Raw genomic sequence first — 57,671 nt, 5'->3', positions numbered from 1 at the left:
CGTTTTTTAATTGGCCATGTGGAGCGTGATTTAGTGGAAAAAGACCGCATTGATGTATTGAAAAACACCAACATCCCTGTCTTTTATATGATTGGTTCGGAGGATGTGATTGTCGATCCTATAGCGAATATCAATCGCTTAAATAGCCTCGCGAATCCTGCGATAGCTGCGATAGTAGTAGAGGGTGAAAACCACTTTTTCTCGGATGGAGAAAGTACGCCGTATGACATTCACCAACAACCAAAACAACAAATCGTAGATTGGATTAAAAGACAATAGGATGCCAATCTTCTATAATTTAATTTAGTACTAATCAAATCATTTATGTTACTAATGGTCAAAACAATTACAGTGCTTTTACTTGCTATCGCTGCCTTGTTGTCCAGCTGTCAAGAGGCAACTGTCGAAAAGCAAATAGCCTCTTATATGATTCCATTTGAGCAAGTGGATCAAGCTTCGTTTGAAGAAATAGCCCAGCGCATTGGGGATAGCGAAATAGTTATCTTAGGAGAAGCGGGGCACGGAGATGGTAAAACCTATGAGGTTAAAGCGGAACTTGTTCAATATTTGATGAAAGAAAAAGGATTTAATACCCTAGCTTTAGAAGGTGCGGGATTTGTTGATTTAGAATTAAAAAATAATGATAGAAAGGATTTTCCTCAGTCTAGAGATTTAAGTAAATGGAAGCCATTTTGGGGAGATGTGAAGCAAACAGAAGGGTTAGTTCGAGACATCTTACATAATGAAAAGCTAAAATGGAAGTTTTTAGGGTTAGAAAGTCATCCAAGTAATGAGTTCTTATTACAAGAAATGAAAAAGCTTCAGCTAGATGATACTCAAATCGACAAATTTGAAAATAGTTTACTCAAAATATATGATTTAGATGTTGAAAATGTAACAATTGAAGAAATTGATTTTGTACTAGAGACTATAAAATTAATTGAAAATTCTATAATTGATACTACCCACGATAATTTCTTTAAGCATACTGTTCAAACTATATATGCTGGTATTGAGGGAATGAAATATTTTTATTTTTTAGGTGGTTTTGACAATGAAAATGTTTTTGTAAATATCAGAGACAAGTATATGGCTAATAATGTTATTTGGCATAAAAAGAATAATCCTAGTGCGAAAATTATTGTTTGGATTGCTAACTTTCATGGAGCGAAGCAAATTCAAAAGGTTGTTTATAAAGAAGATAATCGCGATTTGTATAAAGGATTCAAATTATTTACTGAGTATTTACTCGAGGCCTTTCCGGATAAAATATATAGCATAGCATTTACCTCTTCAATTGGTGAAGTTAAAGGGATAGTACAAGGAAGTGAACCTTTTTCAATTACAACTAAAGTCAACTCATTAGAGTATTACTTAGATAAACAAAACACGCCATTTGGATACTTAGATTTTAATGAAATAAAGGTGAAAAAACCGTTTTTTGAAGAAAAAAGTTTCGATGCTATGATATTAGGTTATGACACTAAGCCAGGGCAATGGTTAAATGTATTTGATGGCGTTTTTTACATTAAAACGAATGAGCCTTTAAAAATGGCTGAGTATCAAGTCTGGTAGGAGATAGGTTGATATCGAACGAATTAATACCGTTGTATCATCTACTTCATCCTGTAATTTTGTGATAAAATAAGTATGAAATATAGAATAACCTTAAATAATAATTACCCAAATAAAATGTTTGGAATGCTTTTATGTGAAGGAAATCCATTACACTATGTGTTTTTCATGAAACCTGATCCGTTAGAGCTAACTATGCGTATAGATTTTTTAGATTTTGATACAATTGAAAAGAAATGGGACTGTATTCCAACAGACAAGGTAAATATATATTTAATTAATCAAAAAGTAATAGATTTACTTCACGTGCATTATCCAAATACCTTTGAATTATTAGATGCTTCAATATATTCAAATCATGTTTTCGTTGAAACGGAATATAAACTATTACATATTTTAAATCATATAGATCAGGATAAAATTAGTTATAAAGATGGTATTTGGGTAGATCAAGATTTTAGTAAAGCTTATAAGAAACACAAACTCAAAGGTTGGGTTTTTGATCGTGAAGATGAATAAAGTTTTATAGATAATAAATCAAATGTACCGACGATTTCTCGCTTGAAATAGCTCGTAGATAGGGAGGAAATCTGAATGAGACTTATTGCTCAATCAAATAAAGCCAAGGGTATTACAAATACGCCTTGGCTTTATTAATTGTATGCGGTCTACTATCACTTAAACGCAGTATAGATGGTAATTTATAGCTCCGTCCAGTTTAATTCTTTTCTATATTTTTCCGTAAGGGAAGGGTTTGCTGATTCAATGCTTTGTACGTTGTATTCTTCTTTTAAGTAAGGTGGAATATCCTCCACAGATAAGAGTCCGAAGACTTGATTCTTATCCGCAAGGAATTTGATTGAATCTATATTTCTAAACTTTATAATAGGAAGATCCTGCTTGAGATAGGAAGCTTTATAGTAAGGGTAAATCATCTCAAAAAAAGTGGTGAAATTTTGTTGAAAATTATGCACTTCGATGAGGTCGTAAGGTCTTTGAATTAGTGCAAAGGAATTTGCAGTAGGCATGGAACCAATTGATTTAGTAATCTGCGCTAAAGTTTCTCCATTCTTTAAAATATAATCGTCATCTAACTCTTTTACGAAGGTACGTTGTGTTTCATTTAATTGACCATTATGGTAAACTTCGAGTAAAGCTTTGTGTACGTTTTGGTCTTTTGCATGTAAACCATTAAGAGTATGAATATCCACTAACTTATCTAAATTATCGGCCAACCATTTGGGATGATTTTCGATATACATCTTTTTGAACCAAGGGGCTAATTCACCAGAGATAATGGCCTGATAATAATTTTCCTGCCCAGAGAGATAGGAAACATTATAGCCATTGTGGAGCACTAGTAATTCCAAAGAGGATTGAAAGAAATCGAGATCTTTATATTGAAACATCGCCTCTAGGTTGTGATGAAGCACTTCAGGATTGTAGCTACCATCCATATCTTTTAACGCTACAATGTCTTTTTTAAGGGCTGTATATTCGGATTCATTTTGAACATATGTATTGTAAATGGTAGAGACTAATGTATCTCGTGGGGTTTGAGCGCTAGCAAAGGCTGCAAAAAATAGGGTAATGAGAGTGAATCTTATTTTCATAGTATAGTAGTAATAGGTGGGTTAGGTTTATAGTCTATCAAATAGTAGGATAATTTTTGATTTAAAAAACAAGATACTAAAAACGAATGGAAGAAGGGGAGGTGTTGTTAAACATGTAGAAGTAAAAAATAAATACAGAGCATGCTATTACACCCTAAAGGATAGCCTATAAACATCCTCTTTCTTTTTATTTACTATCTTTAATTTTTAGATAAAAAAGTAATAGCATGCGTAGAACTTTATTTGTGTTAGTTGTTTGGATAACAGGTGTACTACAGGCACAAACCATTGACAATAAAATCAGACTATCCATTTCGCCTTCCGTCATACATACAGCGGAGAACAAAGCCATCATAGAACAGTTAACACGATTTCTTCAAACAAAAAATCAAGATCCCTATACTAATGCCTATTGGAATAAGGATGACTTCAAACGATTTGTTTCGCCTTATCGATCCATAGTCGGGATTGAGCAAGGGAGATTAGGTTCTCATTTCTATCAACCTGCGTTGATGGAGTTACTCTCGACAGATGATCCTACCAAACAAATAGCCAAAATCGCTTATATTGGACACAATACTGAAACCAAGGAGAATTCTCTGCGCCTTATCTACAATATTGTGGTGAATATAACGCAAGATAAAATCTATTTTAGTTCTTATACTGATTTGGCTACCTCTTCTTGGCAAAAATATACACAAGGAGCTATAACTTATGTCATATCTCCTGGTAAAAAGCTTAATGTGAAAGAGGTAGAGTCCCAAGTGAACGATATAGAGCGATTAACTTCTTTTTTTAATACAGAACAAATCCCAATAACTTATTATTCTTGCGTAGAGGCAAAGGAGCTTTTTAACATAAAAGGATTTGATTACCATGCTGATATGTATCTTTCTAAACACGGAGGACTTGCTGAGGAAGGAGGGATTGTCTATTCGGCTAATAATGCGGAAACTTACACCCATGAAGTCACTCATATCTATATGCAAAAATTGTTTCCCTTTTTGCCAACTATTCTCGATGAGGGCCTGGCTACTTATTTCGGAGGGAGTGGTTTTTATGATTACCAATGGCATAAAACAGCGTTAAAGAACTATATGGCAAACCATACAATCGACTATGCTTATTATCTCGATAGACCATATGAGCGATTTTATATCAACGATGAAACACCGGTGCCTTATCTCACAGGAGCACTTATTTGCGAATATGCAATAAAACAAGTAGGCCAAGAGAAGTTTGTTGAGGATTTGCACCAAATCAATCAAGAAATGGATATTTGGGAAATTATTCATCTTTGGGGATTAACCAAAGCAAACATCAATGATGAACTAAATCAAACATTATTATAACGAATAAAGCCAAGGGGATCACAAAATACGCCTTGGCTTTAATAATTTTATGTGGTCTACTATCACTTAAACGAAGTATAAATGGTAATCTATAGTTCTGTCCAGTTTAATTCTTTTCGGTATTTTTCCGTGAGGGTAGGATCGGCTAATTCAATACTTTGTACATTGTATTCTTCTTTTAAGTAAGGGGGAATATCCTCTACAGATAAGAGTCCGAAGACTTGATTCTTATCCGCAAGGAATTTGATTGAATCTATATTTCTAAACTTGATAATAGGAAGATCCTGCTTGAGATAAGAAGCTTTATAGTAAGGATAAATCATCTCAAAATAAGTAGTGAAATTTTGCTGGAAATTATGCACTTCGATAAAGTCATAAGGTCTTTGAATTAGCGCAAAGGAATTTGCAGTAGGCATAGAACCAATTGACTCCGAAATGTTGAATAAAGTTTTAGCATTCTCCATATAGTTAAACCTAAACAAAGCGCGTATTAATTCACGCTGTTTTTCGTCTATTTCTGAAGAATTGTAAACATCCATTAATGCTTTTGTCATGACTTGATCCTTTTGATGTAGGGAGTTTAACGTGTGAATATCCACTAACTTATCTAGATTATGGGCTAACCATTTCGGATGATTTTCGATATACATCTTTTTGAACCAAGGGGCTAATTCACCAGAGATAATGGCCTGATAATAATTTTCTTGCCCAGAGAGATAGGAAACATTATAGCCATTGTGGAGCACTATTAACTCCAAAGAGGATTGAAAGAAATCAAGATCTTTATATTGAAACATCGCTTCTAGGTTGTGATGAAGCACTTCAGGATTGTAGCTACCATCCATATCTTTTAGCGCTAGAATGTCTTTTTTAAGGGCTGTATATTCGGATACATTTTGAACATATGTATTGTAAATAGTAGATACTAAGGTATCTCGAGGGGTTTGAGCGCTAGCAAAGGCTGCAAAAAATAGGCTAATAAGAGTGAATCTTATTTTCATAGGATATTAGTAATTAGGTGGGTTAGGTTTATAGTATCTCAAATATTAGGATAAATTTTGATTAAAAAAACAATACTAGACTAAAAATGAATGGAAGCAGGGGAGTTGTTGTTAGGTGTTTACTGTATGAAGATAAGCACCAAAGCCAAGGGATACTCCAATATCCCTTGGCTTTGGTGTAATTATTTAATAATCAAACCTTCAGTTTAACGCTCAAATCGAAGTTCTGGAATGCGAATAGAAGTAATATTATCAGATGAATGCAATAAATAGTAATATTTATTGCATTGTATTCAAAATACGATAAACTACTTCCTTGTTAACTCCCAATTTTCCACGCCAAGCTGAAAGAGGAAAATTGACTTCTGTTCGGTGATTTGGTGCTTCTTGATGGAGTTGTTTCTCCCAAGAAAGTAATTGATGGTAGGGCGTAAAACCATTGAGCATACTGTAATCCTCAACGAGCTTATTGCGTAAAATACCCAAAGCAGCTAAAATACGCAACAACCAAGTTCGGGAGGTATTGTTGCTATTTGGGAGTATCTTTGCTTTAGAAATTCGGTTTAATAGATCTGTAGGTGTTTCATTTTCATTGGCTTGCTCGATACAGGCTATAAGATTTTTAAATACCTCTATATCATTTTTATTCGCTTTAATTGGGGCTAAGGTTGAGATTTCTCTTAAATCTAAAAGGATTTCTGTATAACCACCAATACGACAATAGCCGATGTATAAATCATGGCTGTTCTTTCCATCATTCTCCCAGTTTTCTTTGGGCAATCCACATATTTTACAAGGACTTCGAAAAGTGTCTTCTTCAAAAGGTTCGAAAATATGATCGGGTAGATGCTTGGCGTAGGCATAACTAATGATGGGCTGTAAGCCGCGGTGAAGTCCAGTGCCAATAGCCTTGATAAATAAATGATAGATTTTGTGTTCTAATCCTTCTTGATTGACGATTGTTCTTAAATCCTGTACAACTTGATTGTGCTGGTAATGTTCAATTTGATTGATTGAATACCCACTAGTAGTCAATAAAGAAAGATCTTTTTCTTTTATATTATTGGGTTGTAGTTGATAGGTATAGAACTTTTTATCACTATCATAAGCTACTGTATTTTGATGTAAATAAACTTTAGATAGAATCTTGGTTAGTTTTGGATCGATCATGATAGTTGGATTGTACTAGAATAGTGCTAAGGTATTTAAAATTTGTGGAGTAGAGTTAAAAACGGAACGTGTTTCAAAAGATTCTACTTTAGTGTATGTTGATATTTTTCTCTTTGAAAACGGTTATAATCGTCAATGATGATTCCATTAGCTGTTTTAAAATAGATCGAATCCGAATCTGTTTTCTTTAGCACAGAGTCGCCAATTGTTAGTTGATCAAATAAGGTTCTTTGAATTCTTAATTCAGGACCGTTATGTAGGTAGATTGTGTTGGCTTTGGTAGGATTTTTGTCTAATTTATCTTGTACGGTTGCTTTAAAAGCTGTTTGTCTAAAGATTAAATATTCTTTTTTGATATAATAATCTGTAGAGACAAACCAGATCAATATACCAAAAATAACAGCAAAAATGCTAAGTATTATAACTCGCGGTGATTGAAAGTAAACATTTTTCATTTTCTATTAACCCTATCAAAGTTTGTTTAGTTTATTTTGATGACTGGGGATATTTTTAAATTCTCATTGTTTGGTTTGGTATACACATCTTTCTCTTTTTCTAGATAGATAATAGAAGTGGTTTCACTTTGAGATACCACATTTTTTACCTTCATCTTATGGAGAAAAAATTGTTCAAACGAGGTGTTTTTATTTATTGTGATTTGTCTTAAATCATAACATTCAAATAATTGCAGACTTTTTAGATTGACAAGAGGTTCTATGTTGAGTTTTTTCATTGGATTTCCTTGAATATACAAAGAAGTTAAATGAGGGAAAGAGGTTGTAAATCTCAGTCCTTTTAATTGATTCCTGAAAGCATAAAGACCTTTTAAATTAGGCATGTTTTCCAAGATTAATCGTGGACCTAGTTGGTTGTCTCCAATGAAGATTTCCTCTATGACTTCATTGCCATTTAAGACACTCATATCCGAAATTCGATTGCTGTTTACATACAGTATTCGTAGGTTTTTAAAGTGTTTAAGATCATCAAGAAACTCAATGTTTTTATCAGAAAGTTTTAATTCTTCTAGGTGCTCAATCTCCTTCAATTCAATTTGAGCGTTGTTGTTTGTGTCAAAACCTAAATCAAGTAACGCTTTGTGAAAATTAGGATCTTTGAACGTTATGCTTTGAGCGCAAACACTAGACAAGGCTAGTAAGAAGGAGAATGTAATTATTTTCTTGATTATCGTTGGTCAGGTTTAATTGTAATAGAATTCGTCTGTTGCTAATGTAGTAAATAATTAAGATAACTATAAGAGGATACAAAACAAATGTACTGACGATTTCTCACCTAGAATAGCTAGTAGTTAGGGGAGGGAGTCTAAGGAGGACTTATTCCTAAATTAAAAAAACCGAGTGTACTAGAATATACACCTTGGTTTTAGTTTAATATGATTTGGAGTAAGGACATAGGCAATAAATCACATCCTAGTATTCATAGGAGTTCATCGTCTATTTATATGTTTTTACACCACACTTTTTTCAAAGGACTTCAAAGGAAAATCAACTGAAAAAGTTTAACAGTTTTATTGGAGGAAATAGGGGGGTTTGGTAGATATTGATGTTTAAAATAGGTTATTGATTAAATCCTGTGAATATATTCTAGGCAATTCAGTTCTACTTATTTCTTTATAAGTTTGCATGATATGTTTTATACCTTTTATGATAAAAATACCTTTGCTTCTTGAAAGGAAAGCATATTCAAAATGATCTGTTCATTGGGAATAGTTTCAGAAACTCCATTTAATTCAGCTAGTGCTTTGTTAGCTGCTATTCCTTTTTTCAACACTTTATTAGTTTATAAGTCAGTAGCTATAGGTAATGCAGGAAGTATATAATTAGTCATACTATCTGTTGTGCATTTAGATTACTATAAAATTAGGGTAAAGGAATGAGATAGTAGCTTTTAATTGATTAAAAATTAATTCGATCGCATAGTAAACAGCTTCTCTTTCTATAATTCAATAATCAGACCTTTATAATACTCGTGATTACTCAATAAGTACAGCACTTTTTTATTGGGTATGTATTTTTGAATCCACTCGACTCCCTTGCTACTCAAATGCGTATCTCCAGCTAATCTCTATACCTTTTCAGGTATAAAAAATACGTAAAAAAACAAAATGATACTCCTTCGTATATAGTTTCGTTTTGATGTGTTATACCCGATAGGTGGTGTTTTTGTGGGTAGAAAAAGGAAAAGAGAAGTACGGATATTTAGAGCGCAGCTCGACTTATAAAGAAGTTTTCTGTTCTCGAAACTAGTCATTTTGAAAATATTGTTGAGCTGTCGTTCTAATAGTCGTTATATTTAATTTTTGTATTATTGTATGACCTTGTAAAGTGAAATCATTAGACTACTATGGACTACAAGAAACCTCTTAAATATGCATCTTATTCAACCTTTTATACCTGGATAGCGATATTCATCTTCTTGTATTTTTTTTATAGGGTTGAGCTACCCCATACACTAGCCAATCCCATGTATTGTATTCCGTTACTTAGTACGTTTATAAGTGGTTTTTTTCTTTTTAATCGAATAAAAGAACCTTTTTTGCTGGGCATTATTCACTATTTATTTGCTCATCTTTTGGTGCTTTATTTGTTCTCTATTTACGCCTTTATTGAAAATTTTGATCAGTATGGGTTTGCCAAAACAAATTTTACGATGTCTGTTGTAGAAGGATTTAAAGTTGTTTTTTACAGTTTAGCTGGACTTGAAATTGTTTTGCCTTTTTTTATTTTTGGTGGGTATTGGTGTAAAAAAAAGATCAAATAACATCAATAATGAAAGTAGTATCCCTGCGAAAAGGAGTATAGACGAAGATGAAGAAGGATACGAGCCAATTCCAGAACTTGTCACTTATTTTAAAGTGTTACCAGCGCATAAAAAATGGGCGAGTTTAGTTACCGAAATCAATCAAGACGGAGGAAATGAAATTTATAGGACTATTTCTCCTTTTTGGGATGGTGAAGATGATGCTTTTACAATTGAATCATTTTCTGATGTCGATCAGTTTCCTCATTTAAATAAAATGACGTTGTTCTCAACTGATGAAGCTATAGTAAAAGCCTTAGAAGACAAGGGAATAGCTTCCATAGTCAGCTACTTTTAGAAGCAGACTACAGTTAACTAGTCAAGAATGCATATCAAGTGTAATTTAGGGTAGTACTTGGCCTATTTGGAATGCTGTCAGAACTTTTAGATCATACCACGTATTTCGAATAAAACAAACTACTAGATTTTCGAATATAATTAGTAGAGGAAGTTACGTATAAAAAGGTAACTTTGAAACAGAACGAAACGGCAAATGACAAGGAGTCAACATAATAAAAATAAGACAAAACGATGAAAACAACGGAAGACTTAGCCTTACAGCTATTTACCACTAGATTAATGACGAGTGAGGAAGAAGTGGAACAATTTGAAGAAGCCTTAGCCCTCTTGTATCAACAAGAAAAAATAGAGCATCTCCCGTTATTTCTAAGCGTATTAGATGATCGAACAGAACAGGAAGAAGTCATGTATGGCGTACTCCATGCAATCGAATCTTATGCAAGCACTTTAGGGTTTTCCAAGTATATTGAGCTTATTTTAGCCGCTATGGATTCGTTTCAGGAACAGGCTGAAGAATGGAAAGAACTGATTTTTCTTCGAATGATCAATAGCGAGGCGTGTTTTGATGATTTATTGCGCCTTGTTAGCCAACAACATAAGGAGGAACTAAAGGAGGAATTACGACTTATTTTCTTGCGAATTATACAAAGAAATGAAGTTAAATTTGGTTCATCCTGTCGCTTGCTGTTAAGTGCATTAGATCATTCAAACTAAGTTTTTTCTTATAAAAGTATACATGGCTAACCTTGAATTTTTTGATTCCCAAGTAAGGCGTATTTGGAGGATAACTTTAGTGGTGATTATCTACCTCAATACCTCACAACAGGAGAGTTCGTTGTTTTTGGTCACGTGAAGGGTGAGCAGAATAACAGCGTAATTGTAGGAGAAGAAAAGGAGGAAGCTGCGGTTAATGACGAAGGGTTTTACGTACTAAAACTGAAGAAAAAGGAGCGTCAGGAAATTCGCTTATGCTTGAAAAGAGCAGGAGAAACTGTTGATTGTAAAACAATACCCATGGATGACAAGGACTGGGAAGAAGTTGATTTTTAGCTATCATCAAACGATCTTTATCCAAATCGTGTAAAAGGATTATAAAGTCTTTGACCCGAACAAAGTGAACTGGCGTAAGCAATATATCGAAATCTGGTTTACTAAAAAACGCAGACACTTCTACTTAAACTACCAGACAATCAATGAGTGTAATCAAATAATAAATATTGATAAAGCTGCTTAGCTAATCGTCTGTATTTCATTAGGATATCCAAGGCCAAAAGGCATTCCACTTTCGCTTAAAAAAGTTAAAATAGCGTTCTTTTTCTTTAGGTGATAAAATTCAACTGCATTGTTCGTTTATTTAACATTACAGTTAATTACATTTGAAATATAGAAAAAGTAAGGCGATTATAGAAGGTCAAACAAGAAAGAGTGAGGATAGCTTATTTCTTGTAGAAAGTATAAGATCCAGGTGAAATAGAAGAAAATGAAGCGGTTATTTGCATCTTTAAGTTTGCCGATAGGCATTTTTTTTCTCCTTCTTCTCGCTCTGTTTTCAAAAGGCAAAGAAGGGGGAAATAAACGCAGTGTAGAAAGGAAAAACCAACCTAAAAAAGAGGTTGAAAAAGACGCTCGCTCAATTGGAAGAGCGGATAAAGGTCAACCGTTGCTAAAGAACCCCAAACCCTATAACACGGCTGTGTTTATCCAACAATTGTGGAGGTGGGACAGTTTGGTTCATCAAGGGCAACAGGCTAAAAATACACCTAAAGAGGAAGCCTCAGCAAAGCCAAAGGGGCCTTTGAACTTCTAGCCCAAGGCTAGGCCTCGGTCTCATCGAAAAAAAAGATAAAAAGCCTATCCCACGGCTTTAATAAAATGAATTGCGTCTCCCAAAACAATCTTTTATTGAGCTGTGGAATAGGGTAAAGAAACTGTACGCTTGCGCAACATCTAAGGCAAATGACGTATGTAAAGTGAAAGTGTTGTTTCTACTGACTCATAAAGACCTCTATGCTATTTCTAGTTTGTGATTTATAATAAAAAGCAAGCGAGATCGGTAGTGTATACATTTTTTGGCCATGTGGGTTGAGATCAGTGTGTCGATTATATTTTTTTTAAGGTTGAACAATCCATTTTGATGGTTAGATTATGATTGTTTGCCGTTTGCTTTTCCCACTCAAAACATAGGTTTGGAGTGGGAGTAAGCAAAACACAAATGAGCTATACAACCGCTCGATTCTTGAATCGCCTATGCAACGATGAAGTTAAGCCAATAAGTGAAACAGCAGTAGATGTGCATATCTGCTATCTTTCCTATTGTTACCTGGTTAAGGGTAGTGTACTATAAATAGACGACGCAAAAGTTGGCTATATAACTAGACTAATCTTCTTTGATTAGTGCTATTGTAATGACCCAAAGGGAGACATAGGTCAAGATATATGGTAATCACAATAGTGGATACTGTGATTGGATTGCAGTGGATAGTTCAGTTTGTTCGCTGAACTATCACTTACTATGCCTCAACATAGAAAAACAGTTTACTACTACTTTTCTTTGGAATAAAACAAGAAAGGTTTTATTTTTAGCATGCGAATTCTATTAAACAAAACACAATGCTTTACCCCGTGGTTTAGTCACGGTTCATTCCATTTTTTATTGAGACCAATAAGGGAGTGACTCCCTTACTCAACAGTAAAAAAGAAATGTGCATCTCTTTTTTACCCTTACAAAAACAAGTTAACAAAACACAGGAAGTAAAGCCATTGCTTAATTAAAATGCATTTGATCAACAACCACAAATTCATCTCAATCGTTGGTCTATTTTTCGTCTAAGGATTGTAGCGTATAGTTGACTAGAATAGATATGAAAGAGATTCCTTACCACTTATCAAGGTGAGAATCTTGTGTTTGATATATCAAAGATAAAAAAAGAATTTAAAAGTGCGTGCTATCGAACGCATTTTTTTTAAAAATTAACTCATTTGGGATATGGAGAATATTAGTGTTAAAATATGCGTTTTTATCTATAAAGAATGGATGCTAAAGGAAAAATCTCAGCGCACTTTTGCAAAAAAGTATTTAATTGATGAGAGCGTAGCTCGAAAAATGAAAAAAGTAGCCTTGAGCCAAGGAACGCTATCCTACGATATTCCCCTGTCGACCATTCAGCAAATTTGTACGGCTACCTCTATTTCTTTTGTTGATTTTTTTCGCCTTATTGAGGCTTACGACCCGCATGAACTATAAGGATCTGATAGGAGGTAGGGGATAGATATTCCTTCTGCTTCTTATCAAGGTATACCCGCCTAGCAATACAAAAAAAAGCCTTCTACTGAAGGCTTTTTTGTTAGTTCTTTCTAAGGTAAGTAACCGTAACAGGTAGATTATCACCTCTCATGGCAATGTCGTATACAACCGTTAATTTTGCGTCTGTCGTACGAACGATGGTTCTCGGTGTATGTCTAGGATCACCGCTGTTAAACGTAATCACTTGATCTTTGATCACCCCTTGAACAGCTGGTTGATCTACTCCTTTTTTCGTAGTTTCAACTAGTGTTGCCTTGTCTTCTGTTAAAATCATAATGTCTTGGGTAATGGCATCATCCCCCCCTGGCATATCCTTAAACTTATGCTTCATCGTAGGCCCATTTGGAATCGTGTACGATAAACTATCCGTTACCCAAGTGCCTTCATAATCACTCTTTTTGCGGATTACATTATCATCACTTGAACAACTAGCGATAGCAAACGGAAGTGCTAAAAAAGCGCAAATAGCTACTAATTTTTTCATTTTGTCGAGTTATAAATTTATTTTTTGTTGGATTAAAAGCCCTTTACACTTTGGTTGTAAAGGTCGTCTTTTTGTTCTGTTGTCAAATCGCGCTTGTACTCAAACAAAGCCGATTCCCAATCGCCATAACCTGTATTGGGTAAAATAATGAATTTTTTGCCAAACAAAGCTTGGTTATTTTTTACATTTTGCAAGCGCTCTTCTTGTGTTTTCTTGTCAAATGCCGTAGAGAAATCAGATAGATTATCACCTAATAGCAACACAATTTCATGCGTTTCGCTTAATTTTTGACGTCTTGTTTCTTTGCTAGATTCTGTTGTGCGTACAATGAGGTGTTGCTCATCGGCAAAAGGGTAGTTGTATCGCTTTAAGTTTTTCAACGTACCTGCTTTGTCATTTTGGGTGCGATTGGTGATGTAGTAAACCTCAATTCCCTTTGATGCGGCGTAGTTGAAAAACGCCAAACTGCCTAATAGGGGTAAAGCTTCTCCTTTTGAGGTCCATTCATTCCAGGTTTCTTCGCTAAATATTTTGCCCTGACGCGCCATTTCCACAGCATAAGGGGAGTTGTCTAAAAAGGTTTCGTCTATATCGGTAACAATGGCTAGCGGCTTGTCTGTAGGTTGTGCTAAGCGCTCATCAAGGCGCAAGGTAGCAATATTAAAGGCCTGGGCTGCTAATGCTTGATACTCCGCTGCATTTTGTTGGAAAACCGCAGCGTATAATTTTCCGTTTACTTCGATTTGATGTAACGGGCTGTTTGTTGAAGTAACTTGACTTGATGGAATTGTTTTACACGAGGCTATAACAAGTAGTCCTGCAAGAAGAAAAGTTCTTTTTAACATAATCTAGTTTTACTATTTATTAAGATACAAAAATACAACATAAAATTAGATTAGCCGCTCTTCTATAAAAGAAGGTCAAAACCAACAAAAAAAAACCTTTCAAACGAAGTGAAAGGTTTTTTTCTGCTGGGTTTATTCTTTGTATTCCGCTGCCTTTTCGTCAAATAAATCGTCGACAGACCAGTAGCGTTCTCCTGTGTCATAATTAAAGGTAAGGATGGTTGCGCCTTCCTCAATTTGCGGTAGTTGCTTTGCAATGGCAGCTAGAGAGGTTCCCGTTGAGATTCCTGCTAAAATTCCCTCTTCTTTAGCAATGCGATTCGTATAGTCAAACGCCTCCTCTTTGTCAATGGTAATAACTCCATCAAAAATAGCCGTGTTAACTACCTTGGGTACAAAACCTGCACCAATGCCCTGCAAAGGGTGAGGACCTGGTTGTCCGCCACTCAAAACAGGGGAGTTCTTCGGCTCTACGGCATACACTTTTAGGTGGGGAAACTTTTCTTTCAATACTTCGGCAACACCCGTAATATGTCCCCCTGTACCTACACCGGTGATCAAATAATCAATCCCCTCTGGAAAGTCATTGATGATTTCCATGGCCGTTGTTTTGCGGTGGATCTCCGGATTAGAGTGATTGTTGAACTGTTGGGGCACCCATGCATTGTCCATCTGCTCTGCCAATTCCGTCGCCTTAGCAACCGAACCTGCGGTTCCTAATTCCCTTGGCGTAAGAACGAATTTAGCCCCATATGCCGCCATCAATTTTCGCCTTTCAATACTCATAGATTCTGGCATAACCAAAATTAATTGGTAGCCTTTTACAGCACATACCATCGCTAATCCAACACCTGTATTCCCAGACGTAGGCTCTATAATGGTTGTGTTTTTATTGATGATGCCTTGGGCCTCCGCATCTTCAATCATCGCCAAGGCAATGCGATCTTTTAAGCTTCCGCCTGGATTTTGCTTTTCTAATTTGATCCATACCTTATGCGTAGCGGGAAAGAGTTTGTTGATCTTTACATGAGGCGTACGTCCGATTGTTTCTAAAATTGTCGTTGCTTTCATATTCGTTTTTTTTGGCTGTTATATAATAAAATTGATAGGTTCTGGATAGTTTTCCGTGAATTTTGAATAGACTTTACTCTTGCTGTAAATGATAGAGTGGGGGGCTACGCTTTTGGTTAACCACACATTTCCTCCAATCACGGAATCGTGACCGATAATCGTGTCTCCACCCAAAACAGTTGCTCCGGAATAAATCACAACATTGTCCTCAATATAAGGATGACGACGCGTATTCGCCTTGTCTTTTGATACAGAAATAGCGCCTAAAGTTACGCCTTGGTATATCTTTACATTGGTGCCAATGATACAGGTTTCACCAATTACGATACCTGTTCCGTGGTCAATGCAAAAATGCGAACCAATGCTCGCCGCAGGGTGAATGTCTATACCCGTTTTGTTGTGGGCATATTCCGTCCAAATACGCGGTAATAGGCGCACCTGCTGCTGCTGTAATTGATGGGCAAAGCGATAAATAGCAATCGCATAAAATCCCGGATAGGCAATGTGAACCTCTTGTAAACAAGTAGCTGCAGGGTCATTTTCTAATATGGCCGTCGCATCTGTATTTAACAAAGCGTAAATCGAGGGTAGTGCATCAAAAAAATCACCAGCAATCTGAAGCGATCGCTCTTCGTTATTGTTAATGCTAAACAGAATGGAAACCAATTCATTCTTTAGCGTATTGAGCCTGATATTAATCGCCTGCTCGGAGTGATAACGCTTGTCTTCTAATTGAAACAAAAAGTGAAAAAGCGTATCGGTGAAGTTTTCCATCCTCTTTTTATCTAAAAAAGCAGTGGTACTTTCGTTTTTATATACTAATTCTTGAATAAAATTCATGTCGATTTAGATGCTTATAGTTAAGAAATGATTGATCTCGTGTTTGTTTTGTTGGGTTAATTTCGCCGCCTTTCTCGGCCTTTCGCGCTCTCCCCATTGCGCCAGTGCCTCTAGTACGGGGAGCAAAGACCGACCCTTCTCACTCAATTTATACTCAATAAGTACTGGTGTTTCCGTAATGATGCGCTCTATGAGGTGTAGTTGCTCTAACGCCTTTAGTTCACTGGTCAGCATTTTACTGCCAATTTTAGGTAGCTGTTGTTGCAAGGTAGAATAACGAGCGCGATCTTGTTGAAAGAGCACCGTTAAAAGCGGAATACGCCATTTTCCGTTAATGCTGTTTAGCGTATGTTGAATGTTTTCCAAATGTATAAGGGTAGACATCTTTGGTTTCTTTAATGAAAGTTACTTCCTTTTGGGAAAGCTAATGTAATAAAAAGCATAGAACGCACAAATAGCTTAACGTTATTTTAGTATATATTTCTACTAAATGTGACAAAATATAGATTTATTAGTAGTATAAATATACTCATTGAGAATAAAGGGTATCTTTTTGGGATAATAATTGTTAAAAAAGAAGGGGAAGCTAGAGCGATTCACTAAATTAATCAGTATCTTTGGTTTAAGAAAGTGTGAGAGCTAGGTTCTAGTTCTCATAAAGAATGAATAGTTCTTTGTGTGTTTGTTTTGAAATAGATTTATTTTAAGATTTCTTTTGAGCGGCTACTTGTAAGGAATTTGGTTTTGTTGTTTTGTTGTTCTATTTCAAATGGGAAAGTAACAGATACAAAGATACTATGATACCAGAGAGTGCCCTTCTAAAGGCACTCTCTATTATTTTACTACCTCATAAAAAAGGTAAGTATTCGAACTTCTTCGTATGTACTGTAAGTCATACAACCTTATAACCTTTACGAATCGCGCAGAAGCACTTTATTATTTAGTCCCCAACCGTTGCTTTTGCGTTTGATCGTATGGGAATCCCCACTACCTTTTTGTCTTAGTCTTCTGCTAGTGCTTCTGCCTAATTGATCGACAGTGATTTTAGATTGTTTCTATAGGCTTCTAAAATATCCGATTTCAGGATATAGCCCACGTATTGCTGATCTTGTTGTACCAATAAAAAATCCGCTTTTTTCAAGTCAAACAGCTGAACCATATGCTTGGTACTATCGGCATAAGACACCGTGATTGCTTCTTCAATCAGGTCGGAAAGGGGGGTATATTTGGTCTGAAACGAACTAAATACAACGGGACGAACGTGATTGAGGTTAATCACTCCTACTAGGGTTTGATCCTCCTTAATTACCGGAATAAACTCCTGTTGGGTTTGAGTAAAAATGGTCACAGCATCCTGAGTGGTCTGTGTGGATTTTAGTAAGTGGATGTCGTTGCGAATAAAGTCGTGTACATTAATGGTCGATAAAATATTGGAATCCTTGTCTGAGGTGAAAACCATGCCTGTTTCGGCAATGGATTTAATGTCCATGGAATATTTCTCCATGTTTTTGGCAATGGCAAAGCTAATGGATGACACAATGAGCAGGGGAACCATTAGTCCGTATCCTCCTGTTATTTCTGCAATTAAGAAAATTCCCGTCAGCGGTGCGTGAAACAATCCACTGATCACCCCTGCCATACCGACAACGGTAAAATTGTGAATGGGAATATCTTTTACTCCAAGGAGAGAGAAGAATTTGGCCAAGGTAAAGCCGAGGTAGGAACCCACAAAGAGGGAAGGGGCAAAATTACCTCCATTACCACCACTTCCCATGGTTAATCCCACGGCAAAGGTTTTTACTAAAGCTGCACCGGCTACGAAGAGCAATAATACCCATTCATTGGTTGAAAAATTTCGCAACAGTGTATTGTTGAGGATGGTTTCTGGGTGATCTCCAGCGAGTATTTTGATGCTTTCGTATCCTTCTCCAAATAGGGTGGGGAATAGAAAGATTAAAACGGCTAACATCGTTGCCCCAATCAAGGCCCGTTTATAGACGTGATTGGTAAATTTGGAGATATAGGCTTCTGTTCGTCTAAACATACGGGCGTGATAAACACAGAAAAAACCTGCCAATATTCCCAACACCACGTAATAACCCGTATTGAAGGTGTCGAAAACGAGTTGTTTTTTGAAGGAAAGTAAGATATCTTCTTTGATAATGAGGTCCGTAACAATGGTTCCCGTTGCGGAAGCAATCATAATCGGAATAAAAGCAGAAACAGTAATATCTGCTAAGACAATTTCAATGGCGAAGAGCACACCGGCAATGGGTGCATTAAAAGCCGCAGATATACCCGCGGCAACCCCACAGCCTAGGAGTAGAATGCGGTCTTTATAGCTGAGCTTGTAGTTTTGTGCAAAATTAGACCCAAAGGCAGCCCCAGTAATAGCAATGGGAGATTCTAATCCCAATGATCCTCCCATACCTACCGTTAAGGAACTGGTAACGATTTGGGAGTACATCTGCTTTTTGGGCATGATTCCCGAGCGCTTGGCAACGGCAATCATAATTTGGTATGTCCCTTTTTCAATGCTGCCATTTAAAAATTTGCGCACCACAAATACCGTGAGTAAAATCCCAATAATGGGCAATATACTATTGGTATAGGGCAAATGAGAAATGTTGTCAATATAGGTGGCAAATTGGAAAACCGCATGGGCAAAGGACTTCAATACCGTTACGGCAAGGGCACTGGACGCACCTACCAAAACACAAGATAAATACAAAAATTGGCGGTCTGAAAGGACCGACTTTAAAAAAAATAAAATACCTTCTGCATACCGAAAGGTTTGCTTAAAATAGAACGCAATACGTTTTTTACTCCAAATTTTCATCTTGCAAAAATAGCCTAAATAGTCATACAAATAGGGGTGGTTTTAAATATTTTTTATGCTAAAAAGCGGTTAAATAGCAGTAAAACGTGGTGAATCTTGAATGAATGAAACATGGGCTTCTAATTCTTTGAAAAATCGAATAAAGTCTGCCTCCATGATGTCGTAGTACAAAAGGAGTTCTGTCGTAGCCCTGGACATCTTCGAAACCCCCTTAGTCCTGCGGTCCATTTGTTGAAGGATATACCCCAAACCATCGACGGTTTCATAACAAGTAAACCAATTCTCCCGAATCATAATCGGCAAGAAATTTTGAACTTTAGCGGGTAAAAGAGCAACGTTATCTTCTAATAGCGCATAAAACCTAGCCGCGTACTCCTCAAGGGGAACCTCGTGATAATCCAACCAATTCTTGGCGAGAAAATGATCGTAATACATATCAATGATAACAGCAGCATAGTGGTTGTAGGTCGGAACGAGCAGTTTCTTATTCTGACGCCAAATGGCATGCGTATCGGTAAAGGTATCTATTTCGCGATGCAAGAGTATGCCGTGTTGAATGCCCTTTGGATAGTCTACGTACTGTTTGCCCCGAACGCTATCTGCTATGAAATTGCCAATCGCTTTCTCCTGATCCGCCCCCGATAAGTATACATGTGCTAAAAAATTCATTTTTGTGCTTTACCTTCAAATTTACGCTTTTTTAGTTTAGTATTTCAAAGTATAAGCAATTGAATTGTTTTATATTTGTTGTAGAAGAATTAAAAAAACAAACTATGACATTGATCAAATCAATTTCTGGGATAAGAGGTACGATTGGAGGAAAAGTAGGATTTAATCTAACACCAGTAGATGCTGTCAAATTCGCTTCGGCTTATGGGACATTCATTAAAAACCAAGCAGCAAAAGAACAAGTAAAAGTAGTAATTGGACGCGATGCTCGTATATCAGGGCCTATGATCCATAACTTAGTGGTTTACACTTTGGTAGGGTTAGGTATTGATGTCGTTGACTTAGGATTGTCGACCACTCCAACTGTAGAAATTGCCGTTCCTATGGAACAAGCAGACGGGGGAATCATTTTAACAGCTTCTCATAATCCAAAACAGTGGAATGCCTTAAAATTACTCAACGCAAAAGGGGAGTTTTTAAGTGGCGCTGAAGGGGAAGAAATCTTAGAAATAGCAGAAAAAGACGCTTTTATTTTTGCGGAAGTGGACCGTTTAGGAACGATTACCCCTAAATCAGACTATATGGATATTCACATTGAGGAAATTTTAAAACTAAAATTAGTCGATGTAGAAGCAATTAAGAAACGCCAGTTTAAGGTTGTTGTCGATGGTGTAAACTCCTCAGGGGGTGTGATTATACCCGCTTTATTGAGAAAATTAGGTGTAGAAGTAGTGGAACTGTATTGTGATCCAACGGGGCATTTTCCACACAACCCAGAGCCGCTAAAGGAACACCTACACGATATTTGCGCTTTAGTAAAAGAAGAAAAAGCAGATTTAGGTATTGTCGTGGATCCCGATGTAGATCGCTTGGCGTTTATCTCAAATGACGGTGAAATGTTCGGGGAAGAATATACCTTGGTTGCCGTAGCGGATTACGTATTGAGTAAAACTCCAGGTAATACCGTTTCTAATTTGTCGTCTTCTCGTGCCTTGAGAGATGTAACCCTAAATAGAGGAGGAAACTATCAAGCAGCAGCAGTAGGTGAGGTGAATGTCGTAGAACTGATGAAAGCAACAAATGCTGTAATTGGCGGTGAAGGAAATGGAGGAATTATTTATCCTGAAATTCACTATGGACGCGATGCCTTAGTTGGAGTAGCGCTCTTCTTAACTCATTTAGCGAATCAAACGCTTACGGTGGCAGAATTGAGAGCAACCTATCCGCAGTACTATATGAGCAAAAATAAAATCGAATTGACACCTAAACTAAATGTCGATATGATTTTAGAACTAATTGCTGAAAACTATAAAAATCAAGAGGTTACCACTATCGATGGGGTGAAAATAGACTTTCCAACGAGTTGGGTACATCTGAGAAAATCAAATACAGAACCGATTATTCGCATCTATACGGAAGCTCCTACTCAAGAAGAAGCTGACGGCTTAGCCGCTCGTATGATGGAAGAATTGCGCGTGATTGCTGGAATTTAACTGTAGATTGGTGAATGGTGGTAAGTGGTAAGTGGTAAGAGGTAAGAGGTAAGTAGTAAGAGGTAAGTAGTAAGAGGTAAGTAGTAAGAGGTAAGTAGTAAGAGGTAAGTAGTAAGAGGTAAGAGGTAAGTGGTAAGAGGTAAGTGGTACACCACTCACTATTCACTACTCACCATTCACTACTCACTACTCACCACTCACCATTCACTACTCACTACTCACTATTCACTACTCACTACTCACCATTCACTACTCACTACTCACCACTCACCATTCACTACTCACCATTCACTACTCACCACTCACTATTCACTATTCACCATTCACCATTCACCATTCACTATTCACTACTCACCACTCACCATTCACTACTCACCATTCACCACTCACTAATTAACAATTGCTGCCGAAATCGGCGTATTACTGTGCACAACAATATACGTAGAAATGGCATAGTAGGCTTTGTTTTCTGGATTATTGGCCGTCCATGGTTCTAGTACATAGTTGAATTTCACGGTTTTGTTCTTTACATCACCGGATAGCTGATTGATATAAGGAGTAACCACCATGCCTGGACACCAACCTGCGCGATCTGGTTTCCAGTTTCCTGGTGCTTGATTGTTGATTGGGTTATCTGCACATCCAATCGGCCCCATATAATGTTCGAAAGCATTGGTGCCATCCAGTTGTATGTGATGGGTTCTATAACACCACTCTGCACAAGCTCTTCCTCCTGCATCATAGGGTGTCGCATGTCCCCAACCTGAAATGGTCGTTCTAAAATAAGCTAAATCCACGTTTTTAGGAAACGCAATTTCTCTCGATAGGTCTGTCGTTGTCGCCGTTCCATAAGGAACTCCATCTATAGACGATTGGTTGTATTGGTATAAAGGGGTTACTGCACTGTATTTGTAAGCTGTCTTTCCATAGATGAAATCAAAATCAACGCTGTATACACGTCCCTTAGCTAACCATGTTTCTGTATATATCTTTATTTCTGCATCTCCTGTTAATAGGGACTTGAAATCTGTAACATCAAATTCCCATCCTCTTTCCAATTTTTCCGATCCAACCCAATATGGCGTTATAAAACGACCAATTTCGTACCACTCATTCGTGGATTTGTTCTTTACATAGATATTGGCAAAGCGATCCCATTCATCACATTCTTTATTCGGACATGGATTTTGTACGTACATTTTAATCGTTTTTACTTTTTCAATATCCGTAGGAAAACTAAATGTTCCCTCTGCGCTTTGGGATAAACCATCGCCAAAACCTACTTTGACATCTTTAAAGGTTTTGAAATTGAAGGTTCCTTCTTTGATTGTTTCTTCTTCCTCTCCAGGCTCTACAGTTCTGTTGTTGTCCTCTACTATTGGATCCTCGCTATCGTCTGAAGAACAAGCTGTAAATCCTAAAAGTAAGCCGCAGATTAAAAAATAAGGGGCTAAAAATCGTTTGCTCATTGTGTTTTTTTTAAATGTTATAGAAATGTGAATATAGTTAAAAAAAAGTAAAAACAACAAAGTGAGACAGCTATTATTTAAGGAGACAAAATGTTTCTTGCACAGGGAGGACGACCTATGTATTTTTTTTATAAATTTAAGGGTACGTTTAAATTACTTCTTTATGGCAGCTGACCCAAAACGCTTGATTCCCAATTCTATTTTAATACAAATAGGATTTTTACTTTTAATCTGTTTTGTCTTTTATCTCTTAGCGAGTAACTTGGTGTTCTTTCTCCCCGGTTTTTTGGGAGCCTTGTGCTTATTTGTCTTGCTATTGTCACCCTATCGATGGATGACGCAAAAAAAAGGCTGGAACCAAAGCTTGTCTATTGTGGTTTTGATGTTGGGCAGCAGTTTACTCGTGCTAGCTCCTTTGTATCTATTAGTGCAAACCCTAACCAAAAAAGTACTTGTCGTCCTGCAAGACAAAGACAAGATTCAAGAGGGGATTGAATCTACGGTTCGCAGCCTAAGAGAGAATTACAACATTGATATTTTTAACGAAAATACAATTAGCAAAGCAACTGAAATTGGAACAGAGGCTTTTCAGACTATCGTCAATACGTCAGTGAATAGCGTTGTCGAAATTGCAGTCGCCTACTTAATGCTGTACTTTTTGCTGAAAGAATACAAACTGATACAACATTGGGTAACTGAATACCTGCCGATGAAGGCGAGCAATATAGACGAAATGAAGGTGGATATGAAGCGCCTGGTGGTTTCTAATAGTGTGGGAGTGCCGTTAACGGCTATTATTCAGGGAATTGTAGCTTTTGTTGGCTATTTGATATTCGGAGTAGAAGACGCCTTTGTGTTTTTCATCCTTACTGCTTTTGCCTCTTTACTACCCGTTGTCGGGGCAGCGATTATATACATTCCCTTGGTATTGATGATGTTGGCCAACGGACAGCAAGGAAGTGCCATTGGCTTGGGCATCTACTGCCTTGTGGTTGTGGGGACTTCAGATAATTTAATCCGATTTTTACTACAAAAGAAAATGGCTGATGTCCATCCGTTAATTACCATCTTTGGCGTCGTTGTCGGAGTGAATATTTTCGGATTTATCGGTATTATTTTTGGTCCTATCTTGTTTTCTTTGTTCATGTGGCTGATTAAAATTTACTACCGAGAATTTGTAGGAATAGATTCGGTTAAAATAATTGAAAAATAGAATATCATGCAGCTTATTTATATTCATGGTTACGGTTCAAATAAGGAATCAAGAAAGTATATATTGTTAGAAAAGCAATTCATTACCTATCAAGCGAGTTGTTTAGAATGGACACCTGATACTGATTTCAATACCTGGCTGAATCAAGGACAGCAAACAGTTGGACCAGAAGAACCGCTACTTCTTATCGGTGATTCAACAGGGGCTAATTTTGCGTATCAATGGAAGGAAAAACGCAAGGCACTCGGCCTTCAAACTATTCTTGTTTTGTTGAGCCCTTTGTTGAACTATGAACATCGACTGAACAAAGCGTTAGTCTTTACAGCCAATTTGAAAAATAGCTTACTTGATATTTCCGCTCCAGAAGATGCCTTTCTTCTGATTGGAAAGCAAGATGAAACCTTAAACTTACAGGTGTTAAATCCGTATCAATGCATCAATAGTGAGGTAATGTATATAGAGGATTCCCATCGCTTACCTTTATTTGAGCAATATGTACCACTTATTGCAGATTATGTAGAACGACAACGACTGATTTTAACCAAATAAAAAGCAGAAACGATTGGATTGAACTATCTTTGTTTTTGCAATCAAATGAAACAGCGAGACTATGAGTGGAAATACCTTTGGCAAATACTTTAGCTTAACAACCTTTGGGGAATCCCATGGAGAGGCATTAGGAGGCATCATCGATGGATGTCCTTCGGGTGTGGTTTTGGATATGCAAGCTATTCAACAGGAAATGGATAGGCGAAAACCCGGACAATCTACCTTGGTAACCCAACGCAAAGAAGCCGATGAAGTGAAGTTTTTATCGGGTATTTTTGAAGGAAAAACAACGGGTACGCCTATTGGTTTCACTCTAGCCAATACTAATTCAAAATCGCAAGACTACGATCATATCAAAGCGGCCTATCGACCTAGTCATGCCGATTATGTGTACGATAAGAAGTATGAGATTCGCGACTATAGAGGAGGGGGGAGAAGTTCCGCTCGAGAAACTGCATGTCGCGTGGTGGGTGGTGCAATTGCCAAACAGATCTTAGGACGAGTAAAGATTACCGCCTATGTGTCAGCAGTAGGGGATATTCGCGTGGAAAAACCATATACAGCTCTAGATTTTCAAGCGATTGAGTCCAATGCTGTGCGCTGCCCAGACCCACAAGTTGCACAAGCTATGGAGGAGTTAATCCGACAAGTAAAGAAGGAAGGCGATTCTATTGGAGGTGTCATTAGCTGCGTTGTTCAACAGGTACCCGTTGGATTAGGTGCGCCTGTATTTGATAAATTAGACGCTCTTTTAGCTCAAGCTATGTTGAGTATTAATGCTGTAAAAGGAGTGGAGTTCGGCAGTGGATTTGCAGGTACTACAACTAGAGGAAGTCAACACAACGATTTGATTTTGCCAGATGGAACCACACAAACCAATCACGCAGGGGGGATTGTCGGCGGTATTAGCAATGGAATGGATATCTACTTTAACGTCGCCTTTAAACCAACGGCAACTATTATGAAAGACCAACAATCCATCAACGCCAAGCACGAAGTTGTAACCGTTCAAGGAAGAGGACGCCACGACGCCTGTGTGTTGCCAAGAGCCGTGCCTATTGTTGAAGCGATGACGGCCTTAACCCTTTTGGACTTAGTAATCGAACAATACGGCAAAGCCGGATGGAAAAACTTTCAGAAGTTGTAATTTGTGAGGTTTGTGCTTTGCTCTTCGTGAGGTTTGCTTACGCTAAAGCTTGACGAATTGAACAAAAACACAAAAACACAAAGTAAAGAACAAAGAACAAAGAGCAAAGAGCAAAGAGCAAAGAACAGAGAGCAAAGAGCAAAAAAACTATTCCTGAAGCATATAACCTGTCCCTTTGATGGTGTGAATTAACTTGCCTTTGGTCTCGTCAATTTTATTTCGAATATAGGAGATATAAACATCTACTACATTGGTATTGGTGTCGTATTGAATGCCCCAAACTTGTTCTAAAATCTGGGTTCTCGAAATTACGCGTCCTTTGTTTTCCAAGAGATACAGCAAGAGCTTGTACTCTTTAGGGGATAAATCAATAATTTTCCCTGCTTGGGTGACCACGTGTTTCTCCGGATCTAGCTGCAAATCCCCACAGAGGTAATACTTCGTTTTGTTCTCGTAGTTGAACTTGGTTCGCCTCGTCAACGCATTGATTCGGGAGAGCAATTCACTAAAGTGAAAAGGCTTGGTCAAATAGTCATCCGCCCCCCCATCTAATGCGTCTATTTTATCTGTTGTATCACTCAATGCACTAAGCATGAGGATAGGTGTATAATCCTTTTTAAAGCGAATCATCTTCGTCAGTTGAATCCCGTCTATATCGGGTAGCATAATGTCCATGAGAATTAGATCCCAATCTCCGTTAAGCATATACTTGCGGGCTTCCTCTCCCGATGAAGCCAATTGTACATGCATCCCTTTTTCTTCTAATCCTTTGACTATGAATTCGCTAATTCGCTTGTCGTCTTCAACTAATAATATATTCACTACTTATTGTTATTTGAATTTGATTTCATAAAATCAGAAACCAGATACGCTATTAATTTGCCCACGAGGTGATTATTGGTTGGATAATCAAGCGTAGGTGCTCCTTCGCAAATGTGTAAGTAAGCCACATTGGACGATTCGGCAAAGAAATGCAGAAATTGTCGAGTTCGCTCTGCGGAGAACCCCGTAGGGGTAATCGCACTACTGGCAATTTGTGGAATCGCATCCAGGTCGATCTCAATGCCGTAAAAACCACTGTCAATGTGTTTTTTAGCAAGTAGCAATTCATTGCTAAACGACTTGTCTTTTCTGATGTTTATTTGTTCGTATGTATTGTATTTCACGCGATCGGCATGCAACTTAATCGCGCTAAAAATACCTTTAGAGGTATAGTTTTCGTGTAGGCCAAAAATGAAGTAGTTCTTCAGGAATCCCTCTTCAAAAGCATAGGAAAAACCGTTGCCACTGTGTCTGCCTTCTAGCGGTCTAAAATCAGTGTGTGCGTCAAAGTTGATGGCGTTGATGGCTTTTCCTTTGGCTAAGGCAGTTCCCTTGATATTTCCATAGGCATTGTTGTGTCCGCCGCCAATGACAATGGGAATTTTATTTGCTTTTACAATCTTCGCAATCAAATGAGAGACTTCCTTATCCAGAAGCTGAACCAATTCGAATAAGCGCTTGCGATCTGCTTTATTTGCGGGATCCAAGTGTTGGGCTTCTTCCATCTCAGCGCCAAAGTCTAGATGACCCAAAACGGTAACCCAATACCCTTTATTGAAGCGATTGTGCTGAATATTTAAAAAGGTAGCAATGAATTTGTCCCAAGCCGTTGCAGCTCCAGGACGACCAAAATTCGCTTTTACACCGATGTCTTCCGGAATTCCCAACACTACGTATTTACTTTCGTTTTGCGCGAGTTCCTTCTCCCAATCTGATGTATTTTGAATCAGGTGAATGCGTTCTCCTAATTTGATCTCACCATTTCTTAGACTCGTCAAGGCAAGGAGGCGATCTCTTGTGAAAAATGTAAGCTTAGCTTCTGTCATGTCCCAGTGTTTTTTGGTGTACTTGTGTGTTAATTTTTATAAGGTTGAATTTGACCATTTAAGATAACCGTTCCAATGGGGTTACTGCCAAAAGCATACGGTATTTCGTAAAAAGAATGCAGCGGTTTGCTAATGATCACGCTGGCTTTTTTACCCTTGGTAATACTGCCATGTGTTGCTCCCACTCCCATCGCATAGGCTCCGTTAATCGTTGCCGCATTGATCGCCTCTTCTGGGGTAAGCTTCATTTTAATACATGCTGTTGCCACTACAAAGTTCATATTGCCTGAAGGAGTTGTACCCGGGTTGGAGTCTGAGGCCAACGCTAAAGGCAATCCCGCATCTAGCATTTTTCTAGCAGGGGTGTAGGGAATAGAAATGAAAAATGAACAAGTAGGCAAGGCTACAGGCATTGTACCGCTATTTTTTAAAACCTCAATATCAGCATCCGTGACAATCTCCAAGTGATCGACCGAAAGGGCGTCGTGTTTTACACAGGCAGCAATACCGTCAATCGCAGTAAATTGATTCACGTGAATCTTCGCGCGTAAACCATATTGTTTGCCCGCTTCCATAATACGCGTTGTTTCTTCTACAGAAAAATAACCCGTCTCTAAAAAAGCATCGATGTATTCCGCTAGATTTTCTTTTGCTATAGCCGGAATCATTTCGTTGACAATCAAATCAATATAACCTTTGTGGTTGTCTTTGTATTCGCTTGGGAAAGCATGTGCGCCTAGGAATGTAGCCTTGATTGCAATCGGATACTGCTCTTTTAATCGCTTGATCACACGCAACATTTTGAGTTCCGATTCAACCGTTAAGCCATATCCCGATTTTATTTCTACCGCTCCCGTTCCTTGAGCAATTACTTCCTCTACGCGGTATTTTGATTGTTCGTATAGTTCTTCCTCGCTTGTTTCTTGTAGCTTTTTGGCCGAATTGAGAATACCGCCTCCGCGATTGAAGATCTCTTCATAACTCAATCCGTTTATGCGATCGACAAATTCTAAGGTTCTATTGCCCGCATAGACCAAATGGGTATGGCTATCCACCCAAGTAGGCAAAACCACACAACCTTGGGCATCAATTACTTGGGTATTGGATTCATTCACTGCTGGACAAGCTTCCATCTGGCCGTAATCCAAAATGTATTCGCCTTCAATTAATAAAAAAGCATCCTCTATTTTAGGTAACACTTTCATCGCTTCCCCTGCAATCAGTTCTACGTGTTCCGCTCTGGTTTGAAGTAATTCTTTTATGTTTTTTATTAAAATTCTCATGGTGTTTACTTATTTTTTTTGATTGCTATAAAAGTACGGTTTAAAAATGTTATATATTTAAACAAATTTACTAATGTGAGACGAGTTAAATATAGTAAAATAAGAAAACTTCAGCCAAATACTTTGGAATATTCTGGCTCTTTTCCCGATGTGCCAATTTCCATGCAGCTGTTTATTTATACGGAAGATCACTTTGAAGAGTATAATGATCTCAGTTTAAAGGAAATAGAAGAGGTGTTGAAAAATTCAAGCCCGGAAGCTATTAAATGGTTTAATCTACACGGTTTACACGATATTGAGCTTTTGAGAGAAATTGGAGCGTTTTTTCAGATACAATCCTATATCATGGCCGAAATTCTAAACTTTGGTCGCAGAACGCGAGTAGAAGATTTAGATGATACCTTGTTTTTTAGTCTAAAAGCGCTATTGCCCTACCAAGAGCTTCAAAAAAGCGTAGACATTGAACAGATAAGTTTTATTTTGCAACCCAATCTGCTTTTGTCCTTTCAAGAGAAAAGAGGTGAATTTTTCCATATTATACGCGAGCGCATACGCGGAAAAATCGGCCAAGTGCGCAAACGCGATACCGGCTATTTGTTGTATTTGTTGATCGATTCCCTAATGGATAGCTTCTTTATTACCTTGGATGTAGTTGAAGACAACGTAGAACAAATTTTGTTAGACGCCCGAAACAAGTACCACAAAGATATTTTGATTGGAATCGAAGAATATACCCAAGAGCTCAACGACATCAAACGTGCGGTAATGCCCATGCGAGAAATCCTCAATAACGTGAGAACCTTGCACGATAAAAAAACAAACCACCACACCATTATTAGTAAAGAGAGCTTGCTTTTTTACGATCGCCTCCAATATAAAAGTGTTGAGATTTTAGATCAAATTGAGTACAACCTCAACAAGCTCGATAGTGCAACAAATTATTACTTCTCCTCTCAAAGCAATCGGATGAATGAGATTATGAAGGTTTTGACCATCGTATCCGTGATCTTTATTCCACTGACCTTTATTGTTGGTGTCTATGGAATGAACTTCGAAAATATGCCTGAACTCAAAACAGAAGATGGCTATTTTATTACGCTGCTGGGAATGTTGATCCTCGTGGTCGCGATGATAGGATATTTCAAATGGAAACGCTGGTTTTAACTAGGTCAAATAGAACAAAAGCCCAACGACTCTCGTTGGGCTTTTGCATAGGAAACAACATATAACGTAGATAAAGTATATAACTTTATATCGTTCAATTTTAGGACTACTGCAAAAGGCTGTCGCAATTGGATGTATTCTGCTCCAATCCCGCATATTTCCTTATGCTGTAGCATATTCACGAACAAATTTAGATAACCTTCTTTAGTTGAACTAATTTATTTTCTTAAAAAGTAATTAAAGATATGGTAAAAGTTGCTGAGAATAGTTAAAAAAAACGAATAGAATATTGTTTATTTTTGAATTATTATTTTTAAAATTGTTTTTATTTTAAAAATAATGGATTTTTTATCTATAATGATTTTTGGATAACTGAAAAATATGATAAATATATAAAGAAGACTTATTTATGCTAAAAAAGTCAAGCAACGGCCATTACTAGGCGAGTAGCTGTTTTAAAAACAAAATACACCCTAGCGAAATTTTTAAAAAAACACTCTTTGTGTTGGCATAAGGTTACGCTATTCTCCCAGATAAAAAAAGGGGGAAAATGCGATTATTTATTAAATTGATTGACCTTGGAAGGAGTAGGGACGGTCTAATAATCAAAAATAAAAAAGAAATGTATTCTTTTTTTAATTATATTTGAGTTGTTTATGTTAAAAGCTGACATAAGAGGATAAGAGCGTCAAAATTAGTAAAAAATAATGAGTGATATGAAAAATGTGTATTTCTTAGCTTTGGGGTTGTCTCTGTTGGGTACCCAACAATTTTATGCCCAAAGTATTCATGGAAAATTCTATAATAAGGAAACAAATCAAGTACTAGCAGATGCAAGAGTAGCCTTTTACAATGATAAAGAGCAAAAGATTATCGAAATGATGGTCGATCAAGAGGGAGCATTTGATATTAATAGTAAAAGTGTTGAGAACGTACACAAGATTGTGGGTACAGCTGAAGGATATAATTCTGCAGAAGTTGTGGTTAGCAATATACTGGACGATTTAGAAATTAACTTTACACTGACCAAGGCCTTAGGGTATACAAAACAATCCAAAGACGCAGGGGGAAAACAAGCCCAAGCATCGGCTTCTACTGCTAAAGAGCTGTTGCCGTTTTACATTCAATACGATTTTAATAGTTCATATTTTACAGATGAAAATCGCGCAGTTGCGTATCAATTATTGAAGTATATGAATGTAAATACTTCAAAAACAGTGGTAATACGCTCCTATGTTGAGACGAGAACCAACGGAAAATACAATGCATGGATGGGCGATCGAAGAGCACAACGCGTGATAGACTTTTTAATTGAAAACGGCATTAGCCCTAATCGATTAGTCAAAGATGTCGTAGCCCTTTCTCAAAGTGCTACAACCCGAGAGGGTACAGTGGGAACAGGAAAAGATTTTAGAAGATGTGATTTCTTGCTATTGTAATACGAAAAACTGATGCTTGTCGTCAGTTTTTTTTTGGTACATCCTTTAATTTAGGTGGCTAAAAAGGGCGATCATGTCGGAGTTTTTCTTATTTTTGGGGCCTAAATAACAACACACTATGGAATTAAAGTATCAAGGAAAAACAAAAGATGTTTACAGCTTAGCAAATCATCAAGTGCTTTTAAAGTTTAAAGACGATGTAACCGGAACAGACGGTGTTTTTGATCCAGGAGCAAACACAGTAGGTCTTACCATTGAAGGCGCTGGTAGAAGTGGTCTAAAAATGACAAAGTATTTCTTTGAATTGGCAAATGCTAAACAAATTCCTACGCATTATGTTTCTGCTGATTTGGACGATGTTTCGATGATCGTAAAAGAAGCTGTTCCTTTCGGAAAAGGATTAGAAGTAATCTGTAGATACCGTGCAGTAGGTAGTTTTTTCAGAAGATATAACGGTTATTGCACAGAAGGGCAAGCGTTGGATAGCTTTGTGGAAATTACCCTTAAAGACGACGAAAAAGGAGATCCTGTCATTTCTGAAGACGCTTTAGCTATGTTGGGAATCTTATCTCACCAAGAGTATAGCACGTTGAAAGCGCTGACTAAAACAATTTGTTTGATGGTCAAAGAAGAACTGGCGAAAAAGAACTTAGAGCTATATGATATTAAATTGGAGTTCGGTAGAGATAAAGCTACGAATGAAATAATATTAATAGACGAAATATCAGGAGGAAATATGCGTGTATACCAAAACGGTACCTATGTTGCCCCATTAGATTTGGAGAAACTTTTTTTGAGTGACCTATAAAAATAGAAAAGGAGAAGCACAGGCTTCTCCTTTTTTTATTGAATTACTTTTTTCTCTACGTAGTCTGAATTCATCAAGCGCAAAATACCCATATAATCCATGTGAAAGGAGATGGTATCACCCACTTTGAGTTGCTCAGGGTTGGAATCTAAATCTATGACCATCATATCTGAACTAGACCCTACCAGTTGATGGTTGGGATTAACGGGAAAGAAATGTTCCATGTCGATATCCAATAAGCCTAAATCAATAATGGCTCTAAATTTGGTCACGTGTTCCCAAGCGGGGTCAAACTCAATTTTTTCACCTGTCATATTGATTCCTGTTTCTCCACTGGGCATCATTGGTTTTTCGTGTAGTTCGATGATTTCGGCATGCAACTTAAAAATATGTTGTTCATAGGCTTCATATTGACTGCCGTCATACGCATTTGTTCCCATAAACAAGGTTTCGCCAATGCGAAAGTGATTGATGGCTTTCGGCAATTGACCGTTGGTGATTAAGGGAATAGTTACAGAGGCACCTCCCGAAATAAAAGGGAGTTTTTTGTTGAACCTCAGTTCTAGCACTTCTTTGTACAAACTCAGCTGAATTAATTTATCATTGTTGGGGAGAATCCCATACATACAGGTTAGGTTTGTTCCTAAGCCTATAATTTCGATGTTTGGCAAGCTGAAGACCTTTTCGTAAAACGAGATGAGATCCTCGCGTAAAACGCCTTCTCTCAGCTCGCCCAGCTCCACCATAATGATGATCTTGTGCAATTTTTGCTGTTTGACTGCCTCTTGAGACAAGAGCTTAATCGTTTCCAATTCGGTGTTGAAACTGATATCTGCATACTCGACAATCTCGTCAATACTGCCGTTGGGTGCTGGTTTAATATAGATCGTTTCAATGTTGGGATCGATCAACTTGATGCTCTTTAAATTCGAAACGCGTGAATCACAGATTTGCTTGGGCTTTAATTCCAAGACTTCTTTCAAAAACAGCGAGTTACCGCAAAGCAATTTACCCACAACAGCCCAAGTAATTCCCTCTGTGTCAAAAAGGGTTTGCAGCAGGTCAAAATTGTGTTTTAATTTTGTCTTATTTAAGGTAATACAAGCCATTATTTGTTGTTTAATCTCATTTCTATATACTTCTTCTCAAATCCTTTGCGCTCGTATAAATGTTGGGCAGGATTGTTAAAATCAACGTGTAAGGCAATAGAACCGGTGAGTACCGTTTTGAGGTAATCGATTATTTTTCCGCCAATGCCCTTTCCTCTTTGGGCTTGGTCTGTCGCAATATAGACTAAAATATGTTCAGGGATAAATCCTTCCATCAAGGTATTTAATACCACGGTCATACCAACGATTTGCTGCTCTTCTTTTGCAATGACAATCACCCCTCCTGGTTTGTTGTTTCTGCCTAGCGCATAATCAATGGCTTTGACAATGTCTTCCTTTGCATCTCCGTATTGCTCGAGATGCTCAAATAAGAAGTTTGCGTATTGTTCTACTTGTTCTTGACTGACGGGACTGTCTGAATTCTTTTTCTCTATTTGAATCATAATGTGAGTTTTTACAACTAGGTAAGGATACTAAGGTAAAAACCGAATAAATTATAAAGAATCAGCAGAATGAAATGCCGATGTATTGTACTTACTCCAAAAAAAAAAGTAAATATCATTCGAGTGGGTAGATAAACCCTAGCATACCAATTACAATAGTTGAAAATTGTAAAATAAAATGTTTAAACCATAAAAGTACAAAAATATAGGCTTTGTTGCAAATTTTTTAGAATTAATCTGATTTTTATTTCGATTAAATTGAGAATTATGCAAAAAAATAAGCCTATAAAAAACAAGGTCAACACTTGCTTTTTATAGGCTTACCGCCGATTGGCTTCTGGCTAAATATCTTTGCGATACGTTTTTCGCTCTTTGTGAATTTCTGGGTTTAAATGTTTCCACAATTGCTGAATCTTGGTGTTTTCAACTAATAGGGGATTGGTTTCCACATGCTTGATTTTATGTTTGACAAAACAAGCGTATATCTCTTCAAAGATAAGCGCAGTAACGCCTTTGTTTCTATATTCTGGATCTACGCCAATTAAATAGTATTCCGCTCGGTTGTTGTGCTTCATCGCTTGCAATAAATGGATGAACCCAAAGGGAAATAACTTGCCTTTGGTTTTTTGGAATGCCTTTGAAAATGAGGGCATCGTAATGGCAAAGGCAATCATCTTGTCGTTTTCATCCATCACACAGGAAATAAAGTCTGGATGAATGAATTGCAAATACTTCTTTTTGTAGTGCTCAATCTGAAAGGGCTCTATCGGAACAAAACTCTGTAAATCGGCATAGGTCTTGTTCAATAAGGCGAACATCTCATCGACATAAGGCATTAGTTCCTTAGTAGTTTTAAATTGCAGTGGCTTTACGCGGAAGCGCTGTTGTACTATGGCAGACATTTTGGTGATCTTTTCTTCATCAAAGCTCTTGATGTCCAAACTGTACTCCAACCATTCTGCTTCTGGTTTAAAACCTAGGCTGTGGAGGTGTTGTGGATAGTATTCGTAATTGTATAACCCAATCATAGTAGCCAAACGATCGAATCCCTTGGTCAGCATGCCCGCTTTGTCCATATTGGAAAATCCCATCGGTCCTTCCATATACTCCATATTGTTCGCTTTTCCAAATTCCTCTACCTTAGCTAATAAGGCTTTGGTAACCGCTAAATCATCAACAAAGTCAAACCAACCAAACCTCACTTTTGGCTTGTGTAAATCCTTGACCTCCGTCCAGTTGATGCAACAGGCAATTCGCCCAACAACCTTCTGATTCTTATAGGCAAGGAAAAAGCGAACGTCAACCGTTTTGAATATATCGTTGGACGCATCAAAACTCTTTACTTCTTCTTTAATTATGGAGGGAACCCAGTATGGGTTGTCTTTGTATAGGGTAAAGGGAAATTGGACAAACTCCTTCATCTCCTTTCTTGTAATCGCTTGCTTAACTTCGATCATTTCTCTTGAATTAAAATCTAAAATCTCGCTAAAAATACTAAATATTATGGTGGTATTCCGTTTTTATCTGCTTTAAAATTAATCCCCATCGCTTAGAGCTAGCCTAGGTGGATACTCGTAAATGTTAAATAATAAGATTTAACATAACTTCAATTTTTGTAGGTAGATAGGGGAAAGTAGTAATTAATATTTATTTAAACTGAGTAAAAATAATTGTTTTGCTTTTTTTGTTTGCTTCTTGTTTGGATTTAGGCAATGGCAAGTAATTTTGATTTTTTAAAATTAGATTAATTTAGACTCGTTAAAATTAACTTGATATTTTATGATTAATCTAAGGCGGTTAAACAAATGGGCATGGGCTATCCTATTAGCAGTGCCAACCGTGACTTTATCGGCAACCATGTATGGGCTATATCACGAGGCTAAGGCCAGCGAGTGGAGGCTTTATGCAGAGGAAGAAAATGATGGAACCAATGATCATGTGATCTTACATGACGACTTTTCCAATAATGCAGCGGGATGGACGTTTGTCAATGCTACACTAAATAAGTGGCATGCGGGGTTTCCGGCTGCATTTTTAGCGGCTGGAGAAGCATCCCAAGGGTTGTATGTGAGTGATACCGAAGGTAGTTTTACCTATGCTCAAGGCGAAGCGGTTGTCTCTCACGCGTATAAAGCGGTGCAATTACCGTCAAACATCCAAGAAGTAACGGTTAGCTTCGATTGGATTAGCGAAGGGTATGCCAACACCAATTGGGTGACTTTAGAATCGATTCCATTGGACTATATGCGGGTATGGATAGTCCCTTCAACCTATGTTCCTATTGCCAATCAAGCGATTACCGCTTCAACGAGTGGTGGGGTTAACCTCAACAATGCGGCCTATGTAGAAAATCCGCTTTTACGCCATGAAGTAAGAACCGTAGATGTCAGTTCGTTGGCGGGACAAGAAGTGAAATTGGTCTTTGAATGGACTAATGAGGCTACAGGATGGCCTCGAAAACCTGCGGCTGTGCGCAACCTAAAAATAGATGCAGTGGCTTGCCGAACCATTGCCGACCTCCCTTTTGTCGAAAATTTTGCCAGGGTATCCACCACAAGAGATTGTTGGACTATTGTCAACAACAACAACGATTTCCGTCTTTGGAAATTTGGTACGGATTTTATCTATGACGAGATTACTGAAACCAACAATCCCATCGAAGTAGCCCTGATTACAACCAATGGAACCAGAGGAAATAACGACGATTGGCTGATGACACCGACGATTAGGTTGACCGGAAATCAGCGTTTGCGCTATACTTATCGCGTACAATCTGAAAGTATGCCCAATGATTTTAGGGTTTTACTCTCTTTAGATGGTCCAGAAATAAACAATTTTTCTCAAATTTTAGTTCCTACTACTGCCTATTCCAATACGCAATTTGTTGAAAATGTAGTGGATTTAGTTGACGCTAATGGCGTTGGTATTACCGGTGATGCAACGATTGCATGGCATGTACCGCGAACGCAGAATAACGGTTGGGCGTTGGTTTTGAGTCAGGTAACAGTTGAAGATATACCGCTGTGTCCTAAACCGATTGATCTAGCGGTTATGTCAAATGAGGTGAGTTGGACGCCTGAGGGGGAGGAAAGTCAATGGGAGGTTGTTGTGCGTACGCCTCAAGTAGGCACACCTACAACAAATGGCGTTCGCGTACAAGCACCCAATTATACGATGCCCAATCTGGCGGTATCTACAGCCTATGAAGTTTTTGTTCGAGCCATATGTCAAGCCAATGACACTGGAGAAGAGCTGTATTCTGATTGGGTAGGACCGGTCGCTTTTAGGGCGCCTATGGTGGTTACACCTTTGCCTTATGAAGAAGACTTTGAGGGCCAACCCCTTTTTGAATTTGGCAATGATACAACCAATCAATGGATGATTGGATCTGCCCCTCATGAGGGCAGAAACAAGGCGTTGCACATCAGCAATGGAGAGGATAACTATCAATACACGCTGAATGTAAAACAGACCTCTCACGCGTATAAAGATATTTTTATCCCCGAGGGAGGTCAAGAAATTTTGGTCGAGTTTGGTTGGAAAAACAGAGGAGAATCAGACAAAGATTACTTCAAAGTATGGCTGGTTCCAACCAACTATATTCCAACAGAAAGAAGGAGAATTACGGAGGTTGCAAGTAGGGGAATTCAACTTGACTCTAATGCCTTTTACTTGTCTTCTTCTTTTACGCGTACGAGTTTATACGCCGCTGTAAGTAATTTTGCGAATCAACCCATGCGCTTGGTTTTTGAATGGCAAAATGACACGAGTAGGGGAGAACAACCACCGGCAGCAATTGATAATTTGTCGGTAAAAGTACAAAACTGCCTTCGACCAAGTGCTTTGGTCACTACAGCTATTACGCAGACTACAGCGGAACTTTCGTGGACAAATGCACCTGCTGTGTCGAACTACGATATTTTTCTATCTACGACAAATACAAGACCCGCAGATAACGCTGTGCCAACATATGCTGGAGTTTCGAATCCGTTTGTCCTTACCAATTTAAGCCCGAATACCCGCTACTATGTGTGGGTTCGCTCAGCTTGTAGTGCAACTGAACACGGTTTTTGGTCGGATGTAGCTGATTTTGTAACTGCCCAGATTCCTGGAGAATTACCTTTGTTGGATGATTTTCAAGGCGATAATAAATGGACCACTACGATTGCGTCCAAAAATAAATGGGAAATGGGGCGAGCTACTGGTTTTCAAAGTAACCAATCAATGTACATCTCGTATGATAGGGGAGTACAAAATAGCTACGATGTTGGTCAGGCCTCGGTTTCTCATGCTTATCGCGATATATTAATTCCTGATGATGCCGATGAATTGACCATCGAATACGATTGGAAATCCATGGGAGAGATTACAAGAAATAATCCAAAAGATTACTTTAGACTGTTGAAAGTACCTCTTACAACTCACCCAGATGGAAGGACTCCTCTACCGTTATCCGATGAACATATCGTAGTTGGTAAACCGTTTTATGCTGGATCAAATCAATGGAATAGGGCAACAGCAGTTTTAAATGTTAGCGCCCACCAAGGAGAAGTGATTCGCCTTGTTTTTGAGTGGGTCAACAATGGAGCTTTAGGAGAACAACCCCCTGCAGCCATTGACAATTTCAATGTGAGCGTTTCTACATGTTTGAGTCCAATCAAACCCCAAGCGGAATTAATTCGCTATACTTCTAATATACGCCTGTCTTGGGAAGCTCAAAGAGGGGAAAACAAATGGGAAGTGTTTGTTACCACTCAAGGAGCCCCCGAACCCGCAGCTGATGCAACGGGAATTGTAGTGGAGGGTGAGCCTACGCTTTTATTGGAAAATGTGGCTTCAGGTCAGTATTTTGTTTACTATGTGCGCACCATTTGTTCGGATGAAAATGGGGAAACCAAAACCATTTGGATCGGACCGACAAAATACTCCTATTTTGTACCTGATATGTGTGCGGACTTACAAGGGGGAATAGAGGGAATACCTCCTTCTGAAACCAATAACTATAGCATCTGTGAACCAGGTCCTGTACAGCGAAAACTCGAAGCGCGTTATTTTGATATTAAAACAACGGATACGTATAAAGTAGAAGCCATCGACTACAATCCTCCTTTTCCTTTCTACGGAGGGGATATGATTGACCTCACACGAGATGATTATTGGTCTAATACCATTAATTTAGGCTTTGATTTTTGTTTCTTTGGCAAGCGATACGACAAAGTGTTAATCACAACCAATGGGGCGATTACCTTTAGTGTTGCGGGAGAGGTAGAAGGTGGACGTTATTCGCCTGAAACACATAGCCCTTGGAGCTTTTCTCAAGCTATCCCTTATCAAGCGAGAACCAATGAGCCTCCTTTTGTCAATGCCATTTTTGGTGTAATGCAGGATTTAGATCCCAATTATTCCCCCGAAGATTATGCCGTGAATTACCAGGTTTTAGGTACATTTCCCTGTCGTGCTTTGGTGTTTAACATCTATCACTTGGGCTTGTTTGGCGTACACCACAATCCACACGATGTGGAAGGCTCCACCCAAACCTCTCAAATCGTCTTATACGAAGGAACAAATATCATTGAAGTTCACGTGAAAAATCGACCAGTTGCACGAGATTTTGGTTCTAATCACAACCAAAGTAATGGATTAATTGGCATCCAAAACGAAGACGGAACAAAAGCACATTACCCCGGAGAAGATGGAGGTGTAAATAGAAATACAGGAAACTGGAATGCCTCGAATGAAGCTTGGCGCTTTGTTCCTAACGGGCAATCAACGGTTGATTTTAAATGGTATAAAGACGGGGTTTTCTTTTCGTCTGAGGAAGAAATTGACGTAGAGATTTCCGCATCTGTAAATTATACGGCAAAGGCAAGGTACCAAACATGTGACGGAGAAGAATTTACCGTTGAGCGCGTGTTTAATTTCTTAAAAGAAGAATTTGAAATTCCCCCATTAGCCGATCAATATGTTTGCAGTACTAACGAAAATGTCAATCGTCCTATTGCCGTCGATATTGCCGAACCTAGACAAATAATCTTAGCCAATTTAGGTGCCCAAGCAAGCGAACAATATGCCGTGCATTACTACGGAAATGAGGATTTAATGGACCTTCTAGACGATGAAATTGATATTTTATCCACTCGTCGCATTTATGTAGAAGTAGTGAATAAAACAACAGGATGTTCGCGTGTTAGCAGTTTCTTAGTGGTGCGTTTACCTTTAATAGAAGTGACGCAATTAAAAGATGTTGAGGTTTGTACAAGCTATACCCTACCAGCTCTCAAAGAAGGGGAGGGCTACTTTACGCAACCCAATGGACAAGGAGAAACCTACCAGGGGGGAGATCGCTTTGCCATTTATGGGACATCTACCCTGTATATCTACAAAAAAGGAGAACAGCATTGTGACAACCAAAGCAGTTTTACCGTGGAGGTGCACGAGCCTATTCAGGCAGACGTGTTGGATGATGTGGTGATCTCCTGTGAAAACTTTGTACTTCCTCCTTTGTCTGCCGGAAATAAATACTATACCCAACCCCATGGAGGTGGAGTTGAATTGGATGAAGGTCTAGAAATTCTATTGCCGATGACGGTGTATATCTATGCAAAAAGAGGGTCAGAAGCGGTGTATTGTACAGATGAAAGTAGCTTTTCAATTACCTATGAACCCTGTCCGTTGCCCAAGGGATTCTCCCCCAATGGCGATGGTATTAACGACGCTTTAGACCTCTCGAAGTATGGGGTGTCAAAAATTCAGATTTTCAATCGCCATGGCGTGGAAGTCTATTCCCATGGTCAAGGATATAAAGATCAATTTATCGGCAAAGATAAATCAGGTCAAACCCTTCCTTCAGGAACGTATTATTATATTGTGATCTCTCACGGCGTTCAACAAACAGGTTGGTTGCAAATCAATTATTAAAATAAAACACAGTAGAAAATAAAAAACCAACGGACTTCCGTTGGTTTTTTTATGCTGTAGTATTAAGCAATTCGCTTGATGGTGATCATGTTATTGTGTACTATACTCGAAGGCATGGATCGAACTGAAAATTGAAGGGGGTCAAAGAGTTGCTTGTACTTTTCGTTTCGCTCTTCATCTTCGGCAGAAAGTACAATAGTATTAAAAATAATAAAACCATTGACTGTTAACAGCTGTTGCAAGTGATGAACAAAATAGTGTTCAAACAGAAAAGAAGGCATATGACTGTCTTGAAAAATATCAATGACGATCAAATCGAATGCCTCTTTACACGATAACACATATTCAAAAGCATCGCGTTGAATAATGTGGTGCTTCTCCTTGTAACGATCGAGATTAAAATACTTTTTTGCCACGAATAAAATGGCTTCATCGAGTTCAATACTAGTAATTGTTCCCTTAAAATTAATCTCATCTCGCAATAAATGGACGGTACTACCAGCACCTAAACCGAGGTTCAGCACGCGATTCATCCCCTTGATCTTTTGATAACCAATGAATTTGAAGCCTTTCTTAAACACTTGTTCTAATTGCCCATAGGAGTAATTGGTGTTTTTGGTATCCAACACCAGCTGCCCTTTAAGCCAAGTTACTTCTAACTTCGTATTGATTTTCGAACGAACTTTTCGCACGGGAATAGGAGTAAGGTAACTCAACCATCTTTTTAGCATATCTTTTCGCATCAATTTATACAAAGATAAAGGAAAAAAAAGGAAAGGGTTTAGGGATAATCGAGATAAAGTTTAGATGTAAACGACAAAACCCAATCTAGACTAGATTGGGCTTGTTTATTTTAAAACTAAAATGTATTATTTCACTATCTCTACTTTTTTAGTAATATAGCTATAGTCTATTTCATAATCCAATTCTTTTGGCTGGTTATCGCTTATATAATAGACCGTAGCTTTGAGTGGATTATTGTTTTCATCATATTTATATTCTAGTTGATACGTATCAAAATAAGGCGTTTTAAACCCTTTGATATTATTTGGAAATGTATAAGTCAATGGAATATAGTTGATTCCTTCAAAGAGTACACTTGTTAAATCAAAAGGTAAGTCTTTGAATGGATTGTTTTGTGTGTCATATTCAATTTGCTCTGGCAATTCATTTCTATTGCTTTGAATTTTACTTATTTGTTTTTGAGCATTATAGGTGTAATCTAAATTTAGATTAAATGCTTGTATATCGGATTTTATAAATTGATTTTCAGCATTGTATGTAAAATTTTGTGTAAAATTTTGATCGTTATCCTTAAACTCGAGCTTAGTCAATATATCATTTGCATAAGTGAAAAGATAAGTGCCTGCATACATTGGATCACCTGTGATTTCTAGGGTTTGCAGTTGATTTTCTGCGTTTAGTTTAAAACTAAATTCACCATCTGTTACTTTTAGTATCTCATCATCTTTGTAGTAGGTCACTTTATAAGTTAAGGCAGATAGGGCAAGATGGTCATCATAAGAAAAATTAAAATCAATTTGGTAATCCTTTCCACTAATGACTTGGGTAGTGCCATCTTCGTAGTATTCTTCATCTGTCCAATAATAAGTGGATTTCACATGAGAAATTAGCTGTTTATCTTCAAAGCTTGGACCTTCTGGGGTTTTGCTATTATCATCGGAACTACATCCAACAAAGGCGAAAAAAAAACTCGCTACTGCAATAGTTTTGACTGCTTTATTCATAAATAAAAATATTAAAAGTACAAAGATAAATAATTTTAATTATAGTTAAAATTATTTATATATTAATTAAAAATTTATTAATATGTTATATTTTTAATTAATTCTAGATGAATTACAACTGACATTTTTATTTCCCAAATGATACGGGTTTAGGAATAATCGAGATAAAGTTTAGATGTAAACGACAAAACCCAATCTATACTAGATTGGGCTTGTTTATTTTAAAACTAAAATGTATTATTTCGCTATCTACTTTTTTTATTGCTATTACTATAGTCTAGATCGCGCGGCTTTGTATTTTTTAGTTCTTAGGAACAATATGATAGTTGTAATCAATGACCATATAGCGATTTGCCTTTGTTTTGGCCCCTTTGTAAACCGTTGCTTTTTCAGGGTAATTCCCTTTGTTATAGCTGTATTCAATGCTGTAATTAGCGAGAGAAGACCCAGTGAATCTCATCGTTGTTATATTATTTTCAAACGAATAGGTCAAAGGAATATAAGTCAAAGGATCAAATAACAATGTCGTAAAGTCATATGGAAGGTGACCAAATGGATTCTTACTTTCATCATAGGTGAAATTGGCTCTATCTTTTTGATAGAGTAGCTGTGTTAGCTGATTGTTATGGCCATAGGCATACTGAATGGTATGCGGTTCAATACTATTTGGTTGATCTGTTGCTAAGTGAACTTTACCTTGAGTAAACTGTTTTTTACTGTTGTAGGTTAACGCTATCTCACTGCCCCTTAGAATAGAAAAACGCATGAGGAGGTCCTGTTCGTAAGTGAAGGTATAGGTTGTCTTTCCTGCTTGTTGTTTTGATTCAATATCTAAGCGTTCTAGGCGATTTAACGCATCGAGTTTATGCGTGTACACATGATGAAAGTTAGCCACAAAAATACCGTTACTAAAATACTTAGAATCTCTTGTGATAGAATCCAATTGATAAGTTTTGTCATAGAAAAAATGTACTGTTCGATCAAAAACAGGACTACTTTCAGTTGTTGTACTACTTCCATTGGAGATTGTAGTCGTGTCATAGACGACATAATCAATTTTTGAAACAAAATATTGATTGTTGTCTCCTTGGGGCGGAGTAGGGGTACTGTCATCTGAGCTACAACTGCCCAAAAATAAAAATAAGCTTGCTAATCCCGCTAGTTTAAGTGAATGTGTCATCGTTGATTTTTTTATCAGCCGTAAAAGTAAACCAAAACACGAGATGATTGTAAAGATAATTTAACAAAAATAAAAACCTATGTTATTTGAAATTTTAGAATTTGACGTATTTTTTAGTAAATAAATAGGCTGTATGCTTTGAAACTGTGGGTGTATTGGAACTAGGAGGCTGTATTTTAGTATTTGCTCTTGAAGGTGCATAGGTATAATTCAGTTTGTGGGTAAGTACTGTTTTATTCTTATCCTCCCTTTTAGGCTGTACATAAATATCAAAAAGTGCATAACAAGCCTCTTTTGGCAAAAAGTCAATTTTATGTAATTTACGAGATTCGTTGCAAACCAAGGGGGGTGTTTCGGTTTTCGATGTATTTAGTCAGAATAGTTAAGGGTTTCTAATTTATTCGTGAACCTGTTGAATATATGGAAATCTAAACTGCTGTTTTTCATGGTAGAAAAGCGAAATTATTTTTTTCTACTGCCACTAGTTTTATATATTTGTCCTTATTTGATATTGTTCTAAATAAAAATAACGGTTTTTATGATAAGAATTACCTTAGTTCTTATACTGCTAGTGCTCACTTTTTTATCCATTTTCGTTGGAGTAAAAGATATTTCGATTCTCGATTTACATCGATTGTCGCAAGATGAATTACTTGTTATTGTTGTCAGTCGCATACCACGTACTATTGCTGTACTCATCGCAGGAGTGGGCATGAGTATTTCGGGATTGATTGTTCAGCAAATCTCCCTGAATAAATTTGTGTCTCCCACGACTATGGGAACGCTCGATGCTTGTAAAATGGGAATTCTCTTTAGTATGATTCTCTTCCCCAATGGAGGTATTGTAGTTAAAACGCTGCTATCTTTTACCATTGCCTTGTTGGCGAGTATTGTTTTTTTGCGTTTAGCCAGTAAAATCAAGGTGCAAAATGTAATCTTTATTCCACTCATTGGAATTGTCTTTGGAAATATACTCAGCGCTATAGCAACGTTTTTTGCCTTTCGCTACAACCTCGTACAGAACATGGACGGTTGGCTGATGGGAGATTTCTCCTCCATCTTAAAAGGGAATTACGAAATTTTATACCTGGGGGTGTTAGTGGTGATTCTGTGTTACCTCTATGCCAATAAGTTTACGATTGTTGGACTAGGGGAGGATGCTGCGACTAGTTTAGGACTAAACCCCAAGCGAATTATGTACTTAGGTTTGGTTTTTGTTTCGATTACATCAACTGTGGTGGTCTTAACAGCTGGGGTAATTCCCTTTTTAGGTTTAATAGTACCCAATATTGTCAGTTTGATTTTTGGGGATAACCTGCGCAAAACAATTAGCTATACTGCTTTGGTTGGTGCTATCTTTTTGTTGGTCTGCGATTTGATCAGCCGTTCCTTAATTGCTCCTTACGAAGTGCCAATCGGACTAACCGTGAGTATTGTTGGGGGTGTTGTGTTCTTATATCTAATCCTAAAAAAGACAAAACATGCCTAAGAATAAATTAGTTACCCTGCTACTTATCGCTTTGCTGTTCTGCATCGCCATTTATATGTTTACGTTTACAGGAACAAAGTTAGACTACGTGTTGCCAAGACGCGGCTATAAGGTGTTGGCTATGCTCTTGGTCTCCTTTGGTATAGGCTATTCCTCTGTGATTTTCCAAACCATTACAGCAAATAGGATTCTCACTCCTTCCATTATGGGATTTGATTCCTTCTATTTGCTATTGCAATCGCTTATTGTCTTTTGGTATGGCGATCGAACCTTTAAAGTTTTGGGGTCTGAATGGAATTTCGTACTGTCTGTAGGGTTGATGATGTTATTCGCCCTTGTGATGTACTTTGCCGTGTTTAAAAGAGAAAGTAAAGGACTGTATACTTTGTTGCTAGTAGGTCTATTAATTGGTACGTTGTTTAAGAGTGCCTCTTCTTTTATCATGTTACTCATTGATCCCAATGAATTTAGTATCATTCAAAACGCCATGTTTGCCTCTTTTGAACGTATTAATTTAAATATTTTGGGCTTAGCTGCTGTGATCCTCATCGCAACTATGCTCTTTGGTATTCGTTATTTCAAGCAGCTAGATGTTATTAGTCTCGGAAGAGATCACGCCATTAGCTTAGGAGTAAACTACCACAAAGTAGTGCGTGCCAACCTGATTTTTATTTCAATTATGGTCGCTGTTTCCACCGCATTGGTAGGGCCTATTACCTTTTTAGGCTTGTTAGTAGCCAATTTAACCTACGAATTGGTGAAGAAAAACAACCATGCCTTAGTTGTGTTGACCTGTTGTTTGTTGACATCAGTAACAGTGATCGGAGCGCAATATTTGGTAGAACATTTGTTTAATCTGACAACAACAGTAAGTATTATCATCAACTCCGTAGGAGGGGTGTATTTTATTTATTTGCTGTTAAAAAGTAATAAAGTATGATTCAAGTTAATCAAGTATCAAAATCATATGGAGAGAAACTGATTTTAAATCAGGTGTGTGTGAGTTTTCCCAAGGGTAAGATCTCTTGCTTTATTGGGGGAAATGGTACGGGTAAAAGTACATTGCTATCGATTATCAGCCGTTTAGTATCTCGAGATAAGGGAGAAATAAACCTGCTGAACAAAGAAGTATTAAGCTATACCAATGAAGATTTTGCCAAGCGATTGGCGATCTTAAAACAAAGTAATAGTCCTAATATTCGTTTGACTATTAAGGAATTAGTCTCTTTTGGGCGTTTTCCCCACTCTAAGGGTAGACTCAAAAAAGAAGATCATCACAAAATTGAGGAAAGCATTGCCTTCATGGGCTTGAAAGACATTGAAGATCAGTTTATTGATGAGTTGAGTGGCGGCCAACGTCAACGCGCCTTTCTCGCTATGGTTCTAGCGCAGGATACGGAGTACATTTTGTTGGATGAACCCTTGAATAATTTGGACATGAAACACTCTGTCGAAATTATGAAAACCCTACGCGAATTAGCGGATAAATTCCAAAAAACAATTGTCATTGTCGTGCACGATATCAACTATGCGGCAGCCTATGCCGATTATATCGCCGCAGTGAAAAATCATCAAATCCTCTATTTCGGGCCAACAAACGAAGTTATAACAGAGGAGAAAATGAAAGATGTTTTCGATATCGATATGAAAATTATCGATAACGGAGACCACAAGGTTTGTGTCTATTTTAAATAATTATAAAAACCATCGTTATGAGTAAATTTATGGTAAGCTGCCTTGCAGCATCTGTTTTTTTGTTTGTTTCTTGTAAAGAGACAAAAAATGAAGAAAAAAGTTCAGCGTCAGAATCTACAGCAGTAGTGACAGTAGATCACTTATCAGGAACGTCTGAAGTAAAGGTAAATCCGAAGAACCCCGTAGTTTTGAGCTATGGTATGTTGGATACATTTGACGAGTTGGGCATTCCCGTAAAAGGAGTTCCTGGGGCAAACTTACCTGCTTATTTAGCAAAATATAGTGATGCAGCCTATGAAAATGTAGGAGGAATCAAAGAACCTAATGCAGAAAAAGTAAATGCCGCTGATACGGAGTTGATTATCATTGCTGGACGTACAGCAGCTATGTATGACGAATTTACAAAAATCGCACCGACGATTAACCTAGATGTAGACGCTAAAGACTACCTGAATTCATTCAAGAAAAATCAACGTATTATTGGTCAATTATTCGGCAAAGAAGAGCAAGTAGAAGCAGAGTTGAAAGACATTGATGCGCGTATTGCTAAAATTAAGGCTATCACAGAAAAATCTGACAAAAAAGGATTGATTATCTTGACCAATGAAGGACGTATGAGTTCTTACGGAAAAGGATCGCGATTCGGAATTATTCACGACGTATTCGGATTAAAACCAGCAGACGAGAAAATCGAAGCTGCTACACACGGACAAGTGATTTCTAATGAGTTGATCAAAGAATTAAACCCTGATTACATCTTCGTTATCGATAGAGGTGCTGCAATTAAAAGAGCAACTATGAGCAAAGAGGAATTTGCCAATGCTTTAGTTCAACAAACAAATGCCTACAAAAACGATAAAATCATCTTCTTAAATCCAGAAACATGGTACTTATCAGGAGGTGGATTAAAATCAATCAAAATGATGATTGATGAGGTTGAAAACGCAGTAAAAGAATAAGTAAAAGTTATTGTTAATTTCAAATAAAGATAAAAACGAGTGGGTATGCGAAAGTAGTACTTGCTCGTTTTTTTTTATGTGTATTTTACTTCTATTTAAAGCCTAGGTTTTTTTGTGTATTTTAGCGCTGGAACAGAGTGCAACTTTAACCCGTTTATTTCGGAACCCTATCGCATGAATAACCTAACTTCCAATTCAGTTGTCAAGCGTTTATGCAAAAATATGCAAACGCTTTTAACGATCGCTTATTTAGTAGCAGTTGCTATAGGTATGCTGTTTAATTACAAGAAATTTATCCTCTTTGATATCAATATCTTTGATTTTGCAGGTTTGTTCGATTTCTTAATCGCGCCTTTTGGCGATTTTACAATTGCATTATTTACCTTAGGAACCTTGTTCATCACTCTTTTAGTTTATCAAATTGATTTATTTTGGCAAAAAAAATACCCTACTTCTTATTCGAAGTTCGTGTTCAATGTCAATCAGCATAAATGGTATGCTGGACAAAAATACACGTTGGGAGTGCTTCTCTTTGTTTTGTACCTATTTTTAGCGGCGGATATCTATGCTAAATACTACAAAAAAAACATCCTACTTGCACCAAACATTGGAATTACCTATGCGGATAACGCTCAAATTCGCGGAATTTTAATCGGTAAAACAACTGAATATATCTTCTTGTTACAAGATAAAGAAGTGAAGGCGATTCCCATGAATGCCTTAATCAAAGAAATCAAGCTCAAATAAGCGACTACACACCCACAGTGATATTCGTCACTAGCTATTTTTAGTGATTTATATAAAAATTATTTTTTTTGACTCTTCATCGTTTTATTTTTGGATAAAATAAAGTATGGCACATCGCATTTACCTCTACAACCTAGACAGTCAGACTCAACACATGTTTGAGGGCTATCTCGGAGAGTGGAATTATGTTATTCCAGATCTACTCCTTCCTTTGCTATCTGCCAATCCACGGGCAAAGGGCGAAGCCCTCTATTTTGACAAAGAGGAGGGACTCCTTCGACTGAGTAATTTCTACGATCTATTGACGGAAACCTATCAACTGGAAGAGGTCGCCGATTTTACAACAGCGGTCACACAAATGTTTGAATTTCTCTACGAATTGCCCTATGATACGTTTTATTTGGATGCTAGTGATGTGTACACGATGAATGAAGAGTCGCCCAAAGAGCAAGCCAAAGAGTGGATGGCAGAGATCCATGAAAAATGGCTGTTGTACCAGCAAGCGATCGAACAAGGCGATATCCACTTGCTCGACGAGTTCATTCAATCTTCTGGTTACACCTCTTTTTTGGAAGCACTCCAACAGGATTGGGTGAAGTATGGCTTGGGGTATTGGGAAGAAGACATCCGCAGACCAACCCGTACAATTCGCTTTGAAGAAGCTGAAAAGTGGGGACTTAAAGCAACTGATGGTACTGTATTGCTTCCCGCTATATACGATGCTATATACGATTTTAGCGAAGTCAACTTAGCCGTGGTGGAGCAAGGAGGGAAGTTTTCTTATATCAATGAACAAGGTGAATTACTCTTTCCGTTGATTTATGACGATGCCTTTGATGCGTATAGCATCCACCAAACCACAGTGGGAATTGCCTGTATCGCCGATAAAATGGGCTTAATCAATCTCGATACCCTGCAGTGGGGAATACCGCCAGCATACGATGAAATAGAACAAGTGTATAGCGGTTTTTACAATGTCCTCCAACAAGGACAGTACCAATTGATGGACTATACGGGAAAATACATCATTAGCGAACCAAGTGCCTTTCCTTTTGTGTTGGATTATCCGCATAAATTCTATACTGCACAACAACATACCGCAAAGCGAAAATACTATACACTTGATGGACAATGGATAGGCGAATACCCAGAAGAGGCCTTAGAAGAATTGCCAAGGGGATATTTTTGGGTTAAACCCAATAAGTACCAAAAGAAAATAAGTATCCTTGATCCGAAGGGGAAGGTCATCGTAGAAGAGGTGGATCAGCTTTTGAATTTTACCAACTACAACACGTTTGCCTATAAAGTTAATAAGCAATGGATGCTATGGGATTGCCAAGAGCATCAGCAACGCTTGCACGACCTTTCAATCAGTAAGATTCACGCAAAATACCTGTGCAATTATAACCCAGATACCTATGTTGTTCACAGCGAACAAAGCTGTGGTTTATACCATGCCGCACAGGATTTATGGTTGATAGAACGATCCAATGCCTTTGTCAAAATCGAACACCTGAATCATCCTTTTGTTCAAGTAATCGAAAAACAAGGCATGCGCTATTACAACTATGAAACGGGGTTTTTAAGTGAATGCTACACCCATATTTCAGCACCTATTGATCGCTATACCCAACAAATATGTCTATTTGCACAAGACCAGCTGTACTATGTGGATGACAATTGGAATTGCATAGCCGTGTCCGATGAACAAATGGGGCAATTATATGAGCAGCGCTATAACCTAAGGGGAAAAGATTTGAGTTTTTTTATTGCCTTTTATCAAGCTTGGACCCAGCGTATGGGCGATGACTATGAAGCGTATTTCGATGTAGACACCCTATATAAAAGAGGATGCGATGCACGAGATCAGGCAGATTGGTCGGAGGCGATGAAGTATTTTACCCTGGGTGCAAAACGTGGCGATGCGCGTATGCAGTATGAGTTGGGATTACTCTTAACAGAGGATCAGCAGCTGTGGACGGATGTGGATCAAGGGGTATATTACTTGGAACAGGCAGCACAACAAGACTATGCAAATGCGTGGAATACCATCGGTTACTTGTATCAAAATGGCCTGGGGTACACCTATGACCGCGAGGCGATGTTAGCGGCTTATGAAAAAGCCGTGGCCTTAGGTTGTATTTGGGCAAATATGAATCTCGGTGATCTGTACTTCTACGGACAAGATGTAGCGCAAGATTTTGACAAGGCCGTATCCTACTATAGTGCAGCAGAACACTACTATGGTGCTTATGCTCAAAACTTGGTGGAAATTCACTACCAAAGAAGAGAATTTGAACAAGTGTTACGGTATTTGAAGCGCAATAGAACAGAACCTTATATTCACATTTATTACGGTATTTTATACGATTATGGCTATGGCGTAAAATTAAGCGAAGAGAAAGCCATTCAGCACTATGAGCAAGCATTGGAACACTCCAGCTATTTTTATGCCGTAGAGCGCCTCTTATACTATTATAACGAGCATCCTCAGTATAAAGATCCTATAAAGTATACGCGCATACTTGCTTATGCCAAAGAAAATGAAATAATTTAATACCAAATAAAAAGAGGATAAGGGAGAAAAATGTTCTCCCTTATCCTTTTTTACAAGTAAGAGATTGGAGTGTTATTCTTCATGTAACACTTGAGGAACTGGCTCTTTCAGTTGTTGAAGTAGATTGACTACATCCAAAACGCTGTGTACATCTGTGGGCGTTAAAAAAAAGTCATCACCTTGAGAAGAACAATGCTGTACGTAGTAGTAAAAAAGTTCATTTATGCTTTTGGCATAAGAAGCAAAATCGGCGTTTACTTCATAAAGAGCGGCGAGAAGTGCTAAATTGTGTTGGTCTACTTCACTGCAAGGGCTATTAGTTGACTCATAGGGATATGGAAGATTGGAAGTTGTAAGGAATTGGTGTGAGTTTTTGGGGTTCATAATACTTGAATTTAGAATTAAAAAAGCCCGCCAGGTTTAGGTGTCCTACGCTTCAAGTAGCGTTGTGGTTGTTTCCAATACCACCACCTACCACACGGGCCATATTTTTTTGGATAAAACTTGAAGTTAGGAATAGTAAATGTAAAGTGTTTTATATGTGTATCCTATTGTGTAGAAGCTGCTTATTTGTATTGTTGATGCATTTTCAGACTAATGGTTGAATAGTTAATGTCTTTTATAGCAGAGCATGAAGCGTCAACCGATCCCTCGGCAATCCGTGTCTTAGATTGCCTTAGATGTTAAAATCGTGGAGTAAATCTATTTGTTTCAATCTATAGCACAGTGTCAACAACATACAAAGCAATGGTATTACTTGGAACAAGCAGCACAACAAGACTATGCAAATGCTTGGAATACCATCGGTTACTTGTATCAAAATGGCCTGGGGTACACCTATGACCGCGAATTCCATAAAGAATACGCGCATACTTGCCTATGCCAAAGAAAACGAAATAACCTAATACCAAATAAAAAGAGGATGCTTGGGGCATCCTCTTTTCATATGATAAACTTTAGAACTGGCGAACCGTTTGTCTAATAGCTACTAATTTTGTCATTAAATTTTCAAAGTGATCTAAGTGCAACATATTCGCCCCATCACTTTTTGCTTCAGCTGGATTGAAGTGTGTCTCTAAGAAAATTCCATCAACACCAACGGCAATACCTGCTTTGGCTACCGTTTCGATTAAGTCAGGACGCCCTCCTGTAACCCCACTTGATTGGTTGGGTTGTTGTAGGGAATGCGTAATGTCTAAAACCGTTGAGGCAAACTGCTTCATCGTTGGAATACCGCGGTAGTCAACAATCATATCTTGGTAACCAAACATAGTGCCTCGATCGGTAACCATAACATTTTCATTTTGACAGTCCAATACTTTTTGTACCGCGTGTTTCATACTTTCAGGGCTCATGAATTGGCCTTTCTTCAAGTTAACCACCTTACCTGTTTGGGCTGCTGCCACCACTAAATCCGTCTGGCGAACTAAAAATGCGGGGATTTGTAAAATGTCTACATACTCCGCTGCTAGAGCAGCATCTGACGATTCGTGAATGTCTGTTACCGTTGGCACACCAAATTCTTTTCCTACTTTGGCGAGTATTTTTAGCGCTTTTTCATCGCCAATCCCCGTAAAACTGTCAATTCTCGAACGATTTGCTTTTTTGAAAGACCCTTTGAATACATAGGGAATCTGCAATTTATCCGTTACTTTGATGATGTGTTCCGCAATGCGCATCGCCATTTCTTCACTCTCAATGGCACATGGTCCCGCTAATAAAAAGAAATTATCAGCCGCCGTATTTTTTATTTGTGGTATGTTTCGGATATCCATAGTTGTGTTTGTATTAGAATTATTTTCGTTTTGTTTTGCCCTTTTGCTTTTTCACTTTAACCATCTCTGGCTTGTGTGCTGCGGCTTTTACTTGGTCGTAATTCTTTGTTTTTAAAAAGTAAGAAATAATAGTAGTAAAGATAATACCAAATGAGAGATTATTCATCACTCCATTTCTTAAAAATAAGTCAAAAGAAGCATTTTGATAGGCTTCCTCTGGTGCCATATTCGCCTCGTTGATCAGCGCTTGTGCCAGTGTCTCCATAAAATGTGGACTCACTTGATTGAAGGTAATGAACTGAACGATAGGGAAGAAAAGCGTAATCATCACGCACATAACCAATCCCGTAAGAAAGGCTTGTTGCCATTGGATGACATTGTTGTAATACTCTTTCTTTTTTTGGCGAATGCCCAACCAGTAAAAAATGAAGAGTAAAAAACTAAATAGCATTTCAAGAAGCACTTCATAACGCACCTTTTCTGTGTGAAATCCCATTGACTTTCCTATAAACATCCAAATCAATGCTGCTAAGGTTGCCACAGCTGCCCATTTGAATTCAATAGAGAATTTTTTCATTGTATTAGCTTAAAGTGTAAGCTTCAAAAGTAAAGTTTTTATTTTATAGCTTAAAATATATTTTTTTCTAATTTTTTTTCTTAGATTTAATAATAACTATGAAAAAATAAAATAAAATAATCACTATTTTGTTAATTAAAATAGTAAAAAAAATAATTAGTTATGAAAACGCTTATTTTAATTAGACATGCTAAGTCGTGTTGGGATACGATTACAGAAGATAAAAATAGACCCATCTCTAAAGATAGAGGGGTTCAAGATGCTCTTTTGGTTTCCCATGCGATCAGCTCCCTTTTGCCTGATCGTTTTATCGTTTGGACTAGTACTGCAAAACGCGCCCAACAAACCGCTGCAATTTTTTGTCAAAACCTAGATATCAACCCCGCTTATGTCATTGAAAAAGAAGATATTTATACTTTCGATGTCAAGAAATTGGCGCGAACGATAAAAAAATGTGAAAATATACACAATGCACTGATTATTTTTGGTCATAATGATGCTATCACAGATTTTGTTAATAAATTTGGTATGGTTTCGATTGATAATGTACCGACCTCAGGCGTAGTTGTCATGGACTTCCCCCAAGAGGATTGGAAAGCGATTAAGAACGGAACTGTAATTAGTAAAGTTTTTCCAAGAGATTTAAAATAAATAATGAATACAACTACTGTAACACCTAAATATTTTTACGTTGATCGTGAGAAAAGCTGGTTAGCTTTTAATGAAAGAGTTCTACAAGAAGCAGGAGACGTAACTGTTCCCTTACTCGAACGCCTTCGTTTTATTGGTATTTTTTCCAATAATTTAGATGAGTTTTTCAGAGTGCGCTATGCTACTATTCGCCGTATGGTGTTAACTGGTCAAAGCAACCGCCGCTTGGGAAGTGGAGTAGTAGTGAAAGACTTGCTGACGCAAATCACCAACCGCGTGATTGTGTTGCAAAGCGAAAGTTTGCGCATTCTAGCTGAAATAGAAAAACAACTGGAAGCGGAAAAAATATTTATCCTCAACGAAAAAACAATCAATGACAAGCAAAAAGCCTTTGTCAAAGATTATTTTTTACATACACTTTCCCACGATTTAGTGACGGTTATCCTCAGTGATTTGGCACCTTTCCCACTGTTGCGCGACACACATGGGTATTTGGCCGTTAAACTAGAGGTGGACGAGGAATTGCGCAGCAAAAGAAGTAAAGCAAATAAACGGGAAAAGGGAACGCGATACGCCATTATCGAAATTCCCAATATTGTCAATCGATTTGTCGAACTACCTTCAGATGATGATAAAAAATACATCATCATGATCGACGATATTATACGCGATAACTTAGCGTCAATTTTTAGTATTTTCGATTATAAAGCCGAGAAAGCCTTTATGATTAAGATTACCCGTGATGCTGAATTAGGGGTAGATACCGATTTGCACAAATCTTTTGTTGAAAAAATATCTAGTGGCGTAAGAGACCGTAAAGAAGGGGAGATTGTTCGCTTTGTCTACGACCAAGAGATGGATCAAGATTTATTGGACTATCTATTGGAAAATGTGGAGATTGAGATGAACGACAGCATCATCCCAGGGGGGCGTTACCACAATCGACGCGATTATATGAGTTTTCCTACTTTGGGGCGATTGGATTTGACTTATCCCAAGCAAGTTCCTGCAGCAGTGGTAGGCTTAGATATGGAAGACAGTATTATTCAACAGCTTCAAAAACGAGATTACCTCATCTATACACCCTACCAATCATTCTCTTACCTGGTGCGTTTATTGCGCGAAGCTGCTTTAGACCCACAAGTGTTGTCGATTAAGATTACCCTATATCGCTTAGCGAAAAACTCCCAAATTATTAGCTCGCTGATCAATGCAGTTAAAAATGGGAAAAAGGTAATCGCGCAAATTGAGCTGCAAGCGCGTTTTGACGAGGCGAGTAATATTTACTATTCCGAATTAATGCAATCCGAAGGCGTTCAGCTTATTTTTGGAGTAAAAGGACTTAAAGTACACAGTAAAATATGCGTGATTGAACGCCTGGAAAACAAAAAGATTAAACGCTACGGATTCGTTTCCACTGGAAACTTTAACGAAAGCTCAGCGAAAATATACACCGATGTAACCTTGTTGACCTCCCACAATCAAATCCTAAAAGATGTGTCAAAAGTATTTGAGTTTCTACAGGTGAATTACCGCGTACACAAATACAAACACCTTTTGGTATCGCCCCACTACACCCGATCGGGATTCAATAAATTAATAGATCGCGAGATTCGAAATGCCAAAAATGGGCTACCTGCATCAATCCGATTGAAAATGAATAGCCTATCCGATTTGAGGATGGTAGATCGCTTATACGAAGCCAGTAATGTTGGGGTAAAAATACAGCTGATTATTCGCGGTATTTGCTGTTTAGTTCCCGGTATTCCTGGAATGAGTGAAAATATTGAGGCAATTAGCGTCGTGGATCGCTTTTTAGAGCATTCGCGTATTTATATTTTTGGCAACAACAACAATCCCGAAGTGTATATTTCATCTGCAGATTTTATGACGCGTAATTTAGATGAACGCGTGGAAGTAACTTGTCCTATTTACGATGAAAACATTAAAAAAGAATTGATCGAAACCTTTGAGATAGGGTGGAAGGGCAATGTGAAAACGCGTATACAATCTGGCGATCTAACTAATAAGTACCGTGAGCGAAAAGGGGAAGCGGACTTCCAATCACAACGAGAGATGTATCGTTATTACATGAACAAACTTAAAGGATAATATGTTAAAGATAAAGAAATATGCGGCCATAGATATTGGGTCCAACGCCATGCGTTTGTTGATTATGAATATAGTGGAAGCGAAGGGTAAAGATCCTGTTTTTAATAAGAGTTCATTGATTCGCGTTCCCATCCGCTTGGGGCAAGATGTCTTTACAGAAGGCGAGATCAGTTTGGCCTCCAAACAGAGGATGATTGAAGCGATGCAAGCCTTTTATTTGTTAATGCGCGTGAACAAAGTCGAACGTTTTATGGCGTGTGCTACCAGTGCAATGCGCGAAGCAGACAATGGACAAGAAGTGGCTGAAGCCGTTTTTGCAGCATCTAAAATTAAAATTAATATCATAGACGGAGAAAAAGAAGCGATGATCATCGCCTCAACGGATCTAAAAAACTACATCAACCAAACGAAAAATGTGATGTTTGTCGACGTAGGAGGGGGGAGTTCGGAGTTTACCATCTTTAAAGAAGGAGAACCCACGGCGTCCAAATCCTTCCGCAATGGAACCGTTCGACTGTTAAACGATATGGTGTCAAAAAGTGTGTGGAACGACATCCAATCCTGGGTAAAACAAGAAACCAAAGACTTGAACGACTTGATTGTTATCGGATCTGGAGGGAACATCAATAAAGCCTTTAAAATGTCGGGTAAGAGCCAAGACAAGCCCTTGAGCTATATGTACCTAAATCAGCAGTTAACGCGACTTTCCGAAATGACCTATGACGAGCGCATTGCACTACTGGGATTGAATCCAGATCGCGCAGATGTGATTATCCCCGCCCTGCGCATCTATGCCTTCGCCATGAAGTCCAGTGGAGCGAAACAAATCTACGTGCCAAAAATAGGAGTGTCTGACGGAATCGTTAAGGCAATTTACTTTGGTAAAATTCCTTTAGACTATCAAACGATAGGGTATGATTAACCGTGTTATGAATGGAGATAAAAAACAAAGCGCGACTTACTTTGAGTAGGTCGCGCTTTGTTATTCGCACGGTTTGTTTTTTGTGCGGTTTGTTAAATCTCTTCATTTGTAAGATAATTGTGCTTTACAACGAACAACGAACAACGAGCAACGAGCAACGAGCGACGAGCAAAGAAATTTGTGCGGTTTATCTCACCTCGTTTATATTTGTTTTGGTGTTCGATGAATATATCTCACCTATTTTATATTTTTTTTTGGTGTTCGATGAATCTACACTTCGTTACGATTTTCACTTCGTTACGATTTTCGCTACGCTACGATTTGTTTTTTGCGCGGTTCGCGCGGTTTGTTTTTTGCGCGGTTTGTTTTTTGTGCGGTTCGCACGGTTTATCTCACCTAGTTTATATTTTGTTTTGGTGTTCGATGAATCTACGCTACGCTACGATTTGTTAAATCTCTTCATTTGTAAGATAATT

The 57,671-nt window shown here is 37.9% G+C and carries 52 protein-coding genes (1 of these 52 running past the window's edge); 26 read left to right on the top strand and 26 right to left on the bottom strand.

All coding sequences use genetic code 11. From position 1 onward, the window contains the following. From HX062_RS12805 to HX062_RS12795, 3 genes are all read left to right on the top strand, one after another. A protein-coding gene (locus tag HX062_RS12805; RefSeq protein ID WP_286467692.1) for an alpha/beta hydrolase family protein crosses the window boundary here: on the top strand, positions 1-279 show its end. 756 nt of this gene lie to the left of the window's left edge; 279 of the gene's 1,035 nt are visible here — the last part of the coding sequence; the start codon falls outside the window, past its left edge; it ends in the stop codon at positions 277-279. 45 nt (positions 280-324) lie between these two features. Next, a complete protein-coding gene (locus HX062_RS12800) occupies positions 325-1,575 on the top strand; it encodes an erythromycin esterase family protein (RefSeq protein WP_286467691.1) in 1,251 nt (416 codons plus the stop codon). Between the two features lie 75 nt (positions 1,576-1,650). Continuing rightward, a complete protein-coding gene (locus HX062_RS12795; RefSeq protein ID WP_286467690.1) occupies positions 1,651-2,094 on the top strand; it encodes a hypothetical protein in 444 nt (147 codons plus the stop codon). A gap of 182 nt (positions 2,095-2,276) precedes the next feature. On the opposite strand, the gene HX062_RS12790 is transcribed toward HX062_RS12795, so the two are convergent. After that, positions 2,277-3,188 carry a hypothetical protein gene (locus HX062_RS12790; protein WP_286467689.1) on the bottom strand — a complete coding sequence of 304 codons (912 nt, stop codon included), beginning with the start codon at positions 3,186-3,188 and terminating at the stop codon, positions 2,277-2,279. 227 nt (positions 3,189-3,415) lie between these two features. On the opposite strand from HX062_RS12790, the gene HX062_RS12785 reads away from it, so the two are divergent. After that, entirely contained in the window at positions 3,416-4,540 is a 1,125-nt protein-coding gene (locus HX062_RS12785; RefSeq protein ID WP_286467688.1) for a hypothetical protein, read from the top strand. Positions 4,541-4,629: 89 nt separating this feature from the next. Here the strand turns inward: HX062_RS12785 and HX062_RS12780 are convergent, their stop codons facing one another. The 5 genes from HX062_RS12780 to HX062_RS12760 all read right to left on the bottom strand — a co-directional run bounded on the left by HX062_RS12780 (position 4,630) and on the right by HX062_RS12760 (position 8,496). Further along, on the bottom strand, positions 4,630-5,541 hold the full coding sequence (locus HX062_RS12780; protein WP_286467687.1) for a hypothetical protein: 912 nt from the start codon (positions 5,539-5,541) through the stop codon (positions 4,630-4,632). A 279-nt stretch (positions 5,542-5,820) separates the two neighbouring features. Continuing rightward, a complete protein-coding gene (locus HX062_RS12775; RefSeq protein WP_286467686.1) occupies positions 5,821-6,711 on the bottom strand; it encodes a hypothetical protein in 891 nt (296 codons plus the stop codon). Positions 6,712-6,794: 83 nt separating this feature from the next. Then, positions 6,795-7,166 (bottom strand): hypothetical protein, encoded by a 372-nt coding sequence (locus HX062_RS12770; RefSeq protein ID WP_182626647.1) that lies wholly within the window; start codon positions 7,164-7,166, stop codon positions 6,795-6,797. A gap of 26 nt (positions 7,167-7,192) precedes the next feature. Further along, on the bottom strand, positions 7,193-7,858 hold the full coding sequence (locus HX062_RS12765; protein ID WP_286467685.1) for a leucine-rich repeat domain-containing protein: 666 nt from the start codon (positions 7,856-7,858) through the stop codon (positions 7,193-7,195). Between the two features lie 512 nt (positions 7,859-8,370). Continuing rightward, positions 8,371-8,496 carry a Fic/DOC family N-terminal domain-containing protein gene (locus HX062_RS12760; RefSeq protein ID WP_286467684.1) on the bottom strand — a complete coding sequence of 42 codons (126 nt, stop codon included), beginning with the start codon at positions 8,494-8,496 and terminating at the stop codon, positions 8,371-8,373. 931 nt (positions 8,497-9,427) lie between these two features. Here HX062_RS12760 and HX062_RS12755 point away from each other — a divergent pair. The 5 genes from HX062_RS12755 to HX062_RS12735 all read left to right on the top strand — a co-directional run bounded on the left by HX062_RS12755 (position 9,428) and on the right by HX062_RS12735 (position 13,072). After that, on the top strand, positions 9,428-9,826 hold the full coding sequence (locus tag HX062_RS12755; protein WP_286467683.1) for a DUF6892 domain-containing protein: 399 nt from the start codon (positions 9,428-9,430) through the stop codon (positions 9,824-9,826). A gap of 233 nt (positions 9,827-10,059) precedes the next feature. Further along, complete coding sequence (locus HX062_RS12750; RefSeq protein WP_286467682.1) at positions 10,060-10,542, top strand: Imm30 family immunity protein; 483 nt, start codon at positions 10,060-10,062, stop codon at positions 10,540-10,542. 63 nt (positions 10,543-10,605) lie between these two features. Further along, entirely contained in the window at positions 10,606-10,878 is a 273-nt protein-coding gene (locus HX062_RS12745) for a hypothetical protein (protein ID WP_286467681.1), read from the top strand. A 430-nt stretch (positions 10,879-11,308) separates the two neighbouring features. Beyond that, complete coding sequence (locus tag HX062_RS12740) at positions 11,309-11,635, top strand: hypothetical protein (protein ID WP_286467680.1); 327 nt, start codon at positions 11,309-11,311, stop codon at positions 11,633-11,635. Between the two features lie 1,179 nt (positions 11,636-12,814). Then, positions 12,815-13,072, top strand: coding sequence for a transcriptional regulator (locus HX062_RS12735; protein WP_182626641.1), 258 nt, complete (start codon positions 12,815-12,817; stop codon positions 13,070-13,072). 100 nt (positions 13,073-13,172) lie between these two features. Here HX062_RS12735 and HX062_RS12730 read toward each other — a convergent pair whose 3' ends face one another. The 7 genes from HX062_RS12730 to HX062_RS12700 all read right to left on the bottom strand — a co-directional run bounded on the left by HX062_RS12730 (position 13,173) and on the right by HX062_RS12700 (position 19,880). Beyond that, the gene (locus tag HX062_RS12730; protein ID WP_286467678.1) at positions 13,173-13,616 is read right to left on the bottom strand and encodes a hypothetical protein; all 444 of its coding nucleotides are present in this window, start codon (positions 13,614-13,616) and stop codon (positions 13,173-13,175) included. Positions 13,617-13,648: 32 nt separating this feature from the next. After that, positions 13,649-14,461, bottom strand: a complete 813-nt coding sequence (locus HX062_RS12725; protein WP_182626639.1) for a 5'-nucleotidase, lipoprotein e(P4) family — start codon at positions 14,459-14,461, stop codon at positions 13,649-13,651. Positions 14,462-14,593: 132 nt separating this feature from the next. Then, complete coding sequence (gene cysK, locus HX062_RS12720; protein ID WP_286467676.1) at positions 14,594-15,532, bottom strand: cysteine synthase A; 939 nt, start codon at positions 15,530-15,532, stop codon at positions 14,594-14,596. Positions 15,533-15,550: 18 nt separating this feature from the next. After that, on the bottom strand, positions 15,551-16,372 hold the full coding sequence (locus tag HX062_RS12715) for a serine O-acetyltransferase (protein ID WP_220497659.1): 822 nt from the start codon (positions 16,370-16,372) through the stop codon (positions 15,551-15,553). Between the two features lie 6 nt (positions 16,373-16,378). Next, positions 16,379-16,756 (bottom strand): winged helix-turn-helix transcriptional regulator, encoded by a 378-nt coding sequence (locus HX062_RS12710; RefSeq protein WP_182626637.1) that lies wholly within the window; start codon positions 16,754-16,756, stop codon positions 16,379-16,381. Positions 16,757-17,396: 640 nt separating this feature from the next. After that, positions 17,397-19,211 (bottom strand): chloride channel protein, encoded by a 1,815-nt coding sequence (locus HX062_RS12705; RefSeq protein ID WP_182626636.1) that lies wholly within the window; start codon positions 19,209-19,211, stop codon positions 17,397-17,399. A gap of 69 nt (positions 19,212-19,280) precedes the next feature. Continuing rightward, positions 19,281-19,880, bottom strand: coding sequence for an acyl carrier protein phosphodiesterase (locus HX062_RS12700; RefSeq protein WP_286467675.1), 600 nt, complete (start codon positions 19,878-19,880; stop codon positions 19,281-19,283). A 104-nt stretch (positions 19,881-19,984) separates the two neighbouring features. Here HX062_RS12700 and glmM point away from each other — a divergent pair, with 104 nt between their 5' ends. After that, positions 19,985-21,373, top strand: coding sequence for a phosphoglucosamine mutase (gene glmM, locus HX062_RS12695; RefSeq protein WP_182626634.1), 1,389 nt, complete (start codon positions 19,985-19,987; stop codon positions 21,371-21,373). Between the two features lie 389 nt (positions 21,374-21,762). Here the strand turns inward: glmM and HX062_RS12690 are convergent, their stop codons facing one another. Beyond that, a complete protein-coding gene (locus HX062_RS12690; protein WP_286467674.1) occupies positions 21,763-22,842 on the bottom strand; it encodes a peptide-N-glycosidase F-related protein in 1,080 nt (359 codons plus the stop codon). 163 nt (positions 22,843-23,005) lie between these two features. On the opposite strand from HX062_RS12690, the gene HX062_RS12685 reads away from it, so the two are divergent. From HX062_RS12685 to aroC, 3 genes are all read left to right on the top strand, one after another. Then, on the top strand, positions 23,006-24,055 hold the full coding sequence (locus HX062_RS12685) for an AI-2E family transporter (protein WP_182626632.1): 1,050 nt from the start codon (positions 23,006-23,008) through the stop codon (positions 24,053-24,055). 6 nt (positions 24,056-24,061) lie between these two features. Then, the gene (locus tag HX062_RS12680) at positions 24,062-24,604 is read left to right on the top strand and encodes a hypothetical protein (RefSeq protein ID WP_286467673.1); all 543 of its coding nucleotides are present in this window, start codon (positions 24,062-24,064) and stop codon (positions 24,602-24,604) included. Between the two features lie 61 nt (positions 24,605-24,665). Beyond that, positions 24,666-25,751, top strand: coding sequence for a chorismate synthase (aroC, locus tag HX062_RS12675; RefSeq protein WP_286467672.1), 1,086 nt, complete (start codon positions 24,666-24,668; stop codon positions 25,749-25,751). Positions 25,752-25,898: 147 nt separating this feature from the next. On the opposite strand, the gene HX062_RS12670 is transcribed toward aroC, so the two are convergent. Genes HX062_RS12670 through hutI form a run of 3 tightly spaced genes read right to left on the bottom strand, consistent with a single transcriptional unit; the run spans position 25,899 to position 28,902 of the window. Further along, entirely contained in the window at positions 25,899-26,573 is a 675-nt protein-coding gene (locus HX062_RS12670; protein ID WP_286467671.1) for a response regulator transcription factor, read from the bottom strand. Then, positions 26,573-27,619: a formimidoylglutamase gene (locus HX062_RS12665; RefSeq protein WP_182626628.1), complete on the bottom strand. Its 1,047-nt coding sequence runs from the start codon at positions 27,617-27,619 to the stop codon at positions 26,573-26,575. The genes HX062_RS12670 and HX062_RS12665 overlap by 1 nt, the downstream gene beginning before the upstream one ends. A 29-nt stretch (positions 27,620-27,648) precedes the next feature. Further along, complete coding sequence (gene hutI, locus HX062_RS12660) at positions 27,649-28,902, bottom strand: imidazolonepropionase (RefSeq protein WP_286467669.1); 1,254 nt, start codon at positions 28,900-28,902, stop codon at positions 27,649-27,651. Positions 28,903-28,977: 75 nt separating this feature from the next. Between hutI and corA the strand changes: the two genes are divergently transcribed. From corA to HX062_RS12645, 3 genes are all read left to right on the top strand, one after another. Beyond that, the gene (gene corA / locus HX062_RS12655) at positions 28,978-30,066 is read left to right on the top strand and encodes a magnesium/cobalt transporter CorA (protein ID WP_182626626.1); all 1,089 of its coding nucleotides are present in this window, start codon (positions 28,978-28,980) and stop codon (positions 30,064-30,066) included. A gap of 707 nt (positions 30,067-30,773) precedes the next feature. Continuing rightward, a complete protein-coding gene (locus tag HX062_RS12650) occupies positions 30,774-31,505 on the top strand; it encodes an OmpA family protein (protein WP_255492386.1) in 732 nt (243 codons plus the stop codon). A 118-nt stretch (positions 31,506-31,623) separates the two neighbouring features. Beyond that, positions 31,624-32,313, top strand: a complete 690-nt coding sequence (locus tag HX062_RS12645) for a phosphoribosylaminoimidazolesuccinocarboxamide synthase (protein ID WP_182626625.1) — start codon at positions 31,624-31,626, stop codon at positions 32,311-32,313. 35 nt (positions 32,314-32,348) lie between these two features. Here HX062_RS12645 and HX062_RS12640 read toward each other — a convergent pair whose 3' ends face one another. From HX062_RS12640 to HX062_RS12630, 3 genes are all read right to left on the bottom strand, one after another. After that, entirely contained in the window at positions 32,349-33,422 is a 1,074-nt protein-coding gene (locus HX062_RS12640; protein ID WP_182626624.1) for an alanine racemase, read from the bottom strand. Beyond that, on the bottom strand, positions 33,422-33,865 hold the full coding sequence (locus HX062_RS12635) for a GNAT family N-acetyltransferase (protein WP_182626623.1): 444 nt from the start codon (positions 33,863-33,865) through the stop codon (positions 33,422-33,424). Before HX062_RS12635 ends, HX062_RS12640 begins: the two co-directional genes overlap by 1 nt. Positions 33,866-34,206: 341 nt before the next feature. Next, positions 34,207-35,322 (bottom strand): N-acetyltransferase, encoded by a 1,116-nt coding sequence (locus tag HX062_RS12630; RefSeq protein WP_182626622.1) that lies wholly within the window; start codon positions 35,320-35,322, stop codon positions 34,207-34,209. A gap of 322 nt (positions 35,323-35,644) precedes the next feature. Between HX062_RS12630 and HX062_RS12625 the strand changes: the two genes are divergently transcribed. Further along, positions 35,645-40,783, top strand: a complete 5,139-nt coding sequence (locus HX062_RS12625; RefSeq protein WP_286467668.1) for an NIDO-like domain-containing protein — start codon at positions 35,645-35,647, stop codon at positions 40,781-40,783. A 62-nt stretch (positions 40,784-40,845) separates the two neighbouring features. Here HX062_RS12625 and HX062_RS12620 read toward each other — a convergent pair whose 3' ends face one another. The 3 genes from HX062_RS12620 to HX062_RS12610 all read right to left on the bottom strand — a co-directional run bounded on the left by HX062_RS12620 (position 40,846) and on the right by HX062_RS12610 (position 43,711). Continuing rightward, positions 40,846-41,514 (bottom strand): spermidine synthase, encoded by a 669-nt coding sequence (locus tag HX062_RS12620; protein ID WP_286467667.1) that lies wholly within the window; start codon positions 41,512-41,514, stop codon positions 40,846-40,848. Positions 41,515-41,652: 138 nt separating this feature from the next. Continuing rightward, a complete protein-coding gene (locus tag HX062_RS12615) occupies positions 41,653-42,531 on the bottom strand; it encodes a hypothetical protein (protein ID WP_286467664.1) in 879 nt (292 codons plus the stop codon). A gap of 301 nt (positions 42,532-42,832) precedes the next feature. Further along, on the bottom strand, positions 42,833-43,711 hold the full coding sequence (locus tag HX062_RS12610) for a hypothetical protein (protein ID WP_286467663.1): 879 nt from the start codon (positions 43,709-43,711) through the stop codon (positions 42,833-42,835). A gap of 538 nt (positions 43,712-44,249) precedes the next feature. Here HX062_RS12610 and HX062_RS12605 point away from each other — a divergent pair. From HX062_RS12605 to HX062_RS12580, 6 genes are all read left to right on the top strand, one after another. Further along, positions 44,250-45,200 carry an ABC transporter permease gene (locus HX062_RS12605; protein ID WP_286467662.1) on the top strand — a complete coding sequence of 317 codons (951 nt, stop codon included), beginning with the start codon at positions 44,250-44,252 and terminating at the stop codon, positions 45,198-45,200. Beyond that, a complete protein-coding gene (locus HX062_RS12600) occupies positions 45,193-46,140 on the top strand; it encodes an iron chelate uptake ABC transporter family permease subunit (protein ID WP_286467660.1) in 948 nt (315 codons plus the stop codon). The genes HX062_RS12605 and HX062_RS12600 overlap by 8 nt, the downstream gene beginning before the upstream one ends. Beyond that, complete coding sequence (locus HX062_RS12595) at positions 46,137-46,895, top strand: iron ABC transporter ATP-binding protein (RefSeq protein WP_286467659.1); 759 nt, start codon at positions 46,137-46,139, stop codon at positions 46,893-46,895. The genes HX062_RS12600 and HX062_RS12595 overlap by 4 nt, the downstream gene beginning before the upstream one ends. A gap of 17 nt (positions 46,896-46,912) precedes the next feature. After that, entirely contained in the window at positions 46,913-47,854 is a 942-nt protein-coding gene (locus HX062_RS12590) for a siderophore ABC transporter substrate-binding protein (RefSeq protein WP_286467658.1), read from the top strand. A 222-nt stretch (positions 47,855-48,076) separates the two neighbouring features. Further along, positions 48,077-48,601, top strand: a complete 525-nt coding sequence (locus HX062_RS12585) for a hypothetical protein (protein WP_255492384.1) — start codon at positions 48,077-48,079, stop codon at positions 48,599-48,601. A 106-nt stretch (positions 48,602-48,707) separates the two neighbouring features. Further along, positions 48,708-51,158, top strand: coding sequence for an SEL1-like repeat protein (locus tag HX062_RS12580; RefSeq protein WP_286467656.1), 2,451 nt, complete (start codon positions 48,708-48,710; stop codon positions 51,156-51,158). Between the two features lie 72 nt (positions 51,159-51,230). Here HX062_RS12580 and HX062_RS12575 read toward each other — a convergent pair whose 3' ends face one another. The 3 genes from HX062_RS12575 to HX062_RS12565 all read right to left on the bottom strand — a co-directional run bounded on the left by HX062_RS12575 (position 51,231) and on the right by HX062_RS12565 (position 53,510). Next, a complete protein-coding gene (locus HX062_RS12575) occupies positions 51,231-51,542 on the bottom strand; it encodes a hypothetical protein (RefSeq protein ID WP_182626612.1) in 312 nt (103 codons plus the stop codon). Positions 51,543-52,114: 572 nt separating this feature from the next. Continuing rightward, complete coding sequence (gene kdsA, locus HX062_RS12570; protein WP_182626610.1) at positions 52,115-52,933, bottom strand: 3-deoxy-8-phosphooctulonate synthase; 819 nt, start codon at positions 52,931-52,933, stop codon at positions 52,115-52,117. A 19-nt stretch (positions 52,934-52,952) separates the two neighbouring features. Next, positions 52,953-53,510 carry a DUF4199 domain-containing protein gene (locus HX062_RS12565; RefSeq protein ID WP_182626609.1) on the bottom strand — a complete coding sequence of 186 codons (558 nt, stop codon included), beginning with the start codon at positions 53,508-53,510 and terminating at the stop codon, positions 52,953-52,955. A 162-nt stretch (positions 53,511-53,672) separates the two neighbouring features. Between HX062_RS12565 and HX062_RS12560 the strand changes: the two genes are divergently transcribed. The 3 genes from HX062_RS12560 to HX062_RS12550 are packed head-to-tail and all read left to right on the top strand — an operon-like array spanning position 53,673 to position 57,195. Then, a complete protein-coding gene (locus tag HX062_RS12560; RefSeq protein WP_286467654.1) occupies positions 53,673-54,161 on the top strand; it encodes a SixA phosphatase family protein in 489 nt (162 codons plus the stop codon). Positions 54,162-54,164: 3 nt separating this feature from the next. Next, positions 54,165-56,273, top strand: coding sequence for a polyphosphate kinase 1 (gene ppk1, locus HX062_RS12555; RefSeq protein ID WP_182626607.1), 2,109 nt, complete (start codon positions 54,165-54,167; stop codon positions 56,271-56,273). 1 nt (position 56,274) lies between these two features. Next, positions 56,275-57,195 (top strand): Ppx/GppA phosphatase family protein, encoded by a 921-nt coding sequence (locus tag HX062_RS12550; protein ID WP_286467653.1) that lies wholly within the window; start codon positions 56,275-56,277, stop codon positions 57,193-57,195. The last annotated feature ends 476 nt before the right edge of the window (positions 57,196-57,671 follow it).

Origin of the sequence: Myroides sp. DF42-4-2, from assembly GCF_030326445.1 — a bacterium.
GTDB lineage: Bacteria > Bacteroidota > Bacteroidia > Flavobacteriales > Flavobacteriaceae > Flavobacterium.
The sequence above is the reverse complement of the archived record's forward strand: the minus strand, read 5'-3'. Positions and strand labels throughout refer to the sequence as shown.

Coding starts and splice junctions, on each gene's coding strand:
- HX062_RS12590 (WP_286467658.1), top strand. CDS start 46,913: ATGAGTAAATTTATGGTAAGCTGCCTTGCAGCATCTGTTTTTTTGTTT.
- HX062_RS12780 (WP_286467687.1), bottom strand. CDS start 5,541: ATGAAAATAAGATTCACTCTTATTAGCCTATTTTTTGCAGCCTTTGCT.
- HX062_RS12630 (WP_182626622.1), bottom strand. CDS start 35,322: ATGATCGAAGTTAAGCAAGCGATTACAAGAAAGGAGATGAAGGAGTTT.
- HX062_RS12750 (WP_286467682.1), top strand. CDS start 10,060: ATGAAAACAACGGAAGACTTAGCCTTACAGCTATTTACCACTAGATTA.
- HX062_RS12690 (WP_286467674.1), bottom strand. CDS start 22,842: ATGAGCAAACGATTTTTAGCCCCTTATTTTTTAATCTGCGGCTTACTT.
- HX062_RS12595 (WP_286467659.1), top strand. CDS start 46,137: ATGATTCAAGTTAATCAAGTATCAAAATCATATGGAGAGAAACTGATT.
- HX062_RS12790 (WP_286467689.1), bottom strand. CDS start 3,188: ATGAAAATAAGATTCACTCTCATTACCCTATTTTTTGCAGCCTTTGCT.
- HX062_RS12705 (WP_182626636.1), bottom strand. CDS start 19,211: ATGAAAATTTGGAGTAAAAAACGTATTGCGTTCTATTTTAAGCAAACC.
- HX062_RS12775 (WP_286467686.1), bottom strand. CDS start 6,711: ATGATCGATCCAAAACTAACCAAGATTCTATCTAAAGTTTATTTACAT.
- HX062_RS12560 (WP_286467654.1), top strand. CDS start 53,673: ATGAAAACGCTTATTTTAATTAGACATGCTAAGTCGTGTTGGGATACG.
- cysK (WP_286467676.1), bottom strand. CDS start 15,532: ATGAAAGCAACGACAATTTTAGAAACAATCGGACGTACGCCTCATGTA.
- HX062_RS12710 (WP_182626637.1), bottom strand. CDS start 16,756: ATGTCTACCCTTATACATTTGGAAAACATTCAACATACGCTAAACAGC.
- HX062_RS12600 (WP_286467660.1), top strand. CDS start 45,193: ATGCCTAAGAATAAATTAGTTACCCTGCTACTTATCGCTTTGCTGTTC.
- HX062_RS12640 (WP_182626624.1), bottom strand. CDS start 33,422: ATGGCTTGTATTACCTTAAATAAGACAAAATTAAAACACAATTTTGAC.
- HX062_RS12605 (WP_286467662.1), top strand. CDS start 44,250: ATGATAAGAATTACCTTAGTTCTTATACTGCTAGTGCTCACTTTTTTA.
- HX062_RS12700 (WP_286467675.1), bottom strand. CDS start 19,880: ATGAATTTTTTAGCACATGTATACTTATCGGGGGCGGATCAGGAGAAA.
- glmM (WP_182626634.1), top strand. CDS start 19,985: ATGACATTGATCAAATCAATTTCTGGGATAAGAGGTACGATTGGAGGA.
- kdsA (WP_182626610.1), bottom strand. CDS start 52,933: ATGGATATCCGAAACATACCACAAATAAAAAATACGGCGGCTGATAAT.
- HX062_RS12735 (WP_182626641.1), top strand. CDS start 12,815: ATGGAGAATATTAGTGTTAAAATATGCGTTTTTATCTATAAAGAATGG.
- HX062_RS12580 (WP_286467656.1), top strand. CDS start 48,708: ATGGCACATCGCATTTACCTCTACAACCTAGACAGTCAGACTCAACAC.
- HX062_RS12665 (WP_182626628.1), bottom strand. CDS start 27,619: ATGACAGAAGCTAAGCTTACATTTTTCACAAGAGATCGCCTCCTTGCC.
- HX062_RS12730 (WP_286467678.1), bottom strand. CDS start 13,616: ATGAAAAAATTAGTAGCTATTTGCGCTTTTTTAGCACTTCCGTTTGCT.
- hutI (WP_286467669.1), bottom strand. CDS start 28,902: ATGAGAATTTTAATAAAAAACATAAAAGAATTACTTCAAACCAGAGCG.
- HX062_RS12625 (WP_286467668.1), top strand. CDS start 35,645: ATGATTAATCTAAGGCGGTTAAACAAATGGGCATGGGCTATCCTATTA.
- HX062_RS12680 (WP_286467673.1), top strand. CDS start 24,062: ATGCAGCTTATTTATATTCATGGTTACGGTTCAAATAAGGAATCAAGA.
- HX062_RS12795 (WP_286467690.1), top strand. CDS start 1,651: ATGAAATATAGAATAACCTTAAATAATAATTACCCAAATAAAATGTTT.
- HX062_RS12635 (WP_182626623.1), bottom strand. CDS start 33,865: ATGATTCAAATAGAGAAAAAGAATTCAGACAGTCCCGTCAGTCAAGAA.
- HX062_RS12740 (WP_286467680.1), top strand. CDS start 11,309: ATGAAGCGGTTATTTGCATCTTTAAGTTTGCCGATAGGCATTTTTTTT.
- HX062_RS12565 (WP_182626609.1), bottom strand. CDS start 53,510: ATGAAAAAATTCTCTATTGAATTCAAATGGGCAGCTGTGGCAACCTTA.
- HX062_RS12725 (WP_182626639.1), bottom strand. CDS start 14,461: ATGTTAAAAAGAACTTTTCTTCTTGCAGGACTACTTGTTATAGCCTCG.
- ppk1 (WP_182626607.1), top strand. CDS start 54,165: ATGAATACAACTACTGTAACACCTAAATATTTTTACGTTGATCGTGAG.
- HX062_RS12615 (WP_286467664.1), bottom strand. CDS start 42,531: ATGAATAAAGCAGTCAAAACTATTGCAGTAGCGAGTTTTTTTTTCGCC.
- HX062_RS12575 (WP_182626612.1), bottom strand. CDS start 51,542: ATGAACCCCAAAAACTCACACCAATTCCTTACAACTTCCAATCTTCCA.
- HX062_RS12585 (WP_255492384.1), top strand. CDS start 48,077: ATGCAAACGCTTTTAACGATCGCTTATTTAGTAGCAGTTGCTATAGGT.
- HX062_RS12620 (WP_286467667.1), bottom strand. CDS start 41,514: ATGCTAAAAAGATGGTTGAGTTACCTTACTCCTATTCCCGTGCGAAAA.
- HX062_RS12770 (WP_182626647.1), bottom strand. CDS start 7,166: ATGAAAAATGTTTACTTTCAATCACCGCGAGTTATAATACTTAGCATT.
- HX062_RS12650 (WP_255492386.1), top strand. CDS start 30,774: ATGAGTGATATGAAAAATGTGTATTTCTTAGCTTTGGGGTTGTCTCTG.
- HX062_RS12550 (WP_286467653.1), top strand. CDS start 56,275: ATGTTAAAGATAAAGAAATATGCGGCCATAGATATTGGGTCCAACGCC.
- HX062_RS12610 (WP_286467663.1), bottom strand. CDS start 43,711: ATGACACATTCACTTAAACTAGCGGGATTAGCAAGCTTATTTTTATTT.
- HX062_RS12785 (WP_286467688.1), top strand. CDS start 3,416: ATGCGTAGAACTTTATTTGTGTTAGTTGTTTGGATAACAGGTGTACTA.
- aroC (WP_286467672.1), top strand. CDS start 24,666: ATGAGTGGAAATACCTTTGGCAAATACTTTAGCTTAACAACCTTTGGG.
- HX062_RS12645 (WP_182626625.1), top strand. CDS start 31,624: ATGGAATTAAAGTATCAAGGAAAAACAAAAGATGTTTACAGCTTAGCA.
- HX062_RS12715 (WP_220497659.1), bottom strand. CDS start 16,372: ATGAATTTTATTCAAGAATTAGTATATAAAAACGAAAGTACCACTGCT.
- HX062_RS12685 (WP_182626632.1), top strand. CDS start 23,006: ATGGCAGCTGACCCAAAACGCTTGATTCCCAATTCTATTTTAATACAA.
- HX062_RS12800 (WP_286467691.1), top strand. CDS start 325: ATGTTACTAATGGTCAAAACAATTACAGTGCTTTTACTTGCTATCGCT.